We start from the raw sequence: 51,801 nt of genomic DNA, 5'->3' as shown, positions 1-51,801 counted from the left end.
GAAGGTCGCGAATCAACCTGAAGTTGACGCGTATATCTGGCGCATGGGACCAGCGCCGGATGCGCTTCATTGAACCACTTTCGTGTTCCTCCTGGTAGACGGATTTCGCTCGCAGGTGTGGTAACTTGCGGTTGTCATTGACAACTCTAAGTTGACGATAGATGGAGGTTCTCTTGTGAGCGTTCCGGGGTCGGCGCACTTGGTTCTTGCCTCGGGCGTGGTTCACCTGGACGAGGCCAGCGCAGTCTTCGAAGCGATGCTGTCTGGGTGGGGTCGTCAACAGGCGTCTCGGCTACTCGCTGCTGAGGCCACGATCGAGCCGCGGCTGGCGTTGGTGCGGCGGTTCGCAGAGTTCGCCGGGGCGCCTCCGTGGGACTGGACTGCCGGCGATGTCGAAGACTTCACGGCCGCTTTGATGTCGGGCCCGGAACGCAAAGCACCGTCGACCATTCGCGGCTATCACATGTCGTTGCGGATGTTCTGCGACTACCTACTCGATAGCCGCTACGGTTGGATCGCGCAATGCGAGAACAGGTTCGGACGGATCCCATCGCAGGTCTGTCACGACTACAACACCGCCGCGCATCTGGTCGACTACGAGGGCAAGCCCGCGCGTCGCCCGTTCACCTACGACGAACTGGAAACATTGTTCGATTTCCTCGATGATCGCGTCGATGTTCTCGCTCGGTCCAGGAACAAAGGCGCGTTCGCGGCGCTGCGCGACGCACAGATGATCAAGACGGCCTACGCCTTCGGTTTACGCCGCCGCGAGCTGTGCTATCTCGATCTCGCCGACCTGCGTCCGAACTCGCGGATGCCGGCCTGGGGCACGTTCGGCGCCGTCCACGTTCGCTACGCCAAATCACGTCGCGGCAGCTCTCCCAGGCGTCGCACCGTGCTCGCCGTTCCGGAGTTCGACTGGGTGATCGACGGACTGCGCCAATGGGTCGACCACGGCCGCCCACTCCTCAGCCCCGGGAACCGTCAAGAGCTCTGGCTGACCGAGCGTCGACGGCGCGTGGCGACCAAGACCATGGATAGGCGATTCGCCGTCGCACGGGTGCAAGCGGGACTGCCTGCCGAGCTCACCTTGCACTGCCTGCGGCACTCCTATGTCACCCATCTGATCGAGTTCGGTTATCCGGAGCGGTTCGTCACCGAACAGGTGGGGCACTCGTATGCCTCGACCACCGCGATCTATACCTCGGTGTCCGACGACTTCAAGACCAAAACACTGCAGGCGGCGCTGCGCCGCGTCTACGGATCATCCACGACGACAGGTGAAGGCGGAGATGAGCACTAGGACCGTGCTGCGGTGGAACCTGCGTCAGCTGATGGCCCAGAACGGAATGTTCGCCACCACCGACCTTGTCGCACCGCTGCACGAGCGTGGCGTGGAGATCTCCCGACAGATGGTGCACCGGATCGCGACCAAGCCCCCGCAGCGCATCAATCTCGACCTGCTCGCCGCCCTCTGCGACATCTTGTCGTGCACGCCCAACGACCTGCTCGAGCTCGTCGCCGAACAAGTCCGTGAGGCGCCCGCGGTCAACGACAGCGGACCCGGCATCGGCGACCTGCGACCCATCCGCGCCACCATCCGCCGCCCCCACGACAACCAGTGACTCAGCGGGCCTGCTGGGAGTGTGCAAGCACCATCCGGCTAACCCCACTGACGCACGGGCGTCGCATCTGTGTCGCATGCCGTCGCAGACGGCACTATCACCCCGAGAAATGCCCGCGGTGTGAGACCGTGCGGCCACTGGCGTGGCAGCTCGACGATGCCATCGTGTGCGCCTCCTGCGCCGGTGTCGCATCGATCTTCACCTGCAGCGAATGCGGCCGCGAAGAACACCCCTACGGGTTCTACCGATGCGCCCGCTGCTTCCTACGCGAGCGCCTCACCGAGCTGCTCACCGACCCGATCAGCGGCACGATTCATCACCGACTACGGCCCGTGTTCGACGAACTGATCAACGCCGACCGCCCACAGACGGTGCTCTGGTGGCTGCGAAAGAAGCCCGGTACCGGCCCGCAGCTCCTTCGCGACATGGCCTGCGGAACGCGTGAAATCAGCCACGACACCTTCAGCGATCTTCCCTCGGACCGAGCCCACGATTACTTGCGCAGCCTCCTGGTCGCGGTCGGCGTTCTGGGCCCGATCGACATCCGCGTCGAACGGATGCTGCCCTGGATCGAGGACGTTGTAGCCGAGCTTCCGGCCGAAGACGCCGCCATCGTTCGCCGATTCGCGCATTGGCATGTACTGCGCCAGATGCGCAAGGCCTCCCACGAGAACCGGCTGACGAGATCGATGACCGATGCCTGCCGTCGTCGCGTCCGCGTGGCGATTCAGTTCATGGCGTTTCTGCACACCCACGACGCCACTCCGGCGACAGCGACACAGGAGATGCTGGAGCGCTACCAGGCGCTCCACCGGAGGCCGCTCACTGCCGAGTACGCCTTCCTCGTCTGGCTACGCCAATCCCGCATCAACACCACACTGAGGGTCACCGATCCGCCACGGTCACCTCCCTCGGTAACCGTCTCGGATTCCCAGCGGTGGGCCGCCGTCGGGCGGCTGCTGCACGACGACACAATCCGCCGCAAAACCCGCATCGCGGGACTGCTCACATTGTTGTTCGCCCAACCTCTTTCGCGCATCGTCGCCCTGCGATCAAGCCAAATCTCGATCTCCGACGATCACGCCGTGCATGTCGTCTTCGCCGCCATCCCCATCCAAATGCCTCCCCTACTCGACGACCTCATCCGCGAGCATCTGGAGCAGCAATGCGAAAGCCGCTACACCCCATCCCATACGGGCTGGCTGTTCCCCGGCCGACTTCCCGGCACCCACCTGTCCACCGAGAACATCCGCACCCAGCTCGTCGCGGTCGGGGTGAAACCCTACGAACATCGCAAAGCCGCGCTCTTCCAGCTCGCCAGCGACATGCCCGCACCCGTGCTGGCCGAACTGCTCGCGATCACCACCAAGAACGCAGCCGCCTGGGCCAAACTCGCCGCCCGCGACTGGACCGATTACGTCACCGAACGCGGCAGATCAATGCCGCATCGAAGGCGGAGCTAACTCGCAACAGCGATGTCGTAACCACTCCATGCCGCCGAGGCCACGATTCGCCTGCTCTCGTCAAAGTTGTTCTTTGTCAATCCTCCTCGCCACAAGTCAAGCAATCGAGAAACGGGTTCAAGCAGTTGCGCGCCCTCAAGCGTCTGAGACGCCGAACCGCGGGTGACCTGCACTTCGGGTAGCTCACTACCCTGCTGCGAGTCTCCGCACCTCGCTGTGGAACGGAAACCAGCGTACGGCCTCGCCGATGATGGCGACGAATGGTCCTTCGATGCCATCACCGACGCGATTTGCGAGAGGCGAAAAGGGCCCGAAGACCAGCCGGCTCGACATTGTGATTTCGTTGTGCCTAGCGAGCTGAGCGCGCCGGGCGGCCCGTCTTCTTGGTGGCGATGTTCGATTTTATGGCGTCGCTGTCGGTGTTGCGGTGGGCGGCGAGAAAGTCATCGACGATGTTCGCGCAGTCATTGTGAGTGATAGTGCGAAGCCCGGTCATTCGGGCGAAGGCGAGTGGTCCGACGAGTTGGCAAAGCGCCAGTTCCTGGTCGAAGTCGTTGAGTTCGGCTTGAGCTTTTGGGCTGGTGAGTACGGCGTCAAATGGTTGACGATATTGATCGACAACTCGGGTCCGTAGCGCCCCGGATGTGTGGCGGTCTTCCGCTTGGGCATTGGAGCCGGTGGGCCCCAATGAGAGCCACGCGAGTGTCGTGACATGCAGCGGTGCGTCGTTGAAAAGGGCGGCTTGGCGGCTGAGCAATTCGATCAGCTGCTCACGGAGGGGTCCGCTGGTCGGTGCCGGAGTGGTCACTTGTGGAAGTAGGCGTTCGAACGTGGCTGCCAGTAAATGCGACGAACTGTGGAAGTGGCGGTACAGCGTGGTTCGGGCCACTTTGGATGCTTTGGTGACGGCATCGATAGTGACCGCTTCCACCCCACCGGTGCTCAGTAGCGTTGCCGCAGCATCCAGCAGCCGGGTGCGTGACCGGATGAGCCGAGGGTCCACGTCGTCGTCAGGGACGGGCACTGCCTGACTGTCGCTCACTCGTTCACCTCGGCGGTCGATCTTCACGCGATGCTGTCACGGCAGTCTAGCAGTGTGGTACTAACGGTAGCGCAGCGAAACCGATCGTATTGGAGGGTGACGGTGCCCGAAAGCCTGTTGCCGCCCGAGCGGCTGCCCTCGCACACCACGACATGCATGGGTTGCGGCCCGGACAACCCCCACGGACTGCGGTTGGTGGTGCATCGTAGCGGCGACGCGGCGTACACCGATGTGACGTTCGATGAGCGCCATATCGGGGCCCCGGGCCTGGCCCATGGCGGGGCAGTGGCCGCGGCATGTGATGACGTCCTGGGCTTCACGTTGTGGATCGCCGGAACCCCGGCGGTGACCCGCACCCTGACGGTCGAATATTTGCGGCCGGTGCCGCTGCATCAGACCCACCGGATTACTGCCCACATCGTCTCTCGTGAAGGGCGGGCGCTGCATGTCACGGCGACAGGCACGGGTGAGGGTGGGATCGCCCGCTTCACCGCCAGTGCAGTGTTCATTGTCGTCAGCCCTGAGCACTTCGCCGCACACGGCGATGTCAGCGCTTTCGGCGATCTTCTGGAGCAGTTCTCGCGCCGCGGCGGCCTCGACCCGGAGCCGTCATGACTGTCCCTCAGGCGCGCAGCCACGGGAAAACCCCGCCTTCGGAAGCGAACTCGGTCGCTGCAGAGAAGCGAGCCGCTAACGCGTCGCGTTCACGCGCGTCCGCACGGCGCCGGGAGACCATTCTTGATGCAGCTTTGGTCGTGGCCGCGGCGGGTGGTTACGAGGCGGTTCAGATGCGGACAGTTGCCGAGCGGGTCGGCATCGCCGTCGGCACGCTTTACCGCTATTTCCCGGCGAAAACCCACTTGCTGGTGGCAGCGCTGACGCGCGAGTTCCGTCGACTCGACTCGGCCGGGGACTGGGCGAGTGGTGAGGGCACACCGCTGGAACGGCTCGAACGGCTCACCGCACATCTGCATGACCGCTGGCAGCGCGACCCATGGCTGACGACGGCCATGACACGGGCCTTCGCAGTCGCAGATACCCGCGCCGCCGCGGAACTCGACCGCGCGGCCGATGAGATCCAGATCCTGCTGGCCCGCACGCTCAGGGGCGGCGAGCCCACTCCTACCGATCTGCACGTGGCTGGGATCATCTCCGACATCTGGCTGGCCAACCTCGTGGCCTTCAGCGGCCACCGCGCGACAGCCGCCGACACCCGCGACCGCATTGACCGAGCCACCAGGCGCGTCGTGACCAGCGCTGCTAGGCCAGCCGTCTACCGGTAACGATACTGCTGGTATCGCAGCGATACTTTGCGTACTCTTTGGGGATACGGCTCAACGATGCGTCGAAAAGAGACTGCCATGTACACCCAATGGATCGAAAACCCTGTCGTACAACGCCTCTCGCTGCACGGCGGCCTGGTTCTGGATTTCGATGATTACAACGAAATCGTCATCTCCTGCCCCCTACTATTGACGCTTCCTGCCGTCGGCACCTACCCCATCGAGGCGGTGCGTATTGACCCCCTCAGGATCGCGACCCACGAACGCCCGCTGCTGAACCTCGCCGGCGCACTGTGCACCCAGGCCTGGTCCAGCGACGATGGAGGGCTACACCTGAGCTTCTCGCGCGGACATCGCATCGATGTCGATCCCGACGCTGAACAGACAGCGTGGGAGCTCTATGGCATGCGCCACGGCTACATGGCCTGTCTACCTCAAGGACGGGTACGCGTGGTCCGCCATGACCTCCCCGACACCGACGACGCCAACATCGTCAACAGCGTCAGGCAATCATCGGCGGGGTCGGCGCGGCAGACCCACTAATCCGGCCGCGGACACTGCGACGGGTCGACTTGGGCGGCAATACGTGGATCAGGTTGAACGTGGACAGGACCGCCCTGGCGACATCGAGGCGGGCGAGCATTCCCGGATGATGCTGTCGAGGTTTTGTTGCACGCGTTCGGCAGTGATGCCGACCGATGGTGAATACAGCATGATGTGGTCGAGGACGCCGTTGTACCGTCTCAATTGTTCACGGACCTCGTGCGCCGTCCCGGCGACACCCATGGCGTCGATCATCTCCTCGGACACAGCGGCGAACATCGCCGGGAAATCGCGCTGGGCGAATGCTTGCCGGATGGCTCGGCCTTCGCTGGCGAAGCCGTTCACATCGAGTACCGTCTCGTAGGATTTGACCGAGGAGTAGAACGCAATCTGCTGCGCCAGTTCGCGCCTGGCGACCTCGGCGTCGTCGTGGATGGCGCACATCACCATGGAAATGATTTCCACGTCATTGGGGTCGCGGCCGGTGTGCGCGGCGCCCCTGGCGATAGCGGGCCGGACGACCTCTTCGACGTAGGTGGTTGTGAACAGCGGATGTCCGGCTAGGCCGTCGGCCACCCGCCCGGCCGCCTCGCACATCCGGGGCCGGACACCGGCAGTGACGATCGGGATCGGCCTGCTGGAGGGTCCCACGTCGCCGGTCGGGGTGAGATTCATTCTGTAGAAACGGCCCTCGTGATGGATCGGGCCTTCATGCAGGTTCCATATCCGGCGCAGCAGCATCACGAGTTCTTCCATCCGCAGGGCGGGTGCGGAGGTGTCGGGCACGCCGTGCCAGTCGCCCATCATCCGTTTGGTGCCGTTGCCGATGCCGAGTACCAGTCGTCCGTTGGAGAGTTCGTCGAGGTCGCGCGCCTCGGTGGCCAGCACCAGGGGGCTTCGGCCGACGCCGTAGAGAATGGAGGAACCGATCCGACAGTTCTGGGTGCTGTTGGCCATCGCGGCCATGGAGATCGATCCGGACCGAGAATAGAACTCCGAGGCCCATACGGCGTCGAACCCGGCCGCATCAGCGGCCTGGGCGGTCTGGGCCAGTGACTTCAGATCCGCGCCGAGAACCGACAGGCCGTAGGTGCTCATGACTGGTCTCCTGTGCGCGGGCGCAGCCCGTCGAACATGACGGCGCTGAGGGTGCTGGCGACCACCGTCTCGTCGAGGTGGTTATCGGTGACCAGGTACATGAGTGCATTGATGGTGACCGCGCCGAACAGCGCAATCGACGTCGATCGCGCATCGGGCTGAGCGACGAGGGATCCGTCGCGGGCCCCTTCGATGAGCAGGGTTTCGACGGGTTGTTGGTAGGCGGTATTGATCATCTCGGCGATAGCCGGCATGCGGGCCGCTCGTCCCAATTCGCCGATGAGTGCACGGCATACCGCTGGCCGCTGCGCCATTGCCCGCAGTTGTGCGCGGATCACGAGTTCGAGGCGTTCGGCACCGGTGCCGCCGGTGTGCACGATCGCGGTCACAGCATCGAAGATGTCCTTGAGGAGGTCTTCGAGCAGGAAAGCAAGGATGTCCTCTTTACCGGCGAAGTAGTAGTACAGCGTCGCTTTCGGCACACCGGTCACCGCGGCGACGTCTTCGATCTTGGAGTCGTTGAGCCCCTTCTCGGCGAACAAGTCCGCCGCGGCGGGAAGCCGGTCAGAGATCTGACGTGGAATCTTGCGCATTGCCCCCCTGTCCCGTTCGGCCGGTTTAGACTGCGAGTCTAAACCGTCGTTACTTTGGTGGTCGGAGGTCTTGGTGGTCTCGGTGCAAATTCGTTACGACCCGTTCGACGCCTCGATTCTCAACGACCCCTATCCGACGTATCGGTCGTTGCGTGACACGGCTCCGGTGTACCGCGCCGAGGAATCCCATACCTGGGTGTTGAGCCGGCACGCCGACGTCCAGGCCGCAGCACTGGATCACGGCACGTACTCCTCGGTGGACGGCATCTTCCCCACCCCACCGGGATCGGACTTCATCGGCTCGTTCCTGCCGATGATGATCGTGATGGACCCTCCGCGCCACGACCAGTTGCGTGCCCTGGTGAGCCGGGCGTTCACTCCCCGGCGGGTGGCCGGGCTGCAGGGCGCCATCACACAGATGGCCGCGGAGTTGTTCGAGCGCCTCGACGAGGGCTCTGGTTCGGCGGACTTCGTGACCGACTTCGCCGCGATCCTGCCCGCCGCGGTGATCGCCGATCTACTGGGCATTCCCGCCACCGATCGTGATCAGTTCCGATTGTGGTCGAGCCAACTGGTCCAGGTCGACGTCAACCACGGACAAACCACCGACGCACTGACCGCCGCCACCTCGATCTACGCCTACTTCACCGACTTCCTCGCCGACCGCCGCCAAACCCCCCGCGAGGACATGATGTCGGCGTTGGCGAACGCCACAGTCGACGGGATCAGACTGACCGACGAGGAAGTCCTCGGCTTCTGCGCGCTGCTGCTCGTCGCGGGCTACGAGACCACCACCAATCTGCTGGGGAACTCCGCGGTCGTGCTGGCCCAGCATCGGCAGACCCGCCGACGCCTGGCCGCCGATCGAACACTATTGGGGCCGGCAGTTGAGGAGTTGCTGCGCTACGACTCACCGGCACAGGGACTTTCACGAACCCTGACCCGCGACGTCACACTGCACGACACGACCATGCGTCAAGGTGAGAAGGTGCTGCTGCTGTTCGGGTCGGCCAACCGCGACGAGCGCGCCTTCCCCGATCCTGACGTGTTCGACATCGAGCGCACCAGTGAGCACCAGGTCGCCTTCGGTCGCGGCATCCACTTCTGTCTGGGCGCGGCACTGGCGCGGATGGAGGCCCGCATCGCTCTGGATGCTCTGTTGGACAAGGTGCCCGACTGGGAGGTCGATCTTGAATCGGCGCGGCGGCTGCGGTCCGGACCGATCCGCGGCTACACATCGCTGCCCATCACTTGGACCACACCGGTCTAGCCCGTGCCCCTCCTCGACGACGCGTCGTGTGCATCACCGCGCGGCCAGGTTCTTCATCGCCGTCGATATCGAGCACTCCGCCGCGCACGGCGACCTCGGCGCATTCGGCGACATGCTCAAACGATTCGCGGGCTCGAACGGTGATCGACCCATGACCGGACAGGAGAAAGGGGCATGGTGGTGGCAGTGACATTCGCGCACTTCGATGAGCAGATCGCCGACCAGCTGCTCAGATCGCCGAACACAGCAGGTGGACTGTCGAGGTTTCTGAGCTTTCGGCACACCGAACTCGCCGCCGGTCGGCTGGTGGCAGAGATGGAAACCCGTGCCGAACTGCTCACACCCTTCGGCACCCTGCACGGCGGATGTCTATCGGCGATGGTCGACCACTGTCTCGGAGTCGTGTTCTACCCCGTCATTCCGGCCGGATCATGGGTCGCCACCACCGAATTCAAGCTAAACCTGCTGCGACCCGTGTCCACCGGTGTGTGTGTCGCCGTCACCGACATCGTGTCGCTGGGCAAGCGCAGTGGAGTGGCGCGCATCGACATTAGCAACGGCGACAAAGCCGTCTGCGTAGCCCAGGGCACGGTCACGATCGTGAACGCCGCGGGCAACGCACTATGAAGGCGCTTGCTGCCGGGCCCACGCTTCGGGCGGACGACGATCTCGCCAGGAAGGTGTCATGACCTCCGCCGTGCAGCATCGGGTCCGAACCCAGGACGGGATCGCCCTGGCTGCGGACTGCTACGGCCACGATGACGCCCGTCCCGTCGTGCTGCTCCTGCACGGCGGCGGCCAGAACCGGCACGCGTGGAGCACTTCAGCGCGTCGCCTCCACGCATGCGGATACACAGTCGTCGCCTACGACACCCGCGGTCACGGCGACAGCGACTGGGACCCAGCCGGCAGGTACGACATCGAGCGACTCGCGACCGATCTTCTCGCCGTGCGCGAGCACTTCAGCGCCTATACCGCCCCTGCGGTCGTAGGTGCATCCCTTGGGGGCATGACCGTGCTCGGCACGCATCTGTTGACATCCGGGGCGTCGTGGGCGGCGGTCGTCCTGGTCGACGTCACCCCGCGACTTGAATTCCAGGGCGCCCGTCGCGTGGTGACGTTCATGGCCGCACATCCCGATGGCTTTAGCACCCTCTCTGACGCCGCAGAGGTGATCGCCGCGTACAACCCCCATCGCTCGCGCCCGGCCAACGTCGACGGCCTGCGCAAGGTGCTACGGCAGCGTCACGACGGCCGCTGGATCTGGCGGTGGGACCCGGCATTCATTCACTCCAACTTCGACTTTCTCCGCGACGAATCGACCACGGGAACGGAGCAATTCGACGCAATCAGCCACCTGCTGATCGACGGAGCCCGACGGGTCAATGCCCCAACACTTCTCGTAAGGGGCCTCTTGTCCGACGTGGTCTCCCAAGCCACCGTCGACGAGTTCAAGCAACTGGTTCCCCACGCCGAGACCGTCGACGTATCCGGCACCGGACACATGATCGCCGGCGACGACAACGACGCCTTCGGCTGCGCCGTCACCGAGTTCCTCGGCCGGAACCTCCTGTAGGTCGCGACGTTGGTCGAGCACCATCGATCGGCCAGTAGTCAGAACCGATCTTGACTTCACAGCGCGCGAAGCGGAGCCCATGAAGTGTTCTTCGGTTAAGGCCGACTTTGAACTGTGCCGGGCTCTGGTCGAGCTAGACGCCACTACGCACTTGCTGGCCACCATCGGCGTCGAAGAGTTCCTTGGTCCAGCGTTCGAGGATTTCTGCGCTGTCCCAGTCGTCGGGATGAAATCCGGCGCGGGTGTAGGAGCGAAAGCGCGCAATTGCTGCTGGGCTGAATAGCGGGTTATGACGGAAGGCTCGAAGGCTGCGCAGCAAGCGCACCGGGTTGTAGGCGGAACGGTCACCAGCCAGAGAGCGGGTGGTCTGGATGACCAACTCGCTGAACAAGAGGAGGCTGGCGATCCGCATCCCCCAGACCCTGGTGCGTTCGCTTCCACCGACCGTCTCGTAGACATCGAAAGCAACGGCCTTATGCTCGCATTCTTCCAGTGCGTGCCAGAGCAGAATAGGCCGCACTTCGGTGTCGCCGATCAGTTCTTGAGCTTCGTCGCTGGTGAGAATGATCTCGGCGAATGTCGCCGTGTAGTGCTCGAGGGCGGCCGTCACAGCCAGGCGCATCTTGGGAGAAAAACGCTTCTCAAGTCGGCCAACCAGCTTCTTGACATGCCGATCGATCCCCTCGGTGGGATAGCCCATTGCTTGAAGCCGATCGTTGAGCAGCCGATGCTGGTGTCGGTGGGTGGCCTCTTGTGCGATAAACCCCTTGACCGCCTCCTTGAGGTCAGCGTCGCTGATGTGGTCCCGGTACTCGCGGACTGACCGGATAAAGAAGTCTTCGCCTTCGGGGAACGTGGCCGACAAGGTGGACACAAAGTGGCTCATCACCAAGTCGCCATCAACGAAGTGCTGCCGACTGGTCCCAGCAGGCATATCGAATCGAACACGGCGGGGCTTCGGGACGACCCGTGCGGTGGGCCGTGTGGACGAATCGTCGCTCATGTTGTTCTCCCATTCGCCAAGGACGCGCTGTCAATCTGACTCTAAGCCTTGTCAGAATTAGATGGCAAGCTATCCACGTGGTTTCGGCGCGGGTGTATAGCGGAATGTCCGCCGAGGAGCGTCACCGGAACCGGCGCACCCGTCTCATCGAGGCCGCAACGGAGTTGATCGGCACGCGCGGCGTTGCCGCCGCCACTGTGACTGCCGTCTGCGCTGAATCGGGTGTCACGTCACGGTACTTCTACCAGCACTTCTCCGACCGAGACGCACTCCTGCGGGCTGTCTACCAGCAGCTCTATGCCACCTTCCAGGAGGTGATAGTCGACGCGATCCCCGATGCCGGCGAGCCACCGGAGGTATTGGCGTACGCGCCAATCCGCAGGCTGGTCGGCATGATCGACAACGACCCGCGGCTGGGTCGGATCCTGTTCGTGGAATCTGCAACCGAGCCGCTGCTCCGAGAGCTACGCAGCGAACTAATGGCAGGTTTCACCGACCTTGTCTTGCGCGAAGCCAGACTTCACCTCGACATCGCCGACTCTGCCGTGGGGGTTGCCCATTTGGCTTCGACCTTGGGCGTGGGAGGGCTATTCGAAGTCTTGCGCCGCCGACTCGACGGAGAACTGGAATTCACCACAGATGAACTCGTTCAGCACTGCGCAGGTTTCCTGGGCAGCCTAGGCAATTACGTGCTGCTGCAGAACACGGGCCAGTCGGCCACAACCGAAGCGCAAACCTAGAGCTAGCGGCCCCGCTACGCGATGTGGCCGTGCGTGCGCCCGACGACCAACGTCCGAGAACAGCAACAGCAAGACCCTGAACGGCATCCAAGGCCAGTGTCGTCGACTTACAGCGTCAGCCCTGGCTTCCAGAAACCCACTGAGTGTTCGATCATTCCTCTGCCCACTGCGACCGTCGGCCCGGTCCCGACTCGATAGCGGTCGCCGGCCCCTTCGCCAGCCGCGCGCTTTGCGCGGCCTGGCGACGACGGCCCCGCCACCACTTGCACTACATGCGGTAGCGTAGCGATACCGATAGTATCGCTACGATTCGCTACTAGTGGAGGCCCAGTGACCGACGGCACTGCAGATTCCCCAGGCCAGGCCACGCGCCGTGGCCAGCGGGACAACGGATCCCCCAACCCGGCCGAAACCCGCGAGTACAGCGAACGGTTGGCAGCGCTAGCCCGATTCACCCTCCGCCACAAAGCGCTGGTCATCGGGGTATGGCTAGGCGCCGCGGTCGTCCTCGCGTTGCTGTTCCCCCAGCTAGAAACCGTGGTGCGCCAACAGTCGGTGGACCTCATCCCTCGCGATGCGCCGTCCTTGCAGACGGTTGACCGCATGAGCGCCGCTTTCGGCGAAGAAGGCTCAAAAACCATGGTGTTCGTCGCCATGGAAGACCCCAATGGCTTGACTCCGACTGCACGGCAGCGCTACGGCGAACTCGTGCGCCGGTTGCAGGGCGAAGGCAACCACGTCCTGCTGGTGCAGGACCTACTGTCCGATCCGATTACCGAAGCCCAGGCAGTCAGCGCCGACCGCAAAGCTTGGTACCTGCCCGTAGGTGTCACCGGCACCCTCGGAGACCCCACGGCCGCCGAATCGGTAAACGCGGTGCGCAACATCGCCGCCGAGGTCTTCACCGGCTCGACCACGACTGTGCAAGTGACGGGACCACCGGCAACCTTCAGCGACATGATCGCATCCGCCGAGCACGACCTGCTGCTGATCTCAATCGCTACCGCGGGCGTGATCGCCCTGATCCTGCTGATCGTCTACCGGTCGGTGTTCACCGCGCTGTTACCGCTGCTAGTAATCGGGTTGAGCCTGGCAGTCGGGCGCGGCGTGCTGTCCGCCCTCGGCGAGATGGGCATGCCCGTCTCCCAGTTCACCGTCGCCTTCATGACTGCGATCCTGCTCGGCGCGGGAACCGACTACACCGTATTTCTGATCAGCCGATACCACGAACAGCGCCGCGCCCAAGTACCCGCCGATCAGGCCGTCATCCACGCCACCGCCAGCATCGGGCGCGTCATCCTCGCCTCCGCCGCCACCGTCGCACTCGCGTTCCTGGCCATGGTCTTCGCGCGGCTCAGCGTCTTCGCCGCCCTTGGCCCCGCGTGTGCCATCGCCGTACTGTTCGGATTTCTGGCCACCGTAACCCTGCTGCCACCGGTGCTGTCGCTAGCCGCCAAACGCGGCATCGGTGAACCCAAACCCGATCGCACCCGCCGCTACTGGAACAGCGTCGCCGTCGCCGTGGTCCGCCGTCCCGTGCCACTACTCATCGTCAGCCTGGTCATCTTGCTCGCCCTGTCGGCAGCGGCAGCAACCATCAAAATCAGCTACGACGACCGCAAGGGCCAACCAGACACCACGGCCAGCAACCTGGGCTACCACCTGCTGGACCGCCACTTCCGCAAAGACGTCGTCATCAGCGAATTCCTCGTCGTGGAAAATCCGACCGACATGCGGACCGGCAAAGGACTGGCCGATCTTGACGAGATGGCCTCCCGCGTCTCCCAGATCCCCGGCGTCACCAAGGTTTCCGGAGTCACCCGCCCCACCGGAGAGCGCCTCGACCAAGCAGAACTGGCCTGGCAGAACGGCCAGATCGGCGACAAAATGGCCGGCGCCGTCGCCGAGGGCAACTCCCGCAAAGACGACCTCACCAAACTCACCGACGGCGCCGACCAGCTCGCCGACGGCCTCGCCCAACTCGACAGCACCGTGCGCACCGCCTTCACACCACTAGCCGGAATCCTCACCCAAGCCCAATCCGCAGGAACTCAGGTCAACCAATTCCGGCCGCTGCTGCAACAACTTTCCGCCACTGCCCCCGCCGTCGACCAAGCCATCCAATCCGGCCCAGGACTACGACCGCTGGCCAACCAAGCCCAAAACGCAATCACTCAACTCGACCCACTCGTCGGCGCCCTCAACACCTCACCCTGGTGCGCCACCACCCCACAATGCGCCCAAATCCGCAACCAGGTCCAGATCCTGGTCACTCTGCGCGACAACGGATTCTTCAACCAAATCGCCGACCTCGGGGACCGCTACGATCCCGCCACCAATGCCACCGTTGGTGGCACCCTCGCCAACGTCCAGAACGCAGTCGCCTCACTGGACAAGGCATTCGGAGCCCTGGGTGACCCCGCCGACCTGACCACAAATCTCCGCCGATTGCAGGACGGAATCGGACAGCTGACCTCCGGCGCCCAAGCACTCGCCACCGGCGTCCGCACCCTCGCCGACAGCAACATCGAAATGCTGTCCGGCATGAGCCAGATCGCCACCCAACTACAGAACTCCTCGCGCGCAGCGGCCGACTCCGACTCCTCGAGCGGTTTCTACCTGCCCGCCAACGCATTCGAGAACCGGCAATTCACCGACGTCGCCGAACAATTCCTCTCACCGGACGGCAAAACAGCGCGGTTCATGATCGAAAGCAGCCACGACCCATACAGCGTTGAAGCCATGGACCTCGCCAGCCGCATCACCGACACCGCCAACACCGCACGACCCAACACGTCACTCGCCGACGCCACCGTGTCCGTAGCCGGCTTCCCCGCCGTCAACTCCGATATCCAACGACTCCTCTGGGCCGACTTCGCACAACTAGCCATCGCCACCATCATCATCGTCGGCGTCATCCTGGTCCTACTACTGCGCGCACTCCTAGCACCGCTCTACCTACTAGGCACCGTCGTGCTCAACTACCTCGCATCACTCGGCATCGGCGTCGTAGTCTTCCAATGGGGACTGGGCCACGAAATCGCCTGGCCCGTACCGCTGCTGGCGTTCATCATCCTCGTCGCCGTCGGCGCCGACTACAACATGCTGCTCGTCTCACGGCTCCGCGAAGAATCCGGAACCAACATCCGCGTCGGCGTCCTGCGCACCGTGGCAAACACCGGAGCCGTCATCACCTCCGCTGGCCTCATATTCGCCGCCAGCATGTTCGGCCTCATGGTCGGCTCAGTCGCCATCATGATCCAAGCCGGCCTCATCATCGGCTTCGGGCTGCTGCTCGACACCTTCCTCGTGCGCACCCTCACCGTGCCCGCCATCGCCACACTCCTACGCGAAGCCAGCTGGTGGCCCACCAAAGCAACAAACCCGCGACCCGGTCAGACCAACCCAGGAGGCATTAAGGACGCACCTCACGTGCTGGTCCAGGAGAGGTGAAAAGCGAACAGAGCAATACCCGGCGCTACATGCCGACCAGCGTGAAGGCGTATTCACCCCGAATGAATACGACCCCTGCGCCGGTACCTCGAATCTAAGACTTTTCTAAGAACCCCCGGGATGGTCGTGGAACTTTCCGCAGGAAACTTCGTACTGTCCAGGCCATGCGGATGCCGGTGTGTGCGTCATGGTGATGACGCTGCACAAGCTGACCGCCGGGGACGGATATGTGTACCTGGTGCGGCAAGTCGCGGCCGCCGACAGCACCGAACGCGGTCGCTCCGCCCTGGCTGATTACTACTCGGCCAAGGGCGAATCACCGGGCCGTTGGACCGGTCGCGGTCTGGCCGCGTTGGCCGACACCGGCGCGCGTGAAGTCAGCGACGAGGTGCGCCAAAAGGTGTGGACCGTCGAAGGCGGATCGGTGGTCACTGAGGCTCAAATGAAGGCCCTGTTTGGGCTGGGCTGGCATCCCAACGCCGACGAGATTTACAACCATCTGTCTCCCCGATTGCGCGTGCAACCCGCGACTGCGGCGACGAAACTTGGCCGCCAGTACGCGGTGCGTGAGGAGTCCTCGGAGTTCACCCGTCGTGTCGGGAAAGCGTTCCGCGCGCACAACATCGCCGCCGGGCTACCGGGCACGGCGACCATCGATGATGACGTGCGGGCAGGCATCCGTACCCGCGTCGCCACCGAGATGTTCGCCGAGCACTTCGACCGCGCACCAGCCGATGCGCGGGAGCTGTCTGGGTTCATCGCACGCGCCACCCGTGCCCGCACGACCGCGGTGGCCGGCTACGACTTGACGTTCTCTCCGGTGAAGTCGATTTCGGCGTTATGGGCGATCGCCCCACCGGAGATTTCTGAGCAGATCGAGGCTGCGCACGAGGCCGCGGTGGCCGACGTGTTGGAGTGGCTGCAAGACAACGCCGCCTTCACTCGAACGGGCACCAACGGTGTCGCTCAGGTCGACACCGAAGGGCTCATTGCCGCGGTGTTCACCCATCGCGATTCGCGTGCCGGGGACCCCGATCTGCATACCCATGTCGCGATCTCGAACAAGGTGTCTTACCTCGACCACAATGGGGTGCGCCGCTGGCTCGCTTTGGATGGCCAACCCCTGCACCGGGTCATCGTGGCGGCCTCGGAGATGTACAACACCCGCATGGAAGCCCACACCATCGACCGCCTCGGTGTGGATTTCGCCGAGACCTCCCGGGGACGCGGGAAGCGACCCGTGCGCGAGATCGTCGGCATGTCCACGGAATTGATGACGCGCTGGTCGAGCCGGCGCACGGCGATCAAGGCCCGCACCGCCGAGTTGGCCAAGGAGTTTCAGCACGATCACGGCCGCGAACCGACCACCATCGAGTCCCTCGCGTTGGCCCAACAAGCGACGTTGGAATCGCGCGAAGCCAAGCACGAACCGCGCTCGCTGGCCGAACAGCGCGACACCTGGCGCCACCAAGCCGTCGAGGTCCTGGGCCACGACGGCGTAGAGCGCATGCTGGCCAACGTTCTGACCGCCGAACGCGGCCACACGACACCGGAGATCACTGACGAATGGGTGGCGTCGCAGGCTGGCGCACTGATCGCCACGGTGTCCGAATCGCGGGCGACCTGGCAGCGTCATCACGTGCGTGCCGAAGCGCTGCGCGTCGTGCGCAACGAAGGTGTCGCACACGTGTCGCAGCTTGTCGAACGGCTCACCGCCACCGCACTATCTGCGGCGTTCTCGGTGCCCCATGCCCGCGTCGACGACGCCGAGCTGGGCGAGCCTGTCGCGTTGCGTCGCCGCGACGGGTCCAGCGTCTACAGCCGCCACGGCACCGCGACCTACACCAGCGCTGACATCCTCACCGCCGAGCGGCGAATCCTGGCCGCGGCGCACCAACTCGATGGCCGTGTCGCGGCCACGACAGACGTGCGGTTGGCGCTCGCGGACGCCGCCGCGCGCGGCAAACCCCTCAACGAGGGCCAGGCCGCTCTGGTGGCCCAAATGGCCCTCGGCGGCCGCCGCGTAGGGCTCGCGTTGGCCCCGGCCGGGGCGGGCAAAACCACCGCCATGGCCGCCCTGGCGCACGCCTGGCGCAGCTCCGGCGGACACGTCCTCGGACTCGCCCCCACCGCGGCCGCGGCGATCGTCCTCGGCGAAGACCTCGGCGCCACCACTGACACTCTCGACAAGTACGTGCACTGCACCGATGAGAACAACGCCGCGATCTACGGCACCCCGGACTGGTTCACCCAGGTTGGCCCCGACACCCTCATCGTGGTCGACGAGGCCGGCATGGCCTCCACCCCCGGTCTGGACGCCCTGATCACCCACGCCCTCCGCGCCGGCGCGAGTGTGCGGCTGGTCGGTGATGACGCCCAGCTCGCCTCCATCTCCGCTGGCGGGGTGCTGCGCGACATCGCCACCGACACCGGAGCCCTCACGCTGTCGGAGGTGGTGCGGTTTCACTCCCGCGCCGAAGCCGCCGCCTCCCTCGCGTTGCGCGGCGGGGACCCCGCCGGGATCGGCTTCTACCTCGACGCCGGCCGCATCCACATCGGCACCGAACAGACCTCCGCCGACGCCGCCTTCACCGCCTGGCAGGCCGACCAGGACGCCGGCCGCGACAGCCTGCTGCTGGCGCCCACCAACGCAATCGTCAACGACCTCAACGTCCGCGCCCGCACCGCACGGCTGGCCAAGTTGCTCGAGGCAGACCCGCAGGCGACGCCGGGCCGCGAGACCACGCTCTCCGATGGCCTGACCGCCAGCGTCGGCGATGTCATCCGCACCCGCCGCAACAACCGCCAGCTGCCCCTGTCGGGCACCGATTACGTCCGCAACGGCTACACCTTCACCATCGTCGACATCGCCGCAGACGGGGCACTAAGGGTGCGCCACCGTGGCACCGGCCGCGAGATCACCCTGCCGGCGGCCTACGTCACCGACCACGTGACGCTGGGCTACGCGACCACCATCGACGCCGCCCAAGGCTCCACCGCCGGCCACGCCTGCCACGTCGTCGGTGCCGAACATCTGACCCGCCAGCACCTCTACGTCGCGCTGACCCGTGGCCGCGCCGAAAACCACCTCTACCTGTCCACCGCCGAAACCGACCCGCACCGCATCCTCGCCCCGAAAGCCACCCACCCCGACACTGCCGTGGACGTCCTGTCCCGGATCGTGGCCCGCGACGGTGCCCAGGTTTCGGCCACCACCGCCGCCCGACAAGCCGCCGACCCCGCCCGCCGCCTGGCCGCGGCCGCCGACATGTTCACCGACGCCCTCGCCACCGCCGCCGAACACCAACTCGGTGAAGGGGCACGTGCACGCTTGGACGCTCTCGCCGAATCCGTGCACCCCGATCTCACGACCTGCACCGCGTGGCCGGTCCTGCGCCGCCGCCTGGCCATCCGGGCACTATCCGGCGCCGATCCGGCCGAGCTGCTCACCGCCGCCTACGCCCGCGGCGGCCTCGACGACGCCGCCGACGCGGCCGCCGTCCTGGACTACCGCATCGACCTCACCGGTGGCGACGGCCGCGTCAGCGGGCCGCTGCGCTGGCTACCCGCCATCCCCACCGTCCTGGCCGACAACCCGCACTGGGGTGACTACCTGCACCGCCGCGAACACCTCGTCACCGACCTGGCCGACCAAATCCGCGACCACGCCCGCTCCTGGACCACCGAGACCGCCCCGCACTGGGCGCGGCCACTGATCACCGCCAATGCCAACCCCACCCTGACCGCCGAGATCGCCGTGTTCCGGGCCGCCACCGCCGTCGAGGCCGCCGACACCCGCCTCACCGGCGCCCCGCAATACCCGGTGGCCACCCGCGCCGTGCAAGACCTGCTGCAGCGCCACGGCATTGACGCCATCGCACACAACCAGCCCGACACCACACAGTGGCACGACCTGATCGACGCGATCGACCCCCGCGTCCGCGCCGACGAATACTGGCCCACCCTGGCCGCGCAGCTCGCAGAAGCCGCCCCCACCAACAACATTCCCCAACTACTCGCCGACGCCGCACACCAAGGACCACTCCCCGACGAGATGCCCGCCGCCGCCCTCTGGTGGCGCATCACTGAGACGCTGGCCCCCACCGCCGCCGTGCCCGAACCGCAGCAGTCCGTCGAGCACGCTTCCGATCGGGCGCTCGTCGAGGTCCTGGCCGCCGCCCACCGCAACGGCGACCCGCTGCCCCTCCCGGCACCGCAGCCTGATCCTGTCGCGATCGCGCTAACCGTTCCGTATGTCGTGACCACCCTCACCGCCGACCACGACACCCCCGAGCTGGCCGAAGCGATCGCAGCGGCCGCCGCCGATGCCGGCCGCCCCTGCCTGCGCGTGCCCGCCACACCGCAGTCCGACCGCTACAGCCTCGCCGAGCTTGCCGACAAGATCACCGAGTGCCGGCCACCGCGCGCGGCGCTGGTAGTCGTCGAGGACGCCGCCGCCGCCGACCCCGCCCACCTCGCCACAGTGGCCACCACCCTGGCCGACACCCACGGCCGACTCCTCCTCATCGACAACGGCCAGCCCGGACCCGGGCGCCGACTCCTCGACGGGATGGCACTGCCCTGGTCTGAAAACGCCCGTACCACAGGAGAAATTGCTGACCCAGCATTGGCGGAAGCCGCAGAGACCCACCGCGGTCACGCTGCGTACCGCTGGCGACTGCTGACCAACCCACCCAGTCGCGACCGCGGACGAGACCGAGCCCGACACCAGGGATACGGACTCGAACTCGACTAGAATCCGCCACGGGGCTGGGAACGGGTCCCGCGCAGGTCAGTGATTTTGCTGCGCCGCCTGCCACTTATGGGGCAGGGTCAAGCACTCGGCCACTGCATTTGGAAAAGACTCTGCAAACCTATGAAGTAGCGGCCCGCAGTTGGCGTCGTCAAATCCCTGGCTGGTCAAGTCTTTTAAGCAGGAAGCGATGGTGTAGGGAAGGACTCTATTGGGAACTGTGCCGGCGTAAATGGCCACCACCGCGTCGGTGTAGGCGTCGCGCACTGCCGTGTAAGCGTCATCGAGCAGTTTCTGAACCACCGCTGCGTACCAGCTCAGTTTCAGATCAAGCTCACGAGTGTCCATCTCGTCCACCGACGACAGGTAGTCCTTGGCGTGGGTGAGTGAGCTACGCCAAAGATCCTGATGCGTAACGCGGTAACGACTGCGCGGCTCCATCCGCATGAGGTAGGGAACAGCATCGAGGTGTGGCAGTATGCGTACTTCTGCCGCTGGAACTGCTGGTCGAGGAGCGCCCCGAGTCACGGACACCTCTGTCGCGTCCGTGAGCGCCGATACCGCCCTGGCCAGTTCTGCGTGAACGGACTCCAACGTGGCTGCATGAGATATCAGCGGATATACGACGTCGAAGTCGGTGCGCTGATCATTGGGGACGGCGGCGCGGTAAGCGCGTGCCCATTGGGCTGCCAGCGCGACGTAATCCGCTAAGTCGGCGTGGCGCAAGCCAAGCTCGACGCCCTGGTACTCCGCGTCCATATAGGACTGCGCCCCGGTCGTCATTGCCGTTCCAACTCCAAATCCTGTTCGACGCCGACAAGCGCTCTGACGATCATGTCAGGCACGTCAACCTCACCGGAAACAGCTGCGCCATAACACATGTCGGGCAGAGGCAGCGGCCGGGTAGCCCAGCCGCCGATATGTTCGGCGGTACGCGCAACCAGCCAGTGCGCCCGGTAGTTGGCCAAAGCTTCGCTGTAGTCGCGGGGATGGCCTGCCCCACCCGTAATGAACGCGGGCCGGGCCAAGGCAGTAGTGCCATTGAAGATCTGGGCTTCCTCGTTGTACTTGGCCCACTGCTGCGTGGTGGGATCTCGGTCACCACCGCGAACCTCCCATATGTGGCGCACCGAATCAGGGACATCGACAGGCTGGGCCTGCGACGTTGCTGCATAGATCAGCGCCGCGGTCACCGCGGAGACGATCCGGTCCTGATAAATCGGATCGGCGTCCATGATGCGCAGCAGCCGCGGGTACATCTCGGGCCACAGCACCGCCAGCCGATGCGCGTGCATGTCATCGAGTACCGGGGCGGGCACCTGGACACCGGGCTGCAGCAACGGGTTGGTTTCCCGCGTGCACGCCGGCGGATGCTCAACCCCCGCGTCCCGCAGTGCGGGCGTCAGAAGCGTGCTCGCAGCGGCAACCAGTCGCCAGCCCCACTGGGCGCGCAGCTGGGCGTACTCGACGAGGATCTGGGCGGGATCGGCCCAACCGAACCACAACTGCCGAAAATCGTTGTCCACCAGGGGGTCAGTGGCCAACACCCGCACCGACCGCGGAACGAACACCCCCGCCGGGATGTAACCGGCGCCGTCATTGGAGGTGATCACGGTCTCGGTGCCGCTCGGGGAACGGAACACCCCGACTGCCCACCCCGTCATGGGGCTACCCGCCAGGGACGCGGCGTGCTGCAGCTTCCAGACCAGCTCCCTAGCCGCCGCAGCGTCGGCAGACTCGCGGCGCTCCTGGGCGGCAGCGGTCTGACCCGCAGCGACCACGCTGGCCGGGATCAGTGTCGGACCCGCCGCCGCGCTCGCTGACGGCGCGACGGACGCCGCCGGAGCGTTCGTCGAACCGACAGTGCCCGCCGGAACGGTCGGCGCAGGCGACGCAACGGCACCTGCTGGCGGTCCCATCGAACCGGGCGGCAGCATCATCGGCGCACCCCCACCGGTCACCCCGGTAGGCGCAGCAGCAGGGACGGCCGGGGTCACCGCACCGGGTTGCGCGGGCGCCGGCGACACACCACCGCCAGGGGCAGCCGACACCGGGGGTGCTGCGTGCCCACCACCGGTAGATAGAGCCGGGGACGGACTCGCCGGGGCTGGAGGCGGTGCAGACGGTATTGCGCCGCCCATGCCCGCCGTCGCCGCCGCTCCCTGGTTAAACGCCGACGACAACGGCGACGCGGCCCCAGTGTTCGATGCCGTAGGGAGCCCGCCAGAACTCGGCAATCCGCTTCCAGCGCCGGGCATTTGACCCACACCGCTACTCAATGGATTTGAGCCCGCCCCCGGCATACCACCGCTTCCCAGACCACCGGGCATCTTCGGAAGCCCACCACCGGAACCTAACCCGCCGCCGCCACTGCCCAACCCGCCCATCGACGGAGCACCGCCACCGCCGAGCGGCGAGGCTGCGGCGGGCCGCGGCGCAGGAGTCATCCCCGGCGCTGCCTGAGTAACCGGACCTGACGCAGCGAGTCCCTCATCGCCCACGGCAGTTCGGCCCTGCCCGGCCTTGCCACCTGGAGTGACCCCAGGCTGCGTGACGGAGGTACCTCCAGTATCGGTCGGTGCGTCAGCCACAGGCTCGGGTGCGTCGGACCCGGCTTCCGGCTTTTCGGCGTAGCGGTAGGGGTTTTCGTCCTGTTCGATACCGGACGACGTGTGGTCGACGGGCTGGACTGGTGGACCGGTGGGAACATCGCCCCACTTCGTCAAAAGGCTAAGGGCTCTTGAATTTTCGCTGCTCTTCTTGAACGAGGTGTGGGCGGCCATCGCGGCTGTCACGCCTGCTTCGGTTCGGTACATGGCAATGCCGTGGTACTCGGTCACGAGAGCTTCCGCCTCGCCGGGCAGCTTCGCGGCGGCGATCTTGGGATCGGCCTCGCGGATCAGCTGTTCTTGGCCTGCACGCGTATCGCGTAGCACCGTGGCGATGTCGGCGCACTTGGTGGCGCACTTGTCGTGCCATTCGGCGATCGTCTTGGCTTCCTCGGCCAACACCGCACCGGCTCGGTGCGCCTCGTCGAAGCCCTGGGAATCGGCGGCATCGCGAAACTGCGCGTTGTCGGTGACGATCTTTTGGTGGATGCCGTCCCACGCCGTCGCGCCGGCCCGATAGGTCTGCTCCTGGGCGTCCCAGTGCGCGGCATCGGGCGGTTCCATGTCCGGCGTGACAATCAGCCGCCCATACGAACCTGCAGATCCCCCAGTGGCCGGCATCAGCGCAACCCGCATTCGGACGTGATGACATCTATCAGATCGTTGCCGCGTTTTTGTTCGCGATCGGCCTCGTCCCAGTGACGCATGTTCAGCGCGTGCAACATGTCGATGTTGGCCGCCATCCAGTCGTGCAGCGGTATCGCTGTCGAAGCTGGTGTGGCGGCAGAGAGCTGCGTGCGCAGATATGAGACCGCAGCCATACCAGTTCGTTTCTCCGTGGCCAATGCGGCGAGACTCTCCGAGCTTGTCCAGCTCTGCTCCAAGGCCTCGGCGCTGGACTTGCTCGCCAACGCCGTTGACCGCGCCGCTCGATCCCATGCGGTGCAGGCAGCTTGCCGAGCGGCCTCGATTTCGCTGCTGCTGTAGGTGGGTGGCGGGGGTGCGGCGACGTTGATTGTGTGTTGCGCGGGTTCGACTGTGCGGACCAGGGCCAGGCCGCTGGTCACCGCTGCGCCGACAGCGAGCCCTAGTGCTGTCGCAGCGACGGCCAGCCCCATGCGGTGAGGCCGCCGGTACCCCATCGTCATAGGACGACCGTATCCCGGCTGGCAGGCGTCAAGCCACCGCCGCAGCCACATTCAGGAAACACGAATTTGCGCAGCTCATGTCACCTATAGGCAACACCGAGCAATTCGACGGGCAACCCAGATATGTGTCTAAAATGACCGTTAATAACACGATTTTCTAGAGCTAGTTAACGGGTGGCCAGTCCGATCCGCGGGATCGATCCGGCGCGGTTATTCGGCGAGGGGGTTGCCGCGCACGATGTCGACGACGGCGACGTCGATCTGATGGCCGAGGGCGGCCACTCCGAGTAGGTCGTCGAGGATGGTGGTGGTGACGTCGCGGACGTGGTCGGCGACCTCGGTGAGTCGGTTGCCGTAGCGGCCGGTGATCTCGACGCTGATGCGCTTGAGGTCGGTGCCGTCGAGTGCGACGTCGACCGCGGTCGGGATGCAGATCTGATCGAGGCGCAGTGCTGCGGCCAGTGCTGCGCGGATGACGAGATCGCTGACCGCGATGCAGCCGGGCACAGGTGGATCGGTCGTGGTGTTGGGATCCTCGGCGGCTACCGGCCAGCCGGACCGGGGGGTGTTGCGTACCGCGGCGATCACGGTGTCGGCGATGCGATCCCAGCCCGGTTCGCTCAGCTCCCGCAACGCCTGTCCGGCGCGGGCCAGCAGCACACCGAGCGGGTCGTCGGTGTTCATCGCTGCCATCGTCGCATCCTCTGCCGAAGGGTTGCCTGCGCGCGGTGATGATGACCGCGCGCCGCCCCGGAACTGAGTTTCAGGGTGATTCCGATCTCGGGGAACGTCAAGCCGTCGATCTCGCGCAACACCCAGGCGGCCCGCTGGCGGACCGGCAACTCCGCCAAAGCGCGCTCCAAAGCGGTCAGGAACTCGGTGTTGGACAGCACCACGGTGGGGTCGGAGTCCACGGCCGGGTCGATGGGATCGATGAGGCGATCGTCGATCGGTTCGGCGTAGCGCACCCGGTGGGAATCGATGATCTTGCGGTCGCAGATCCGGAACAGCCACGTCTTGAGGCTGGCCTCGCCGCGATACCGGTCGATCCGGCGCCACGCGGCCACGAACGTCTCCTGCACGACGTCATCGACGGCGGCCTCATCGGCGACCATCCGCCGCACGTAGCCGTACAACATCGGGCCGTAGCGGTGCACGATCGTCTCGAACGCCGCCCGTTCCCCCAACGCCGCCGCCGCGGCCAGCGTCCGGTCACCCAGATGCATCGCGCGGGAATGGTTCTCGGGAGGCGAGGTGTCCACCGCGGCGGCGACCTCCTCCTCAGCGCCTCGCCGGGCGCGAGGTGATCGAGCCACACCGGCATCGTGAGATGAAACCTCTCACGTGCCACCGGTAACCCGGGTACATGTGTTCTACCTCACATCTTCGCGGGAGGCGTGCACTCCGCGGCACCGGCCCCGTCTACGCCCACGTACGCAGAACAGGACGAGGAAAGGAACCCAGCTCGTGACGAGCAGCCAGCCCCCCACCACCGCCCCGAAGTCCCCCGCGGTGAGCGCGACCGATTCGGCCCTGTCTACCTCCCAGGGCAAGACCACGATCGCCGACACGGTGGTCTCCAAGATCGCCGGCCTCTCGGCCCGTGAGGTCAACGGTGTCTACGACCTGGGCGGCGGCGCGTCGCGCATCGTGGGTTCACTGCGTGAGCGGATTCCGGGCGCCACCGTCAACCACTCCCAGGGTGTGTCGGTGGAGGTCGGGGAGAAGCAGGCCGCGATCGACATCGAGATCGTCGCCGACTACGGCGTGGCCATCGCCGACCTGGCCAGCGGCATCCGGCGCAATGTGATCGCCGCGATCGAGAAGATGACCGGCCTGGAGGTCACCGAGGTGAACATCACCGTCAACGACGTCCACGTTGAGGACGACAGCGACGACGACACCGCCGACAGCGCCCGCCCGGCTCGGGTGCAGTAGGTGACCTTGGGGGGTGCGGCGTCGCCGGTACCGCAGGAACCCGCTGACCGCCTGGTCGCCGCGGTCCTGGCGGTGCCCGGCGTCGCCGCGTTGCACCCCGGCATGTTCGGCGAGGTCGGCACCTACCTGCCCGGACGGCGCATCGCCGGCATCCGGATCACCGACCACACCGTCGACGTGCACCTGGTCGTGGTGTTCGGGGTCGCCGTGCGCGACACCGCCGCGGCGGTCCGCGCCACGGTCGCCGCCCTACACCCCGGCGCCACGGTGAACGTCACCGTCGAAGACGTGGCCCCCGCCGGGCCACCGTGACCGACCCGATGCCGCCACCAGATCGCGGCGCTGCGCGCCGCGCCGCGGCGTGGCGCCATCACCCCGACCGCGGCGGATCCGCCGCAGCGCTGATCGCGGCCCTGGCCGCGATCGATCAACGCCACCACGGCGGGGCGCCGTCTGTGATCGTGCGCGTGTCGCGGCGGTCCCGATGGCGCCGCCGACTGCACCAGTGGCGGCGCCGACGCCGGGGCCGGCGCTACATCACCCTCTGACCAACACCACCCCCGGCCGATTCGCACCATCTGAGAGGACCATTCCGAAATGACCACTGCCACTGTGGGTTTACTGGCCGGGCTGCTGCTCGGCGTCGCCGCCGCCGCCGGCGGATTCACCGGCTTCCTGATCGCCCTGATCCTCGGCGCGATCGGCTACGCCATCGGCGGACAACGCGACGGCGAATTCGACCTCGCGGCCATGTTGCGCGGACGCGGCCGTGGCTGACACCCCCGCCCCGGTCGACCGGGATGATCCCGGCGCGCGCGGCGCGCTGACCGTGCACGACCGCGTCGCCGAACAGATCGCGGCCAAAGCCGCCCTGGACACCGCCGGCGTCCGGCCGTACGCCACCGGCCTGGACAAGATCACCGGAAACACCAAACCGAAGACCCACGTCAGCATCGCCGCTGGCCGCGTGCGCGCCAAAGTCGACATCGCGGTGCCCTGGAGCTATCAACTCAGCGCCATCGGCGCGGCTGTGCGCGCCAACGTCACCTTCGCCCTGACGCATCTGGCCGGGCTGCAGGTCGACGGGGTCGACGTGGCCGTCGCCGCCGTCACCACCGATGTCGCCAGCACTCGAAAGCGGGTCCAATGACCGCCCCCGAACACCTCGAACACCTCCCCACCGCACCGCCCGCGCCGGGCGTACTGCACAACGGCACCCGCCAACCCGCCGCCACACCACAGACACCCGCTGCCGCGCCACCCCCGCTGACACCCGCGGCCGCCCACTACGTCGCCGTGATCGCCGCCCTGCTGCTGATCGCCCTCGGCGCGGTCGGCATCCGCGACGGCATCGCCGCCGCCGGCGCGATCACCGGACCCTCCTGGACCCGTGCCACCATCGACTGGTTCGACGGGCAATCCGCGCACGGCTGGATGGTGCCTGTCGGTGTCATCCTCGCCGTCCTCGGCCTCGCGTCGATCATCGCGGCGCTCAAACCGCGCCGCCGCAAGGGCATTCCGGTGACCGGACGCACCAGCGTCTACCTCGACGTGTCCGACACCGCCAAACTCGCCGCCGCCGCCGCCCGCGTCGTGCCCGGCGTCACCAAGGCCAACGCCTCAGCCACCCGCCGCGCCGTGAAGGTGACCGCCCGCACCACCGGACCCGACGTCACCACCGACACCATCTCCGATGCCGTCCGCACCGCGCTGGCGCCGCTGGCCGCCACACCCCGGATCTCGGTGCGCACCCGAGTAGAAAGGCCCTGACCATGACCGGCACCGCCACATTCATCGACCGCATCGCCGCGCTCATCCTGGGACTACTGCTGCTGATCGTCGGGGCGGCCATGGTGATCTGGACGACCCACCTCATCGACGGCACCCCGGTCTACCTCACCGCCCCCGGCTTGGTCTTCGCCGCCCAGACCGCGTGGTGGCCGTGGGCGGTCACCGCCGCCGGAGTCCTCCTGGTCCTCCTGGGTCTGCGCTGGTTGGCCACCCACCGGCCTGCCCGTAAAGCCGGCGACCTCACCCTGGCCGACAGCAACCTGTCCGAGGGCTGCCTGTCGGCCGACCTCGGTTCCCTCGCCGACGCCGCCGCCGCCGAACTGCGCGAACGCCCTGCGATCCGCTCGGCTAGCGGCAAAGCCGTCATCGACCGCGGCAAACCCAGCATCCACCTCGACGTCACCGCCGCCGGAACCGATACCCTCGCCCACGCCGCGGCCGCTGCCGACGAGGTCGCCGCCACCACCGTCGGCATGCTCGGCGACGCGATCGCCGTTCAAACACGACTGCACGTCAACACCCGCAAACCCAACCCCCGCCGCCTGTCATGAACCTCTGACATCAAACGCACGGGCTCAAATCAGCACGTCCACAATAGGTTTCCCGCTCAGCCACGCGGGAGAGTTCACCACCACATCAAATCGAGAAGGGAACACACCACCATGGCTGACAGCGACAGCGGACCCGCCGAGGGCATCAAGGGCGTCGTCGAAGGAGTCACCGGCAAGGCCAAGGAAGCGATCGGCTCCGTCACCGGCAACGACAGCCTCAAAGAAGAAGGCCAAGCCCAGCAGGACAAGGCCGACGCCCAGCGCGACGTCGCCAAAAAGGAAGCCGAAGCCGAAGCCGCCCGCGGTGAGGCCAAGGCCCACGAAGCACGCCAAAAAGCCGCGGAATGACCCCCGACCTGACCCCACCCCGGTGGGGTCAGGTGCGGGCACACTCGACCATCGCAATGGCCCTCGCTCAACCACTCACCGCTAAGGAGTAGTTCATGATCGGAACCATCATCGGCGCCATCGTCGTCGGACTCATCGTCGGCGTTCTCGCCCGACTCGTCATGCCCGGCAAGCAGAACATCGGCGTCATCATGACCGTCGTGCTCGGCGCGGTCGGATCGTTCCTGGGCACCTGGGTGTCCTACAAACTCGGCTACTCCAACCAGAACGGCGGCTTCAAGATCATCCCGTTCCTCGTCGGGATCATCTTCGCCGTCCTGCTCATCGCCGGCTACCTCGGCATCACCGGCCGCCGCGGCACCCGCACCCGGTAAATCGAATGCTGGCCCTGCTCAGTTCCCCGGTGCGGCGCTGGATCGTCGTCACCCTGCTGCTCCCGGTCATCGCGTTCGTACTCGCGAAACTGGGGCTCTACCTGCAACGCCGCAACGGCGGTGCCCCCACCCGACTCTCGCGGGCACTGCTGTCGATCTCGGCGTTCACCCGCCGCCGCACCGGCCGCGGCGGCGACGACGCCGACCTCATCGACAACCCCCGCCCCGACACTCCGCCCATCACAGCACCACCCGCGACGACCACCCCCGCCGCAACGCCCCAGCCGCCACCGACAACCAGTTAGCGGCACCCCAACGAAGGGATCACTGACCATGGCCACCCAACGTGCCACCCGCAAGACCACCCGTACATCGAAGTCCTCACCCGCCAAAACCAGTACCAGGAAACCCGCCAACCGCAGCGCCGCCAAGAAGACCCCGACACCACCGGCAGCCAGCGTCGCGGCCGCCCAGAAAGTGCTGCGCAGCGTCGAACGCCGCGAAGCCAACCTCCGCAAATCCTTGGATCGCCAAACCAAGACACTCAAGAAGGTCAAGAAATCCCTCGCCGATCACCGCACCACGGTTAAAGGGCTCGAAACCGACCTCAAAAAGGTGAAGAAGACCCGCAAAGCAGTGACCTCTGAGCTGTAAACCACACCGTCCAGTCCCTGCGACCAGCAGCCCGCAACCCGCGACGCCACCACCTGCCCGGTCAGCGCACCTGGCCGCTAGTGGCCGTCCGCCACACCCCCCGACATCCGAGCCTGACGCGCGCGTGCACACCTCACACCTCGTGGAGGTATCCATGACGATGCGCCGCACTCAGCGCCGACCACGGCTGCACGACCACGCCCGTTACGTCTACAGAATCGATCGAAACACCACCATCGTGGCGGTGCGGGGCGAAATCGACGCCTACAACGCCGCCGGCATGCTGCTACACGCGCAATGCCGCAACACCACAGGTGAACCCGCGCTCGTCCTCGACCTCACCGGCCTGAAATTCCTCGGCACCCAAGGACTCTTCACACTGATCGCGATCGGCCAGCAGTGCCACCGCGCCGCCATTCCCTGGATCACCGTTCCCAGTCCCGCCGTGAACCGGCTTTTGCAGCTCAGCCGCACACACGGCGAGGTCCGCACCGCCGAAACGGTCCCCGTCGCCCTAGACATTCTTGGTTTCAAGCCGCCGACCTAAAACGGTCCGCGTGCAGCCACCTAAGTGCAGTGTCTGTAAAACTACAGTTATTCGGACAGTTCAGGGTCCGGGTGGTCGGGATGAGTTGAGCGTTGATCTGCCGTTCCGCGTGATTGGATGCGGCGGGCTGCCAGAGTCGCGCCACCGATTGTGAGCAGAAGCGTTGCCGCGGCAGTGCTGACGATCATCGCGTGTCGGCGTTTGTCGGCGATCAGTGCTGCGCATTGTGCTTCGTAGTTCGTGGCGATGAAGCGATTGGGGTTCCTGTTGTGCAGGCCTTGATTGTGGTCGTCGGCAGCCCTTGCGGGGGCATTGTCTGCCCGCAGAGCATCGCCACATGGGATCGGTTGCCCGAGGTGGTTCATGCTGGCTAGCTGAATAGGTGTACTTAGCGCAATCGCCGCGCCGAATGCGATTGCAAGTACGCTGCCGATGGTCAGCATCCAACGCAACGGGTTATCCCATTGATTTGTGGATCGCCGAGACACGGTGCAGTCATGGGATTCAAAATTTGTGTTCGTTCAGGAAGGCGTCGAAGGCTGCGGCGATGTCCTCGGCGGTAGCGTAGGGGTGTTCTGCGGCGATCAGCGTCACCGCCGCTAGGCTTTGGGGTCCCAGGCCCATGGAGCGAGGTGGCGGACTGCCAGTGATGAGGGCAACGTGGAGGGCGTCTTGAAAGCGTTCTCTTAGGTCAGTAGGCGGGTGATCGGGTCGCACCGCGATACTTTCTGTGAGTCACGTTGTGGGGACTGAGCGGCGTGTCTATCCCACCGAAAACGCTACGCAGCCGCCGGGCGAATTAGTACCCGGTGCCTGAAGTTCCCGGATGCAGCGGCGTCTGGCCGTAGGCCTGGGGCGGTGGGCCGACCGGCGGGTTCGTCGACGACTGTGCATGGCTGGGATACCGTGTGGTCGGTTCAGCAGGGTTCGCCCGCTGGCCCCCGTCGCGCAGACTGCGACGTTCCTCATCGGCCTTCTGAAGGTAGTTCTCCCAGCGTCCCTGCATCGGTTTGATCAGACCGCCGCCCACGCCGACGATGAGGATTCCGCCGATGGTGGCCAGAATGGTGATGAGCACCGGCAGGGTGACCGTGAGCGCGATGCCGATCTGGTTCAGGGCGGCGATGACGCCGAGGCCGAGGATGAAGATGCTGGCTAGGTTGGCGAGCAGTCGGCCGTAGGACAGGCCGCTGAGGCTGTTGGACAACAGGTCTCGCACGGCGGCGGCGATTGCTGAGGCAACTACCACGATGACCAAGGCGACGAACAGCTTGGGCAGAAACGCGATCACGCCGGTGAGCAGGACGCTGATCGGGTTGGGGCCAAACACCCCGAACGCCAACTGTAAGACGAACAGCACTAGCGCGTAGTAGACGATTTTCCCGGCGATTGTCGAGGCGTCGTAGCGGCTGTTGGCCAGGGCGCGTTTGACTCCCCCGCGTTCCACCGCGCGGTCAAATCCCACCCGCTCCAGAATCTTGTCGACCGCTTTGGAGATTAGCTTGGCCACGATTAACCCGATGATCAGGATCAGCAGAAACGCCACCAGTTTGGGGGCAAAGGTGGCCACCGACCGCCACATGTCGTTCAAAGCATCCCTCATGATCAGTGTCCATTCCTCCGAGTGACGGCATTAGTTAAAGACAGGCGCGAAACCTCTCGCACTTTGCTGAGAATCTTCTTCAGGTTCAATTCCCTCATTCCCGCCGGGGGAAACCCAGCCCCAAATGTCAGGGCTGTAGTCCGGGTGTGGCCGCCTGTCAGCGAGAACGAACACCGCTCGCTTCAATCTTGCCCAGGTGGAAGCGCCCGCGGCGCTGATGTGGGAGGGCCGCACCCCCAGCTCTGTCAGTTACAGGGAGCGCGGGGGTGTTTATCAGTGCGGTGCGGAGAGGTATCGGTACGCCGTTGCTCGGCTAATGCCGAATGCTCTGGCAAGTTCCTGTACGGGTTCTCCGGTTGCGGCGAGGCGTCGGAGCTGTTGCTGTCGCTCAAAACTGAGTTTGGCGGGCTTGGTGGCTGGCAGCCGGCGCGCTCGCCTGGAGTCCCGAGAAGCGGCACGGCGCTCACGGCCGAGTTCGAGTTCCAGCTCGGCGAGAGTGGCCATGATGGCGGCAACCGCGCGTCCTGTCGGTGTGCCCGTATCTACACCTTCACGCAAGGCACGCAACAGAATTCGGCGCTCACCCAGCTCGGCGATGGTACGCGTGACCTCGGCGACCGAGCGCCCCAGCCGATCAATGGCCGTGACTACCACGACGTCGCCCTCGCGGGCGTAGTGCAGTAGGGCCGCCAGGCCCGGCCGGTCGGTGTTCACCGCACCCGAGAGCTTGTCGGTGAAGACCTGGCCGGATTCGATGCCCTGAGCAGCAAGTGCGACCAGCTGTCCATCGAGGTCTTGGCCTACGGTACTAACGCGCGCATACCCAAGGATCGTTGTCACGCGACCACCGTCTCATTCACCTCCGACATCGAGGATCTGAGACACGCGGTGTGAGACGAGATATGAGACACCGAGACCTGGCGCTATGCAAGATAAGTACTGCTCCGCAGTGCCTGTCTCGTTTCTCTAGAAACGAGACACGCCGCGTTGCGGATGGTTTGTAGATTAGTTGCCGGGCAGGCCAATTGTTTGGCCGCCGTCAACGACGAGGGGGTGGCCGATGGTGAAGGCGGCTCGGGGGAGCGCAGCCAAAGTACGGCGGAGGCGATTTCTTCAGGTTGGCCCATGCGGCCGATGGGTTCTTGTGCAATCACCTTTGCAGCATCGCCTCCAGAGAACCTTGTCATCATTTTGTCAGGCCGATCGCGGCGTGCTTGGAGCTATCGTTCAAGTTTGTAACTGGAAAGGCCAAATCGACGGTGAGCAACCCCGACGAGGTTCGCGACTTAATTCGGGTCCAACCACGCCCTGGCGAGCAGGTGATGCTTTCGAGGGTCGCAGGGATGCTAGCTCTACATGCGGCGGCAGCCAGTATGCGCCTGAACACGCCAGGATTCATCCCCGACGAACGTCTCGGCTCTGACACCACGTTGTCTGCTCTGGAACTCGTCATGTCTGGCCTATGGCAGCGAGTAAGGGGCGGCTACGAGATTGCCGATGCGTGGAAGCGTCGTGAAGGTGAAACTGGTCCGTGACCGCAGGGCCGGTGGACGCGAGCATGCCTAGCTCGCTGCTTGTCGCGGATCGCGCGCCGGTGCGGGCCGGAAACGTACTCTTGAAAGCGGAGGCGTCCGCGCCGCCGAGTTCGCGCGATTGTTCAGAACCCACACCGAGAGTCGTTCACAATCCACGCCACAGAGTTAGGCAACGGTCCGAGACCGGATCTGAGCCGTCCAACATCTCTACAAACGAGACGGCGGCGCGATGAGTCTCGGCACCCCGCCGGAGTTTCCCTTTTGCGGCGACTCCTACCGCCACTCGGGGCGGACCATTTGGTCTATCATGGCGGGGTGCTGTCGTAGTGCTGCTGGGCGTGAAGTTGGGCGCTGACAGTGTCGTCGAAACGTCCCAGGTCGTCGGCTCCGTGATCAGGGTTTGTAGGGTAGAAGGTCAGCGACCAGCCCTCGATAGCGTTGTCGGAGTTGTGTATTGGCCGAATTTCGAAGCGTGCTCCGGTGTCGCTGAGGGCCTCCAGATAGCGTGGCGGCCCGTCGGGGTGTTCGGTGACGGGCATCCAGTTTAAGGACGACATGACTTGCCTTTCGAGGCGATGGAAGTGTGCGCTGTGTGTGCTGATGCGTCCGCTCGGGTCTCACCCCGCGCCAGGCGCGCCCTTGCGCGCCGGCAAGCACGCGCTCAGCCGCCGGGCCGCGGACGAAAGCGTTGGCGTAGCAGACCGGGGCTAGTGATGTCAGCGGCGTGCGGTGAGGAGTTCGAGTCGGTCGAGGATGGCTTCGAGGCTTTCTTCGAATTCGGCGGCGCTGCGGTCTTCGGACAGCATCGGTTGTAGTTGTTGCAGGTGGGGATAGTTGGACAGGTCCACCTCGGTGCGGTCGGTGTCGAGCAGGGCCTCCTCGGGGCTCAGTTCAGCGCCGTGGGTGGAAACTTCCAACAGCAAGTGACCCACCAAGAAGGTGGTGTAGCTGCGGTAGGCGGCCACAGCAGAGGGGTTGTCGAATCCATAGGAGATGAGGGTGTCGAGGAACGATTCCATCCACCGCAGGCTGCGCAGCGGGGGCCGCACCCACGGGGCTTCGGGAGCTGCGGTGGCCAGCAGCGGGAAGAGCTGCGGATGGTCCAGGGCGACCTGGCGTACCCCGTGGGCCAGGCGCAGCAGGTAATCTTGCCAGCCGTCTTCTTGGCGGCGGGCGGCGAGTTGATCGGTATAGAGGCGGTCGACAACGTGGTCGACGATGCCGGTGAGCAGGTCGCCGCGGCTGTGCACGTAGCGGTACAGCGCCATGGCTTCCACCCCGCAGGCCGCACCGAGTCGGCGCATGGTCAATTTTTCCAGGCCGCATTGGTCGATGAAGCTGATCGCCGCGTCCAGGATGGCGTCGCGACTGAGCCGCAACGCCGGCTGTTCACCGTCACCATCCGGTAGGGCGGTTTGGCCGGGCTTGGTGTTGCTGGTCGGCGGGGAGCGCCGATCAAGGTCGGGCTCGCTTAGGCGCATCGCGTCTCCTCGAGGCTTGGGGGTGGCGAACGTCGATTCGACATCACAGTTTACAGCGTAAACGAGGCGGGGTAGCGTCGTTCCACATCGCCGCCTTCAAAGCGCAGGGCGGGATACAACTGCCCGCACCACGCGCTGGGCCGCTGCAACGGCGGCCCGTCCGTGTATGGCCTGAGAGGACTGGAGCGCATGCCCATGAGCCGCGCGGCGGGCGTTGATCCTTGCGCACAGCGTAATGGCGGTGTGCGTGCACTCGCGAAGGGCGCGAAGGGCGAGCCCAGCTCGGTTGCCGTTGCCTGGCATTGGCAGCTACGCACCCCAAATCAGTGGCGGCGGACAACTAAGCACCGCTTCCCCCGCCGCACTCCGCCCAGCGAAAAACCCGTGCTGTCAAAGAGTTTTGGTGAAAGTAGGACGCCGCATCTGGGGGCCAACATTGTGTGGGGCCGGGCGCGGCTGGTCGCCTCGCAAAGAGCGAGCGCGCCGGGGCCGTAGGTGAATGTTTCCGGTGGTGTGTGAAGACAAACAAGCGAGAAAAGAGGGGTGACTGGTGTTGGTACAGCCTGTTGATCTCCCACGACGGTGTGGCATCTCTGCAAGTAGTCGGCTCAGCGAGGGTGTGCTGATCGTCAAGGTGGGCGGCGTGATCGATCTGGCGACCGCGCCGACGTTGACCGATCACCTCCGCGCGGCGCTAGCGTCGGCTCCCCCGGCGCTGATCATCGATGTGACCGGCGTCGAGTTTCTGGCTGCCGCAGGGCTGGAGGTCTTGGTCAGTACCCATGACGCCGCCGCCGGCGCCACCAGTGTGGTCGTGGTAGCTAACGGGCATGTCACCTGCCGGCCGATCACGGTGACCGGTGTCGACCGGGAGGTACCGGTGCACCCCACCGTGCACCAGGCGCTGGCTGCGCTCGGATGTCCCGCAGTCAAAGGCAGTGCCAACGACCCGGCGAGGACCAGTGCTGTTCTGACCTGATGGAAGGCGTATCGCGATCGCGCACCCTGCGGCGGCCCGCGCAGCCAGATGAGCAGAGAGCGCCTCCACCGGTGCGCGTTTACGGCGTAAACCTTGGGGAGGTAGGATGAGGGTTACCGGCTTCAGAGCAAAGGGCGGTAAACCTTCACTCCCCCGCGCACCCGCGCATGGACAGCAGTCGGGAGATCCAGTGGCTTCTTCTGTTCCCACTTTCTATCCGGCAGTGCGCCTGAGCAAGTGTCTTGCGGACACACTCGCCGATACCCACAGCTTGTTGCGCGTCGCGGTCGAGCGCGTCGGCTCAGCGGTCGTGGTGCACGCCGGCGGTGACGTTGATGCGAGCAACTGCGCGGTGTGGAAGTGCGTGCTCGACGAGGTAGCAGCCGCCACTGCCGCGCCTGGCCCGATGGTGGTGGACATCGAGGGGCTCGATTTCTTGAGTTGCTCGGCGTTCGCTGCGTTGGGCGAGGCCGCCGAACAGAGCCGGCGACAAGGGATCACGCTGCGTTTGGTCAGCACACAGCCCCGCACTGCCCGAATTTTGGCGGCCCTCGGATGGCAGCACCAGCTTCCCCTCTATGAGGACCTATGGGCTGCGGTGGAGACCGAGAACGCGTCAGCCACCCCCAACCTCGACCGGATGGTCCCGTAGCGGTGCCTGCCCGTCGATGGAACCAGACCGGCTGGCCCCGCCGCTCACAGAACTTGGAGACGCTCATGAATTCGACCCACGGCAGGTCGTCGCTGACCAACAGCCGCGGTGTCGGTCAGGCCGACCCGGGGCGCGGGAACTTCTGCTCGTCCACGCAGCTAGGTTCGTTGCGGTTATTGTTCGACGCGCACCGATGGGACTGGTCGCCCGCAGTCGAGCAGCTGCACGGCTACCGGCCGGGCACGACAACACCTAGCACCGCGCTGCTAATAAGCCATGTCCACCCCCACGACCGCGCACATCTGCGCGGCCTTATTGACGACACGCGCCGCACCCGGGTGCCGTTCACCACCCGGCACCGCGTGATCGACGCCCACGGCGGCGTGCACGACGTGGCCGTCATCGGCGCGCCGATCTACCAGCGCGGCGACCCCACCCCCATCGGCATGCACTGTGCCTGCGTCGATCTCACGCTCGCCACGCCCCACCCCGAACCCGATCGCGACACCGCACGGGTAGCGCAGCTGCGGGTGACAGCCCGGCACGGCTACCTTGATGACCAGCAACGGCAACGGATCCGCGCCGCCACCCGATGCTGACCCACGGCCACCTCGCGGCCCACCAGCGACGCAGCCTTCACCTGGCGACCGAACCGCTGACACCCATCACGGAACGCGATCTGAACCCGCGGTTTCCTCATCCTCTCGGTCGCACGCCGCCCTCGGTACTGACGCTCGCCCGGTTCCTCACAGTGCTCCAAATCGGAATGAACGCCCGGTCGGCTGGCTTAACCGCGGTACCGGAACCCCCGGCGCCGGACCCGGAACCGTCCGCCACTAACGAACCACCGTGCGGTCGCCCCCCGCCAGACACCATGAACTGGCGGGGGCGCCCCCCACCACGGGGCTACGGCGGGCCAGACCCATCCTGCGACGGCAAGGAAGGCGGCCCACGCCGCTCACGCCCATGGTCCGGTAGCGCAGTCGGTCGCTGTCACCGCCCTACGACCCGTCGCGCCGATGAAGTTACTGGTCGTCAAGGTGGTCGTTACCCAGCGTGGTGAGCACGGGAGCGATGAGCTGACAGACGCGGTTTCCGCCGGCCGCGCGCGCCTGGGTCATGGCCGCGACGGCCAAAGCCCGGATCTCTTCGAGGACGTCCTGGTTCGCGCCGCCGGCCAATGTGCGTAACGGGATGCTGACCGCGCCGATACTGACCGTCACCTGGGCCGGCGGCGCGGTGACCGCGCCACGAACCCGGTCCAGCAGAACGCTGGCGTCCGGGGTGGCGAACACATCCGCCAGCAGAAACTGCGTCTCGCCGACGTGGGCCAACACGGTCTGACCGCGGGTGGTCTCACGCAGCTGTTGAGCGGTGGTGACACGAGCTTGTCGCGCGCCGGCCGCGCCGGCCAGACTCCGCAGCAACGAGTAACTGTCCAGATCGGCAACGGCAACGATGAGGTGACGGTCGGTAGCGCGGCTGCGGGCACCAATCAAGGTAGCGACCTGTTCGTAGAACCCGGTCACGGTGAGCAGTCCGGTCACATGTTCGATGTCCTCGCCGCGACGGTCGTGCGGGTTCACCAAGCCGATCGCGGTGGCGCAGGCGACTGCGAGGAAGCCGTTGACCACCACGATCAACGCCATGCTGGATAGCCCCACCGCGACGGCTGGCCCGCTCAGCCGCGCCGCCAGCACAACCATCACCGTCGCGGCGACCATCCACGGGACCAACAGCATCCGGACAGAGTGAAACACGCTGATGTAGACGGTGGGGATCACAAAGATGACGCAGCCCATAATGCCCAGTAGCGGATCGGTCACTGACAGGCAGGCCGCCGCGATGCAGCCGGTGGTCAGCAGCACCGCCAGCTGCGACAAACCTCTGCTCGGCCACGTCGACCGCAGCCACATCCCGGTAATCGCCACCGAGCAGGTCAGCACGATTAGCGGAACCCACCGCCAGCTCAGAGCGACGGAGCCGCCGATCCGATCCATGACGATCGGAAGCACACCCAACCCCAGCGTCACGACGGCCAACAACCGACAGGTCAACTTCTGTCGACCCCGCGTCGCCAGCAACGACGTCACCCAATAAAAACGCCCCGAATCACCCCACCTCAGACGCCGTATTGACCCCATCGGGAGGCCCCCCTACCTACTTCACCAGCGTCACCCCCCCCGGGGCGAATATCGACCGCGCCCCATGACACCCACATCGTAGCAACCGTCAGCAAACTCGAAATCCAAAACGAGCGCCAACAGTCCAGGCATGCAGCGGATGTAGCCCGCGTTCAAATCTGAAGGTGTTCCCCCGCCCGAGGATGCGTCGGCTTCCGGCTCCGCGATCCTCCTCGTTCCGCATTACACAGCTTTCCCCCGTGTTGGGGGATGCGCGGTGCGTTCCCGTATGTCAGAGAAACCCTCTCGACTTGCCACCCACCATTCCGGTCGAGCGTCTCCGAGCGAGCGCGGCATCGGGTCGACCCTGCTGGAGCAGATCAGACCCTACGACCGGATGAGACAAGATGTGATCGGTCTCGGTTCCCTGGAAACGAGACAGCAAGTCCTGGCTGATATCGGCCGATCAGACCAGCGGACCCGCCACTGTCCTTGTCGCACAACGAAATTAGGAGTCTTTGGGAGGATTTGGATCGTTGCCGTAGGAGTTCTTCTCGCCAATTGTTCCGTCGAGCTTTCGAATGGTGTGCTCAACCTCCCGGTCTTGCGCCATCTGTCGGCCGATTGCTTGTTGTTCGGCTTTGGTTCCTCCGGTGTGAGCGGCCCGACTACTGCCCTCCACCTTTGATTTCCAGACCCCATCCTCGTTGTAAGTGCTGATGTCGCCCTTTGCCATGATTGCCCTCCTCTGATGTGAGGGTGCACCCCTCCAGCTGAGATTGTGCCCGCTGGTCGGACCGGGGCAAGCCACCTTCGGATCATTTGGCCGACCCCTAGATGACCTATTAAGCGACAGTGTTAACACGGGATCTGCGACCTGGGCAGATATGTCGGTCGGGTGTCCCAGAATCATGTCCCAGACCGTGAGGAACGGGGACACCCTTAAAGACACAGAACGGCTCCCGCCCGGCCCGCAAGCGGGCCGGTTGGGTCTGAATCCCCGTACCCGACCCAACCCGAGAGGATCTGCCGGTGACACTGCTCGGATACGCGCGAGTCTCGACGCTGCACCAGTCCCCCGACATGCAGACAAAGGCGTTGACGGAGGCCGGGGCCGAAAGAATCTGGACCGAACGCATGTCGGGCGCTCGGGATGATCGCCCCGAGCTGGCGGCGCTGCTTGACTACGCCCGCCGTGGTGACGTGCTCATGGTGTGGCGGCTCGACAGGCTGGGCCGCTCACTGCCGCACCTGCTCACCATCGCCAGCGACCTCCAGGACCGCGGCGTCGAGCTGCGCTCTCTCACCGAAGCTATCGACACCACCACCCCCGGTGGCCGCCTCGTCTTCCACGTCTTCGGCGCCGTCGCCGAATTTGAGCGAGCTATCGCTGCGGAACGCACCGCCGCAGGGGTCGCCGCGGCCCGCGCCGCCGGCCGCCACCCCGGTCGCCCCGGCCTGACCGCTGACACAGCCGCTGCGGTCCAGGCGCTCGACAAGGCCGGCACTCCCCGCGCCCAGATCGCCCGCACCCTTGGCATCTCCCGCTCCAGCGTCTACCGCAGTCTTTCCGCGCCCCGAGCTGTCGTCACCCCCGTGCGGCGCGATTTCACACCGCAGCTCGATATCTCCATCCCCGGTACCTTCGATGACCCACTACCTGAGGCCGAGATAGCAGAATGGGAGGGAAGCGCCTCCGGCCAGAACGTTGATGATTTATGACCGCTGGTTCTGAGTCGGCGGTGTCGTGAAGTCACATTTGCTGCCCGTCGACGGCGTCTCACCAATGTTGGGGACAAGCGCGCCGTGCAGCTCCGTTGCGAGGGGACACGGTTACGATTCCCTGATGGCAGCCAGGGGTCACTTGCATCGCATGCTGACCGATGGAGTGGTCCACGGCGACGCCGCGAAACTGCTACCCAAATTGCCGGCCGGCAGCGTCGACCTGTTCTTCACTTCACCGCCCTACGCCGACGCCAGGGCCTACAGCCGTATCCACCCCGATCACTACGTCGAGTGGTTCCTACCTCACGCCGAGCAGATGCTCGCAGCCACGGCCGAAACCGGCAGCCTGGTCATCAACATCAAGAACCGCGTGGCCAATCGCGGTGAATTGCGCGGCCAACGGCACCCCTACGTCTACCAACTGGTGCTAGCGCTCCAACAGATGGGTTGGCGGTGGATCGAGACCTACATCTGGGCCAAGCCCAACGCGGTGCCAGGCCGGTTCGGGCCCCGCACCAAAGATGCATTCGAGTACGTCTATCACTTCGCACGCGGAGAACGCCCCTATTTCGACCTCGACGCGGTGCGAGTGCCCTATAAGGCCGACGCCGCAGAGATCGCTCGCCGCGCCTTGGACTCCAACGGCCGCCGCACCACCGCCGCCGGATTCGGCCGCGACCGAACAAAGACCTATCTCCACGGTGGTGCGGACCCCGGCAACGTGGTGTCCGTCGCGCAGACCTACAACCAGCACCGCGGCGTCGCACACACTGCCGCAATGCCCGAGGGTCTCGCGGAGTTCTTCATTCGCTGCGCCAGTCCCAAGGGTGGGCTGGTGGTCGATCCCTTCGCCGGCAGCGGCACCACCGTCGTCGTCGCACGCCGATACGACCGGCAAGCCATCGGTTTCGAGCTGCACGAGGATTACGCCAAAGAGGCCCGGCTGCGCATCGTCGCCGACCAGGCCGACGACCCCGCCGTCGACCTGCACGCCGTAGGCCAGTGACCACAGCCAAGGACACAGTGGCAGCAGTCGCCGCCGCCGACACCTGGGACAAACGCGTCACCGAAATCCGGCTCATCCCCGAACGGCACGGCAAAGCCGAGCACGGCGCCATCTTCGCGGCCGTGGCCCGCGAGCTGTACGTTCCTTATCTCGCACCAGATTTCGCGTTCATCCATGACGCACCGTTCTACGACGCCGAGCACTTCGATGCCGTGTACACCGCCGCCAGCGACGGAACTGATGGCTTTACCAAGGTCAGTGTCGACGACCTGGCCGCCCTCATCGAAGACAATTCGCAAACACTGCTGGTGTTCCGCACCATTACCGGCCTCTTGAAGAATGAGTTCGCCACCACCGCCACAATGGTCGCCGAGCAGCTCGGTGACAACGCCCCGGCTATTGCAGCAGGAACCATCGACGGGGCCGAGAAGCGGGGCAGCCGCCTCAGCGCCGCGCAGGCTCGCGTACTCGCCCACACCGTGGACAAGCTGGTGCGCCGTGAGCTGTTCACCGACGCACCCGCAGGTCTACACAGCAAGCAAGACAAGCTCGACACCCGCGACGGCTGGGACAGCGTGCGGCACCTGGTCAGCGGCGGTGTCCCGTACCGTTCCTACCTCCATCAACGCCACTTCGGCGGCCCCTTCAACCAGGTCACCAACGCCACTACCGGCAAAAAGGGTGATCTGATCGAGGACGAGGTAGAGGCGCTTTTCAAGAACAACGGGGTGCCCTACATCCGCACCGGCAGCCACAACCAGGGCGAGATCGCGTCTCGATTCAATGTAACCGTCGCTCCCGCACCCGATTTCGTCGTCTTCGATGCCAATAGCACCCTTCGCGCGATGCTGGAATGTAAGGCGACCAACGACGGCGGCACGGCCCGCGACAAAGCTAACCGCTTCCGCGGCCTCCAGACCGAAAGCGCCAGACTGGGCGGTGTTCCCGTTGTCGCCGTCCTCGGGGGCACCGGCTGGGCACGGGTCAACGACACCCTTGGGCCTGTGCTTCAGTACACCGATGGGCGGGTGTTCACGCTGGAAACACTGGACCAGATGTTGAGCGTGCAACCCTTCCCGCAGCTCCTCGGTCTTACCGACTAGCGGCCCGCCGCCGGAGTTTCGACACGATGGCTCACTTGATGAGCCCACCAGGCCAATGCTTCTGGTGGGTCTTGTTGATGCGGCGAAGGTTGCCGAAGACGACTTTGAGTTCGGTGGTGGACGGCACGTCGTCGTCATGACTGCCGGGATTGAGCACCTTGGGCAAGGTCTTCCACTGGCCCTTCTCTGAATTGCCTTCGACAACAAAGGGATAGAGCAAGGTGAGCAGGTCAGCGAGCTTGGTGGTCTTGGCCTCGACGTCGGTGATCGTCGTGGGGGTGCCGGCGTCGGTCATGCCGGTGGCGATGATTTGCTTGGCGAGCCGTTCAGCGGCCGAGCGCATTGTGTTGCACGCCGAGCGGCGGCCCTTCGCTGTAGGGGCGTGCAAGTTTTCCTCAGCGTCGAGCATCAGCTGTCCGAAGGTGTCGGTGGTCTGGGTGGGCTCGGTGCCCGCCCGGATGTCGATGAGGTCGAGCTTGTAGGCCAGGAAGTCCGCACTGCCGTGGTTGGTGTACGACCATTCAGCGAGCTTGCTGTCGAACGTGGTCAAAATGACTTGCGTGCCGGCCGCCAGCAGGGCACCCAGGGTGTACTGGACGAAGGTCAGTCGGTGGCCGGCGTCGCTGCCGGGGATCGGGTCGTCGAGGACGACGATCGGCGCGCCGAGCAGCTCGGTGCGTGCCAAGAAGATTGACAGTCCCAACGCGTTGAGCTGCGAATCGCTATAGACGCCAAGGGCTTCCCGTTCTACAGGGGTACTGGTGGCGTCGACGCGGAGATCAGCGATCAGGTTGACGAACAGCGCGCCGGCAGCGCGGCGCTTGATGCCACCGAAGCCAACGAGTTCTTCGGGGCGGATGGTGGACCACCATTTGGTGATGGTGTCGCTCATCTGGGCAAAGCGGCCGTCGAGGACCGCTCCTGCACCGTCGCGGAGGGCTTTGTCGGCAGCAGTGAGTCGTCGAATAGTGCGTTGGCGGATGGCTTCGGTGACGACATCGGTAACCAGTTCGGTCCGAACTGCCACCAGATCGGCTAGTTCGGTCAACCCGCTGATGGTGATGCGTTCACGGGCGGCGTCTTCGACGGCGCTGCGCAGCGCCGCGGCTTCCGTGAAGTAGTCCGCGCTGGCTTCGCGGAGTCGACGGGCTGCGCTGTCGATGCCCAGGTAGCGGGTGGCGAGCCCCTCAGGGAGCGGTTGGCGTGAGCCCACGGCGTCGCTGCTCTCTTCAACGGTGCTGCGAGCTGCGGCTACGGCGGTGGCAAGATCGGTGGCGGCTGTGGCCACGGGCGCGGCGGCGGTTCTTGTGGCGGTCAGTAATGCGGCTTCGACTCGCAAGCTGCGCAATGCGTCGTCGGCGGCGGCCACCTGTTCGTCTGTCCACGTCGCGACCGCAGGTGTTGCCGCGGCTGCCGCGGCGGTGAACTGATCAAGTTCGTGACGTTTGGTAGCGAGCGCCTCGGCGGCGGACTTGGCCACATCGCCAAGGCTTCGGGTACGGCGTAAGTGGTCGCGGAGGACGTCGATCCGATCAGGGGTCAACGCGTCGTTGGTGCCGCACACCGGACAGGTTGCAGCGTGATCGAGCTGCGCATACTCCTCGATGCCCAGCAGCGCGTCGAGGACCGGCGTGAGCCGAGCAGTGTGCTGGTCGAACTCGGCCAATGCGGTGGCGTACGGCTCCAGGTCTGGACTGACCGGATTTTCGGATAGCTCAGTCACTGCGAACGCCGAGAGTGGGAACGCGCGCTCGCGCTGCGCGTCGAGTGCCTCCCTGAGGGCGACGGCAAGATCGTCGACAGTCTCGAAGACGGGTTCGGCGCCTTCAGCGTCAGCCAGGATCGCACCCCCCGCGGCACGCAGCGCCTTGTCGACAGCGGTGCGCGCGGCATCGGAGGTAAGTGGCTTCTTCGTCAACGCGCTGATGGCGGAGCCCGCTGATGCTGCAGGCGTGTCGGTGAGCGTGTTGACGCGCTGCAACGCCGCGCCGGGTTGTTCGGCTTCCACCCGGCCGCGTGCTGACCGGACGCGTTCGCGGAAGGAGTCCAGGTCGGTCAGCGATAGCAGCGCCTTGAAGTAACCGACGCGCTGCTTAGGTTCGGTCGATAGGACGTGGCGCAGGATGTGCTGCAGCAGAACGGGCGCACGCACCGGCGGGTCGGCCAGCGCCAGGCCCACGCCGGCGAGATCGGCGGCCTCGACGCCATCGATGAGCAGGCGGCTTTCGCATTCGGTGCCCTGACCAAAGTCGCAGAGCAGTTCCCGGCGCACCTGGTGCGTGTTTCCCGCAGCATCGCGAATGGCGGCCTGGACGTAGACGTCGGTGTCGCTGTCGGCCAGGTGGGCATTGCGCAGACTGTCGTTGTATTCCGCCTTCGCGCCGCCAAGCAGTTCCCGGCGGCTACTGCGGCCGCTGATCAAAAACTCGATGGCCTCCGCAAGGCTGGTCTTGCCCTGGCTGTTTCCGGCGTGGATGACCACCAGTCCAGCGTCGAGGTCGAGCGTGCGGGGTTCGGTACCGAAGGCCCTGAACCCGCGGATCTCCAGTGACACCAATCGCGTCGAGGTGGCGGCATGAGTCACGGCTGCCGCCAGCTGGCGATGACCGCATCAAGGGCGTCGTCGAGGTCCTTCTCGGTCGTAGCCAGAGCAATTGCATCGGCTAGGGCGCGCGCGTCCTGCTGACTGGCCGCGTCACCGGTGAGTTGGCTGCGCAAGGCATCCAGGTTGGGCAGGAGGTCACTCATCGAAATGGCAGCCTACTGACCAACACCGTCAGACCGGATTTCCTCACCGGCGTCGTCCGGTGAGCGCGTCAATGACATCGGCCACTGCGCGGCCGATATCGGTAATGCCCGTCGTCGAGCCGGTGGTGCGGACAACGTAGGCCGCTAGAAGGCAGAAACAGACGATCGCAACGATGCTGACGACGGTGGCGTTGGTACTCATGGACGGGGCTCCATCGGGCGTACACGACCGAAGCCGTTAGACGACTCCGGCGCCGCGCCTTGAGCGCGGTCCATACCTTCGAGGTCGCCGCGGGCGGAAACACAGGGTGTGCAGGGAAACTGCCCTACTCGTTGCATAAACGGGAAGCTAGTAAACCACCGTGCAGCACTTCGCCCGATAACGCTCTGAGCAGCAGTGATAGTCGATCTAACGTGACTCGGAACGTGCAAGGCGGACAGGGCGTGCGTACGTGTCGGATGCCCGTGTGAGCTACCAGGATCAGCCTTACAGCGTTTTAGCCCTATGCCGTTATGTCGTCTTAACGTTGTAAAACTTAAACGTTAAAGCGGTTAAGCGTTTAAGCGTTACAGCGCTATAATTCTGTTGTGACCACTAACATTGCTGTGTGCCATTCCCGCAAGGGTGGTGTGGGCAAGTCTTTCCTGGCCTACGAGCTGGCCCATCTACTTGATGCGGTTCTCGTCGACCTCGAACACGACGGGGGAGGCGTGACCGCCAAGTGGGGGTATCGCCCTCAAGATCACCCACGATCACGACTTCTGGATGCACTGGACGCGGGTGCCGCCCCGCCGCGGCCGCTGCGCGGATTCAAGAAACCGGACCTCATCCCCGGTCATCCCGATCTCTATGACCACCAGCCCGACGCGAACACCATGGCCGATGCCCTCACCAAATGGGCGTCCGAATGGGGCAAACCGTGGATCGTCGTCGACACCCATCCTGGCGCCAGCCCCGCTGCACATGGTGCGTTGGCCGTGGCCAACATCGTGCTGGCTCCGACCGCGCTACGCACCGCCGAACTTGATGCCACTGCCGAGCTGGTCAATGAGGCGGCCGACTATCCGCTGGTCATCGTGCCGAACTTCGTCCCCACAACACCGCCGGCCGCCGAAATTCAGCGATTGCGCACCATCATTGCCGACACACCCGTACAGGTTGCTCCACCAATACCGACCGCGCTGCACGTAGGAACGCGAAAGAAGCGCATTGCCATTACCGCCGAAACACCGCCTGCGAAGTCGCTACAGAAAGTCGCGGCCGCGCTAACCGACCTCAGTACCTTCGTAAAGGAGTACGTCAATGGCTGACGGCCTGGACTCGCTCACCGCCATGCGCTCGAAATCGACCACATCCCGCCGCACTATCCCGCCGCCGCGACACCAACCGCGTCGCACGCCGGTCGACATGCCCGCCGCACCGCCACCAGCAGCCGCACCCGAACCGCCCAAGGCGCAGCCGCCGGCAGCCCCCGCCCCGCCGGCCACCGGCACCGACCTCACGAAAGTATCGATCTACCTCGACGACACCGCGGACGCCGCCCTCGAGGCCGTGCGCGCAGCCGCCCGAGCGACCAAGCCGCGCGTCGACGCCACCCGCAGTGCCGTTGTTCGACTGGCGCTCACCCGGCTCGCTGAGCAGCTCACGCCCGCCGAAATCGTCGCTGAGCTGCAACGCAGCGCCGCCACACATAGCGGCCCCGGCCGGAAACGTGCGTAGAATAAGCGCTTAAGCGTTATAGCGCTATAACGCTTAAGCGTTTCAATCGGGCACAAAAGCTTTTCCTCTGCCTCGATTGTGGCGAAGCGGTGGGCGGCGGCGGTCAAGGCCGGAACCGCCGCTGCGCGGTCGACCTACGGTCGAGCCTGGACAGCCGCCGCCCACCGCGCAAACGGGCCAGTACGAGGAAGCGATGCCAAAGCTGGTCGAGCCGCCGGGGGAGCGCTTCGGGGTTATTCGGCTGTGGGCACCCCGGCCCGGTCCAGGAACTCGTTGAGCGCCGCATCCACGATGTCGGTGACCGCGTACCCGCGGTCCTTCAACACCTCGATGCGCTGCTGGGTTCCTGGCCGCACATAGGTGTTCAACGGGACTTTCTGCTGCTTTTTGCGCAGCGGGAGCGAGCCGCCGGAGCCAGCCGCGGCCGCGCCGTCACTCCCCGCGTCGCCAGCTGAGCCACTCATGCACGCAGCTTACATGCAACACTCTTGCCACTGTGCACGCATATTGCTTGCACATTTGCGTGCACGGCTTTACGGTGGTTCCATGAGACCGGTAACGACAACTCAAGACGACGTAAATACGGTGTGTGACTTCGCGATCCAGGTCCGCACGCTGTGTGCGCAGCTCGTGGACAACCCGTTCAACACTCCCGCCGCCGAGGAGCTGCTCGATGTCCTCACCGATGCCGCGCCCGCGGCCGATCTCGCGCTTGCTCGGGTTCTGCACACGGTGATCTGCGGACCTGCATCCAGCGGCACACACATCCTTCGCGGCATCGCGCAGTGCCGCCGCACTCCCAAGGCCCCGCCCATCGTCTGTGCAGCGGCCTAAAGTCGGCCCTGATGAGCACGCCCGCGACACCGCCGAAACCAGGCTCCACCGAGCACTGGCACGCGTGGCTACAGCGATACGGCGGTGACTACACCACCGACGCCGAGCGCCGCGCCGCCTACCAGGACTTCACGACGAACTCGGCCGCCTTGCAGTCTGTGTTCTCCCAAGCCAATGACATGCACACCGCCGGCTATCTCGAAGCCCACGAACGGGTGGCCAGCGGCGACGCAGACGGCCCCGACGACGCCGAGACGTGGGTTCCCGGCGATCTGAACCGCTACGCGCGGGCCGACTGGCTCGAAGGCTTCCGCTCACACTTCGAGCCATAGGCGAACCTGAGTTACGTCACCGCCGGGGGTTTCAGAGACGCGCCCTGGCGCAGTTGCGCGGCGAACTGGTCGTGAATCGCGCGGCGGTGGGCCTGCTCGTCGGCCGAAAGCCGCTGTTGGGTCGCGTCGAGTACGTCGTCGTGAGTGTCGTACGGAGCCAACTGGATTCGAAGCTCTTGGTCTACTGCGGCAAGTATGTGCATCAGTTCGGGCAGCGAGGGTTGCCGAGCACCCGATTCGATCTCGGCAATAGCAGACTCTGCGAAGTTGGCGGCCTTGGCCAGCTCGCGCTGCGACACGTCATGTTCGAGGCGAGCCAGCGTGAGCAGGTTGCCGGCCAGCCGCTCGACATGACCCCGCCGCGATGGACCCATGCGTGCCACCCCCTTCGTCGACAAGACAGGAACTTCGGTATGGCTCCGAGATTGCGTCAGATCCGGTGCTGGATCGGCCAGACCACGCGTTGTGGTCCGCGCGGCCGACTGTGGTCGAACACCGCTTCGGCCCGAAGTTCTGCGCTCTTGCTCGCGATCAGCTCGGTCAAGTCGTACTGCACGTCGCTGCTGGCTTCATCGAGCAGAACTCGCCGCGCCGAGGTGATCATCGCGGACGTGTCCGCACCGCTGATCTGTGACCGCGCCGCCCAATCGGTCACGCGGTCACCGATCGCGTCGAACTCCGAGAGCACCATGGTCGCCGCCTCGCTGGCGTACTCCTCGATGAACGCGGCCCGCGCCTCGGCCGGCCACCACGGCGGGATCGGCAGCTGTGTGGCGTACACCGCCGCGATGGCCGCCTCCAGCTCCATCGAATCGATCACAACCCAAACGGTAGCCGTGTGAAAGGAGAGACGGGATGTGCGCGTGTCGTTATCAGGTAACGCGTTGTCCCGCTGGCAGAGTCTCCACCATGGCCCAAAGACGCAGCACACATAAGGGCGATCGCGCGCAGATCATGTCGCGGCCCGATCGCGTCGTCTACGAGATCGTCAAACGTGAAGCCGCGCAGCGCGGCATCCCAATGGGCCAGTACGTGGCCGACGTCCTCGCCGTCCACGTAGGCCACCCCGAGCTGGTTCGTGAACTAGACAAGGAGGCCTTGCCGCTGGCGATGTGACCACACCCCGCCAGATCCTCAACTCACTTGCTCTGACGGCAGGGTCTTGGCAGATGTGACATCTGAATAGCTGGTGTGCGGATTTCCGCTGACATGACGAAGGCCCCGCCGTAGCGAGGCCCTTGTCTGAGGTTTTGAACCGAGTTGGCGCTCGGTTCGGGGTCCGCACCCGATATCCCCGAAGGGACTGCTTTTGCAAGGCAGCTCTCACGGTAGCGCACGCCTGTCCGACGTACCAGATACGCCGCGCATCCAGTGTGCGAATCGTGACCTCATCAACGCCCGATCACATCGGGCGAGCAGTACGTGGCCGACACCGCTTGGTTCGGCTACAGCTCCTGTTGCTCCCAGTCCGCATGTCGCGCGCGCGCTGGCGAACGAACGTCGTCGCGAATGGGTGCAGCGCGCCGGGAGCTGCGCACCGCGTGCACCGATGTGGACGAGCCGCATCAGCTGGCTTGAAGGGCTGACACGCTGGGCGCAATCACCGGCCTTCAGCCAGGTGTGTGCTGAGACGCGGGTATCGATCACCACGGCCACGCTGTTGTCGATCGCCACGGTGATGGCCGAGTATGCCGATCACGCCACCGGCCGCCACGTTGCCGTCACGCGCGCGACAATCGCCGACAAGGTGGGTTGTGACGTGCGCACCGTGACCGCCGCCTGGCGGCTGCTGAGGGCCTCCAGATGGGCCATTGAGGCGCAGCGCGGCCACGGCTCGACAAACACCCCCAGCGTCGGCCGCCGACCCTCGGTGTACCACCTGGTGCCGCGCCGCCAAGCCCGTCCAGCACCGCGTCCGGTTGTGCATGATTTCCACCTACCGCCGTCAGGCGGTGTTGGTTGTTCTTCTCCCGTAGGGAGTTACTCACCAAGCGAGCGCGCAAGCGCGCCCGCCAAACAAATCTGCGACAAACCACGACGAACGCCGCCACGGCGCGCTACCGCGCGGCCGCTGGCCACCCAGCGACTTGCCGCTGGACTGGTCGCGATCACGCACGGCCTAGACCGCGCGCACATCGGCGCCATCTGCGATGCACTCAGCCGCGCCGGCATCGACCCCGACGTGTGGTCAGCTCGCGCGGTCAACGACAAGCTCAACGCCGACATGCGCGCCCGCGGAGCGACCTGGCCCGACCACATCGCCAACCCTGGCGCGTTCCTCGCCAGCCGGCTACGACGGCTGTCCTGGACACCCCCAGTTCCAGCTCACTCAAAGGCCGGCGGCTACGCCGCCGCCAGCATCGACCCGACCCCGCCCCCGGAGCCCCTCACCGATGCCGCGCGGGCCCGGATCACGGCCGCGCGAGAAGAGATCCGCCGGGTACTTGCCCAGCGCAGTCAACGCACCCCTACCGAGCACCCCCGCCAGCACCTCAACCCGCGTCCCCGCAGCACCCCGCGGCTTATCGTTGAACGATGGCGACCCCGCCCCCCAGCGAGCCCCGACACGTGATCGAGCCCGACGCGCTGAACGAGCATGGTTTGGATGCCGGATATGCGCAGCTGGCCACGGCGTTCAACACCGAGGACACCAACGCCGAAAGACGCGCGGCACGTGACACTTACGCTCATCGCCGCGCGCGATAGCTTCCCTGCGCGCATCACCCGCGCCCCTAGTGGTTGCCAGCATGGGCCGGAATCTTCACCCTGAGCAGGTGCGCCGATAGCGCGAATTGCACACGAGAACCGTGGGGGTGATGCGTTGTGGATCTGGCCGTTCTGGTGGTGCTGGCCGTGATCATCACCGTAGCCGTGGTACTGGTGCAGCGGAAGCAGCCACGCACACCGTTCACCAACCCTGGACAGTTCACCCATGCGCGGCACCCGAACGCGCACCCACCTGATTCGGTGCAGCGCTGGGTAGCGCTGCACGACTACGCCGTCGCGCACCATTTACGCCTGCTGTACGTGCAGAAGGTGTACGAGCGCCACCCCAAGAAGGGCTGCAAGGCACGGGTGTCGATCTATGGCGAGCCCGGCTCGACATGGCGGGATGCGTGGTTCTGGCATCACCAGGTCCAGCCGGGCTCGGTGGTCGCCGTCGTAGCCAGCCAAGGGTGGGGTTCGCACACCCGCCGTGATGACGTGCTGTTCATCGGCTCCCAGGACCGCCCCGGAGTGCACGCCAGCCTCGACGCCGCCACCGTGCGCCGCGCGCAACGCCACCACCGTCGACCGACCCCACCGCTACAACCACCTCAGCCCTAACCGCCCCTCTTTCCTGCCATCGAATTCCCTTTCTTCTCAACGCCTCTCACCTGTACGCGCTCCACCACCCCGCTGACCTACCCCAGCTCCCCTCGCCCTCACCCCCGTTTCCACAGACCTCAAACACGACACACCTCTTGCATTCAGGTCTAGAAGGTCGCGAATCAACCTGAAGTTGACGCGTATATCTGGCGCATGGGACCAGCGCCGGATGCGCTTCATTGAACCACT

General features: G+C 65.4%; 61 protein-coding genes. 39 read left to right on the top strand and 22 right to left on the bottom strand.

Features of this window, described 5'->3' with window-relative positions; translation table 11 throughout:
• Positions 1 to 175 precede the first annotated feature (175 nt).
• The 3 genes from ACAG24_RS28030 to ACAG24_RS28020 all read left to right on the top strand — a co-directional run bounded on the left by ACAG24_RS28030 (position 176) and on the right by ACAG24_RS28020 (position 3,088).
• Positions 176 to 1,303 (top strand): tyrosine-type recombinase/integrase, encoded by a 1,128-nt coding sequence (locus tag ACAG24_RS28030; RefSeq protein WP_046363131.1) that lies wholly within the window; start codon positions 176 to 178, stop codon positions 1,301 to 1,303.
• A complete protein-coding gene (locus ACAG24_RS28025) occupies positions 1,293 to 1,625 on the top strand; it encodes a helix-turn-helix domain-containing protein (RefSeq protein ID WP_024449211.1) in 333 nt (110 codons plus the stop codon). Before ACAG24_RS28030 ends, ACAG24_RS28025 begins: the two co-directional genes overlap by 11 nt.
• A 128-nt stretch (positions 1,626 to 1,753) precedes the next feature.
• Positions 1,754 to 3,088, top strand: a complete 1,335-nt coding sequence (locus ACAG24_RS28020) for a hypothetical protein (protein WP_011856875.1) — start codon at positions 1,754 to 1,756, stop codon at positions 3,086 to 3,088.
• Between the two features lie 349 nt (positions 3,089 to 3,437).
• On the opposite strand, the gene ACAG24_RS28015 is transcribed toward ACAG24_RS28020, so the two are convergent.
• Positions 3,438 to 4,130, bottom strand: a complete 693-nt coding sequence (locus ACAG24_RS28015; protein ID WP_011856876.1) for a TetR/AcrR family transcriptional regulator — start codon at positions 4,128 to 4,130, stop codon at positions 3,438 to 3,440.
• Between the two features lie 102 nt (positions 4,131 to 4,232).
• Here ACAG24_RS28015 and ACAG24_RS28010 point away from each other — a divergent pair, with 102 nt between their 5' ends.
• The 3 genes from ACAG24_RS28010 (at position 4,233) to ACAG24_RS28000 (ending at position 5,956) form a co-directional block, all read left to right on the top strand.
• Positions 4,233 to 4,745, top strand: coding sequence for a PaaI family thioesterase (locus ACAG24_RS28010; RefSeq protein ID WP_370475989.1), 513 nt, complete (start codon positions 4,233 to 4,235; stop codon positions 4,743 to 4,745).
• Complete coding sequence (locus tag ACAG24_RS28005; protein WP_011856878.1) at positions 4,742 to 5,413, top strand: TetR family transcriptional regulator; 672 nt, start codon at positions 4,742 to 4,744, stop codon at positions 5,411 to 5,413. Before ACAG24_RS28010 ends, ACAG24_RS28005 begins: the two co-directional genes overlap by 4 nt.
• Before the next feature lie 78 nt (positions 5,414 to 5,491).
• A complete protein-coding gene (locus ACAG24_RS28000) occupies positions 5,492 to 5,956 on the top strand; it encodes a DUF6188 family protein (RefSeq protein WP_070351816.1) in 465 nt (154 codons plus the stop codon).
• Positions 5,957 to 6,004: 48 nt separating this feature from the next.
• Here the strand turns inward: ACAG24_RS28000 and ACAG24_RS27995 are convergent, their stop codons facing one another.
• Both ACAG24_RS27995 and ACAG24_RS27990 read right to left on the bottom strand, forming a co-directional pair.
• Positions 6,005 to 7,054, bottom strand: a complete 1,050-nt coding sequence (locus tag ACAG24_RS27995) for an LLM class flavin-dependent oxidoreductase (RefSeq protein ID WP_011856880.1) — start codon at positions 7,052 to 7,054, stop codon at positions 6,005 to 6,007.
• Positions 7,051 to 7,647 carry a TetR/AcrR family transcriptional regulator gene (locus ACAG24_RS27990; RefSeq protein WP_011856881.1) on the bottom strand — a complete coding sequence of 199 codons (597 nt, stop codon included), beginning with the start codon at positions 7,645 to 7,647 and terminating at the stop codon, positions 7,051 to 7,053. Before ACAG24_RS27990 ends, ACAG24_RS27995 begins: the two co-directional genes overlap by 4 nt.
• A 73-nt stretch (positions 7,648 to 7,720) precedes the next feature.
• On the opposite strand from ACAG24_RS27990, the gene ACAG24_RS27985 reads away from it, so the two are divergent.
• The 4 genes from ACAG24_RS27985 to ACAG24_RS27970 are packed head-to-tail and all read left to right on the top strand — an operon-like array spanning position 7,721 to position 10,493.
• Positions 7,721 to 8,917, top strand: a complete 1,197-nt coding sequence (locus ACAG24_RS27985) for a cytochrome P450 (RefSeq protein WP_011856882.1) — start codon at positions 7,721 to 7,723, stop codon at positions 8,915 to 8,917.
• A 28-nt stretch (positions 8,918 to 8,945) separates the two neighbouring features.
• Positions 8,946 to 9,107, top strand: coding sequence for a hypothetical protein (locus ACAG24_RS27980; RefSeq protein WP_156442342.1), 162 nt, complete (start codon positions 8,946 to 8,948; stop codon positions 9,105 to 9,107).
• Positions 9,092 to 9,544: a PaaI family thioesterase gene (locus ACAG24_RS27975; protein WP_011856883.1), complete on the top strand. Its 453-nt coding sequence runs from the start codon at positions 9,092 to 9,094 to the stop codon at positions 9,542 to 9,544. Before ACAG24_RS27980 ends, ACAG24_RS27975 begins: the two co-directional genes overlap by 16 nt.
• 58 nt (positions 9,545 to 9,602) lie before the next feature.
• Positions 9,603 to 10,493: an alpha/beta fold hydrolase gene (locus ACAG24_RS27970; RefSeq protein ID WP_011856884.1), complete on the top strand. Its 891-nt coding sequence runs from the start codon at positions 9,603 to 9,605 to the stop codon at positions 10,491 to 10,493.
• A 133-nt stretch (positions 10,494 to 10,626) separates the two neighbouring features.
• On the opposite strand, the gene ACAG24_RS27965 is transcribed toward ACAG24_RS27970, so the two are convergent.
• Positions 10,627 to 11,496 carry a metal-dependent hydrolase gene (locus ACAG24_RS27965; RefSeq protein ID WP_011856885.1) on the bottom strand — a complete coding sequence of 290 codons (870 nt, stop codon included), beginning with the start codon at positions 11,494 to 11,496 and terminating at the stop codon, positions 10,627 to 10,629.
• 104 nt (positions 11,497 to 11,600) lie between these two features.
• On the opposite strand from ACAG24_RS27965, the gene ACAG24_RS27960 reads away from it, so the two are divergent.
• The 3 genes from ACAG24_RS27960 (at position 11,601) to mobF (ending at position 20,445) form a co-directional block, all read left to right on the top strand.
• Entirely contained in the window at positions 11,601 to 12,236 is a 636-nt protein-coding gene (locus ACAG24_RS27960) for a TetR/AcrR family transcriptional regulator (protein ID WP_011856886.1), read from the top strand.
• Between the two features lie 330 nt (positions 12,237 to 12,566).
• A complete protein-coding gene (locus ACAG24_RS27955; protein WP_073683302.1) occupies positions 12,567 to 15,689 on the top strand; it encodes an MMPL/RND family transporter in 3,123 nt (1,040 codons plus the stop codon).
• Between the two features lie 187 nt (positions 15,690 to 15,876).
• Positions 15,877 to 20,445, top strand: a complete 4,569-nt coding sequence (mobF, locus tag ACAG24_RS27950) for a MobF family relaxase (RefSeq protein WP_370475986.1) — start codon at positions 15,877 to 15,879, stop codon at positions 20,443 to 20,445.
• Positions 20,446 to 20,481: 36 nt separating this feature from the next.
• Here the strand turns inward: mobF and ACAG24_RS27945 are convergent, their stop codons facing one another.
• The 5 genes from ACAG24_RS27945 to ACAG24_RS27925 all read right to left on the bottom strand — a co-directional run bounded on the left by ACAG24_RS27945 (position 20,482) and on the right by ACAG24_RS27925 (position 25,515).
• Positions 20,482 to 21,225, bottom strand: coding sequence for a hypothetical protein (locus ACAG24_RS27945; protein ID WP_370475985.1), 744 nt, complete (start codon positions 21,223 to 21,225; stop codon positions 20,482 to 20,484).
• A complete protein-coding gene (locus ACAG24_RS27940) occupies positions 21,222 to 23,672 on the bottom strand; it encodes an EspK C-terminal domain-containing protein (RefSeq protein ID WP_370475984.1) in 2,451 nt (816 codons plus the stop codon). The genes ACAG24_RS27945 and ACAG24_RS27940 overlap by 4 nt, the downstream gene beginning before the upstream one ends.
• Positions 23,672 to 24,199, bottom strand: a complete 528-nt coding sequence (locus ACAG24_RS27935) for a hypothetical protein (RefSeq protein WP_370475983.1) — start codon at positions 24,197 to 24,199, stop codon at positions 23,672 to 23,674. Before ACAG24_RS27935 ends, ACAG24_RS27940 begins: the two co-directional genes overlap by 1 nt.
• A 210-nt stretch (positions 24,200 to 24,409) precedes the next feature.
• Entirely contained in the window at positions 24,410 to 24,892 is a 483-nt protein-coding gene (locus tag ACAG24_RS27930; RefSeq protein ID WP_370475982.1) for a hypothetical protein, read from the bottom strand.
• The gene (locus ACAG24_RS27925) at positions 24,880 to 25,515 is read right to left on the bottom strand and encodes an RNA polymerase sigma factor (RefSeq protein ID WP_370475981.1); all 636 of its coding nucleotides are present in this window, start codon (positions 25,513 to 25,515) and stop codon (positions 24,880 to 24,882) included. The genes ACAG24_RS27930 and ACAG24_RS27925 overlap by 13 nt, the downstream gene beginning before the upstream one ends.
• A 151-nt stretch (positions 25,516 to 25,666) precedes the next feature.
• On the opposite strand from ACAG24_RS27925, the gene ACAG24_RS27920 reads away from it, so the two are divergent.
• From ACAG24_RS27920 to ACAG24_RS27865, 12 genes are all read left to right on the top strand, one after another.
• The gene (locus tag ACAG24_RS27920) at positions 25,667 to 26,137 is read left to right on the top strand and encodes an Asp23/Gls24 family envelope stress response protein (protein WP_370475980.1); all 471 of its coding nucleotides are present in this window, start codon (positions 25,667 to 25,669) and stop codon (positions 26,135 to 26,137) included.
• Positions 26,138 to 26,449, top strand: a complete 312-nt coding sequence (locus ACAG24_RS27915; protein WP_370475979.1) for a hypothetical protein — start codon at positions 26,138 to 26,140, stop codon at positions 26,447 to 26,449.
• Positions 26,446 to 26,685, top strand: coding sequence for a hypothetical protein (locus tag ACAG24_RS27910; RefSeq protein WP_370475978.1), 240 nt, complete (start codon positions 26,446 to 26,448; stop codon positions 26,683 to 26,685). The genes ACAG24_RS27915 and ACAG24_RS27910 overlap by 4 nt, the downstream gene beginning before the upstream one ends.
• 49 nt (positions 26,686 to 26,734) lie before the next feature.
• Positions 26,735 to 26,914 (top strand): hypothetical protein, encoded by a 180-nt coding sequence (locus ACAG24_RS27905; RefSeq protein WP_370475977.1) that lies wholly within the window; start codon positions 26,735 to 26,737, stop codon positions 26,912 to 26,914.
• A complete protein-coding gene (locus tag ACAG24_RS27900) occupies positions 26,907 to 27,287 on the top strand; it encodes an Asp23/Gls24 family envelope stress response protein (RefSeq protein ID WP_370475976.1) in 381 nt (126 codons plus the stop codon). Before ACAG24_RS27905 ends, ACAG24_RS27900 begins: the two co-directional genes overlap by 8 nt.
• Positions 27,284 to 27,907, top strand: coding sequence for a DUF6286 domain-containing protein (locus ACAG24_RS27895; protein ID WP_370475975.1), 624 nt, complete (start codon positions 27,284 to 27,286; stop codon positions 27,905 to 27,907). The genes ACAG24_RS27900 and ACAG24_RS27895 overlap by 4 nt, the downstream gene beginning before the upstream one ends.
• 2 nt (positions 27,908 to 27,909) lie before the next feature.
• Entirely contained in the window at positions 27,910 to 28,479 is a 570-nt protein-coding gene (locus ACAG24_RS27890) for an alkaline shock response membrane anchor protein AmaP (RefSeq protein ID WP_370475974.1), read from the top strand.
• A gap of 111 nt (positions 28,480 to 28,590) precedes the next feature.
• The gene (gene mbp1, locus ACAG24_RS27885; protein ID WP_370475973.1) at positions 28,591 to 28,827 is read left to right on the top strand and encodes a microaggregate-binding protein 1; all 237 of its coding nucleotides are present in this window, start codon (positions 28,591 to 28,593) and stop codon (positions 28,825 to 28,827) included.
• Positions 28,828 to 28,922: 95 nt separating this feature from the next.
• Positions 28,923 to 29,201, top strand: coding sequence for a GlsB/YeaQ/YmgE family stress response membrane protein (locus tag ACAG24_RS27880; protein WP_370475972.1), 279 nt, complete (start codon positions 28,923 to 28,925; stop codon positions 29,199 to 29,201).
• A gap of 5 nt (positions 29,202 to 29,206) precedes the next feature.
• Entirely contained in the window at positions 29,207 to 29,506 is a 300-nt protein-coding gene (locus tag ACAG24_RS27875; RefSeq protein ID WP_370475971.1) for a hypothetical protein, read from the top strand.
• Between the two features lie 28 nt (positions 29,507 to 29,534).
• The gene (locus ACAG24_RS27870; protein ID WP_370475970.1) at positions 29,535 to 29,855 is read left to right on the top strand and encodes a hypothetical protein; all 321 of its coding nucleotides are present in this window, start codon (positions 29,535 to 29,537) and stop codon (positions 29,853 to 29,855) included.
• Positions 29,856 to 30,009: 154 nt separating this feature from the next.
• Positions 30,010 to 30,402: an STAS domain-containing protein gene (locus tag ACAG24_RS27865; protein WP_370475969.1), complete on the top strand. Its 393-nt coding sequence runs from the start codon at positions 30,010 to 30,012 to the stop codon at positions 30,400 to 30,402.
• A 47-nt stretch (positions 30,403 to 30,449) separates the two neighbouring features.
• Here the strand turns inward: ACAG24_RS27865 and ACAG24_RS27860 are convergent, their stop codons facing one another.
• From ACAG24_RS27860 to ACAG24_RS27840, 5 genes are all read right to left on the bottom strand, one after another.
• Positions 30,450 to 30,845 (bottom strand): hypothetical protein, encoded by a 396-nt coding sequence (locus tag ACAG24_RS27860; protein WP_370475968.1) that lies wholly within the window; start codon positions 30,843 to 30,845, stop codon positions 30,450 to 30,452.
• Between the two features lie 356 nt (positions 30,846 to 31,201).
• The gene (locus ACAG24_RS27855) at positions 31,202 to 32,005 is read right to left on the bottom strand and encodes a mechanosensitive ion channel family protein (protein WP_370475967.1); all 804 of its coding nucleotides are present in this window, start codon (positions 32,003 to 32,005) and stop codon (positions 31,202 to 31,204) included.
• Positions 32,006 to 32,278: 273 nt separating this feature from the next.
• A complete protein-coding gene (locus ACAG24_RS27850) occupies positions 32,279 to 32,845 on the bottom strand; it encodes a recombinase family protein (RefSeq protein ID WP_370475966.1) in 567 nt (188 codons plus the stop codon).
• A gap of 1,000 nt (positions 32,846 to 33,845) precedes the next feature.
• The gene (locus ACAG24_RS27845; protein WP_370475965.1) at positions 33,846 to 34,097 is read right to left on the bottom strand and encodes a hypothetical protein; all 252 of its coding nucleotides are present in this window, start codon (positions 34,095 to 34,097) and stop codon (positions 33,846 to 33,848) included.
• 159 nt (positions 34,098 to 34,256) lie between these two features.
• Positions 34,257 to 35,021 carry a TetR/AcrR family transcriptional regulator gene (locus tag ACAG24_RS27840; protein WP_370475964.1) on the bottom strand — a complete coding sequence of 255 codons (765 nt, stop codon included), beginning with the start codon at positions 35,019 to 35,021 and terminating at the stop codon, positions 34,257 to 34,259.
• Between the two features lie 550 nt (positions 35,022 to 35,571).
• Here ACAG24_RS27840 and ACAG24_RS27835 point away from each other — a divergent pair.
• The 3 genes from ACAG24_RS27835 to ACAG24_RS27825 all read left to right on the top strand — a co-directional run bounded on the left by ACAG24_RS27835 (position 35,572) and on the right by ACAG24_RS27825 (position 37,251).
• Positions 35,572 to 36,000: an STAS domain-containing protein gene (locus ACAG24_RS27835; protein WP_370475963.1), complete on the top strand. Its 429-nt coding sequence runs from the start codon at positions 35,572 to 35,574 to the stop codon at positions 35,998 to 36,000.
• Positions 36,001 to 36,223: 223 nt separating this feature from the next.
• On the top strand, positions 36,224 to 36,652 hold the full coding sequence (locus ACAG24_RS27830) for an anti-sigma factor antagonist (protein ID WP_370475962.1): 429 nt from the start codon (positions 36,224 to 36,226) through the stop codon (positions 36,650 to 36,652).
• 65 nt (positions 36,653 to 36,717) lie between these two features.
• The gene (locus ACAG24_RS27825; RefSeq protein ID WP_370475961.1) at positions 36,718 to 37,251 is read left to right on the top strand and encodes a PAS domain-containing protein; all 534 of its coding nucleotides are present in this window, start codon (positions 36,718 to 36,720) and stop codon (positions 37,249 to 37,251) included.
• 426 nt (positions 37,252 to 37,677) lie between these two features.
• Here the strand turns inward: ACAG24_RS27825 and ACAG24_RS27820 are convergent, their stop codons facing one another.
• On the bottom strand, positions 37,678 to 38,685 hold the full coding sequence (locus tag ACAG24_RS27820) for a nucleotidyl cyclase domain-containing protein (protein ID WP_370475960.1): 1,008 nt from the start codon (positions 38,683 to 38,685) through the stop codon (positions 37,678 to 37,680).
• A gap of 598 nt (positions 38,686 to 39,283) precedes the next feature.
• Positions 39,284 to 39,511 (bottom strand): DUF2188 domain-containing protein, encoded by a 228-nt coding sequence (locus tag ACAG24_RS27815; RefSeq protein WP_370475959.1) that lies wholly within the window; start codon positions 39,509 to 39,511, stop codon positions 39,284 to 39,286.
• A 296-nt stretch (positions 39,512 to 39,807) separates the two neighbouring features.
• Between ACAG24_RS27815 and ACAG24_RS27810 the strand changes: the two genes are divergently transcribed.
• From ACAG24_RS27810 to ACAG24_RS27800, 3 genes are all read left to right on the top strand, one after another.
• Positions 39,808 to 40,497, top strand: coding sequence for a recombinase family protein (locus tag ACAG24_RS27810; RefSeq protein ID WP_445206236.1), 690 nt, complete (start codon positions 39,808 to 39,810; stop codon positions 40,495 to 40,497).
• Between the two features lie 124 nt (positions 40,498 to 40,621).
• On the top strand, positions 40,622 to 41,506 hold the full coding sequence (locus tag ACAG24_RS27805; RefSeq protein ID WP_370475958.1) for a DNA-methyltransferase: 885 nt from the start codon (positions 40,622 to 40,624) through the stop codon (positions 41,504 to 41,506).
• 122 nt (positions 41,507 to 41,628) lie between these two features.
• Complete coding sequence (locus ACAG24_RS27800) at positions 41,629 to 42,609, top strand: hypothetical protein (protein ID WP_370475957.1); 981 nt, start codon at positions 41,629 to 41,631, stop codon at positions 42,607 to 42,609.
• A gap of 31 nt (positions 42,610 to 42,640) precedes the next feature.
• Here ACAG24_RS27800 and ACAG24_RS27795 read toward each other — a convergent pair whose 3' ends face one another.
• Genes ACAG24_RS27795 through ACAG24_RS27785 form a run of 3 tightly spaced genes read right to left on the bottom strand, consistent with a single transcriptional unit; the run spans position 42,641 to position 45,559 of the window.
• Positions 42,641 to 45,163 carry an AAA family ATPase gene (locus ACAG24_RS27795; RefSeq protein WP_370475988.1) on the bottom strand — a complete coding sequence of 841 codons (2,523 nt, stop codon included), beginning with the start codon at positions 45,161 to 45,163 and terminating at the stop codon, positions 42,641 to 42,643.
• Positions 45,164 to 45,189: 26 nt separating this feature from the next.
• Positions 45,190 to 45,357, bottom strand: coding sequence for a hypothetical protein (locus ACAG24_RS27790; RefSeq protein ID WP_370475956.1), 168 nt, complete (start codon positions 45,355 to 45,357; stop codon positions 45,190 to 45,192).
• Positions 45,358 to 45,400: 43 nt separating this feature from the next.
• Positions 45,401 to 45,559, bottom strand: coding sequence for a hypothetical protein (locus ACAG24_RS27785; protein WP_370475955.1), 159 nt, complete (start codon positions 45,557 to 45,559; stop codon positions 45,401 to 45,403).
• Positions 45,560 to 45,945: 386 nt separating this feature from the next.
• Between ACAG24_RS27785 and ACAG24_RS27780 the strand changes: the two genes are divergently transcribed.
• Together ACAG24_RS27780 and ACAG24_RS27775 are read left to right on the top strand one after the other, a co-directional pair.
• The gene (locus tag ACAG24_RS27780) at positions 45,946 to 46,668 is read left to right on the top strand and encodes a ParA family protein (RefSeq protein ID WP_370475954.1); all 723 of its coding nucleotides are present in this window, start codon (positions 45,946 to 45,948) and stop codon (positions 46,666 to 46,668) included.
• Positions 46,661 to 47,077 carry a hypothetical protein gene (locus ACAG24_RS27775; protein ID WP_370475953.1) on the top strand — a complete coding sequence of 139 codons (417 nt, stop codon included), beginning with the start codon at positions 46,661 to 46,663 and terminating at the stop codon, positions 47,075 to 47,077. The genes ACAG24_RS27780 and ACAG24_RS27775 overlap by 8 nt, the downstream gene beginning before the upstream one ends.
• Positions 47,078 to 47,310: 233 nt before the next feature.
• Here the strand turns inward: ACAG24_RS27775 and ACAG24_RS27770 are convergent, their stop codons facing one another.
• A complete protein-coding gene (locus ACAG24_RS27770; protein ID WP_370475952.1) occupies positions 47,311 to 47,541 on the bottom strand; it encodes a hypothetical protein in 231 nt (76 codons plus the stop codon).
• 82 nt (positions 47,542 to 47,623) lie between these two features.
• On the opposite strand from ACAG24_RS27770, the gene ACAG24_RS27765 reads away from it, so the two are divergent.
• Both ACAG24_RS27765 and ACAG24_RS27760 read left to right on the top strand, forming a co-directional pair.
• The gene (locus tag ACAG24_RS27765) at positions 47,624 to 47,911 is read left to right on the top strand and encodes a hypothetical protein (protein ID WP_370475951.1); all 288 of its coding nucleotides are present in this window, start codon (positions 47,624 to 47,626) and stop codon (positions 47,909 to 47,911) included.
• A gap of 11 nt (positions 47,912 to 47,922) precedes the next feature.
• Positions 47,923 to 48,243 (top strand): hypothetical protein, encoded by a 321-nt coding sequence (locus ACAG24_RS27760; protein ID WP_370475950.1) that lies wholly within the window; start codon positions 47,923 to 47,925, stop codon positions 48,241 to 48,243.
• An 11-nt stretch (positions 48,244 to 48,254) separates the two neighbouring features.
• Here the strand turns inward: ACAG24_RS27760 and ACAG24_RS27755 are convergent, their stop codons facing one another.
• The gene (locus tag ACAG24_RS27755) at positions 48,255 to 48,617 is read right to left on the bottom strand and encodes a helix-turn-helix transcriptional regulator (RefSeq protein WP_370475949.1); all 363 of its coding nucleotides are present in this window, start codon (positions 48,615 to 48,617) and stop codon (positions 48,255 to 48,257) included.
• 56 nt (positions 48,618 to 48,673) lie between these two features.
• Complete coding sequence (locus ACAG24_RS27750; RefSeq protein WP_370475948.1) at positions 48,674 to 49,063, bottom strand: hypothetical protein; 390 nt, start codon at positions 49,061 to 49,063, stop codon at positions 48,674 to 48,676.
• A gap of 89 nt (positions 49,064 to 49,152) precedes the next feature.
• On the opposite strand from ACAG24_RS27750, the gene ACAG24_RS27745 reads away from it, so the two are divergent.
• From ACAG24_RS27745 to ACAG24_RS27730, 4 genes are all read left to right on the top strand, one after another.
• The gene (locus ACAG24_RS27745) at positions 49,153 to 49,359 is read left to right on the top strand and encodes a hypothetical protein (protein ID WP_064284654.1); all 207 of its coding nucleotides are present in this window, start codon (positions 49,153 to 49,155) and stop codon (positions 49,357 to 49,359) included.
• 433 nt (positions 49,360 to 49,792) lie between these two features.
• Positions 49,793 to 50,815: a rep protein gene (locus tag ACAG24_RS27740; RefSeq protein ID WP_370475947.1), complete on the top strand. Its 1,023-nt coding sequence runs from the start codon at positions 49,793 to 49,795 to the stop codon at positions 50,813 to 50,815.
• Positions 50,812 to 50,949 carry a hypothetical protein gene (locus tag ACAG24_RS27735; protein ID WP_370475946.1) on the top strand — a complete coding sequence of 46 codons (138 nt, stop codon included), beginning with the start codon at positions 50,812 to 50,814 and terminating at the stop codon, positions 50,947 to 50,949. Before ACAG24_RS27740 ends, ACAG24_RS27735 begins: the two co-directional genes overlap by 4 nt.
• A 117-nt stretch (positions 50,950 to 51,066) precedes the next feature.
• Positions 51,067 to 51,570 (top strand): hypothetical protein, encoded by a 504-nt coding sequence (locus ACAG24_RS27730; RefSeq protein WP_370475945.1) that lies wholly within the window; start codon positions 51,067 to 51,069, stop codon positions 51,568 to 51,570.
• Positions 51,571 to 51,801 lie beyond the last annotated feature (231 nt).

The sequence above is a fragment of the Mycobacterium bulgaricum genome (assembly GCF_041287165.2).
Taxonomy (GTDB): Bacteria; Actinomycetota; Actinomycetes; order Mycobacteriales; family Mycobacteriaceae; genus Mycobacterium; species Mycobacterium bulgaricum.
The sequence above is the reverse complement of the archived record's forward strand: the minus strand, read 5'-3'. Positions and strand labels throughout refer to the sequence as shown.

What these genes read in the sequence shown, in the direction of transcription:
- ACAG24_RS27770 (WP_370475952.1), bottom strand. Translation starts at nt 47,541, where the DNA reads ATGAGTGGCTCAGCTGGCGACGCGGGGAGTGACGGCGCGGCCGCGGCT.
- ACAG24_RS27865 (WP_370475969.1), top strand. Translation starts at nt 30,010, where the DNA reads ATGACGATGCGCCGCACTCAGCGCCGACCACGGCTGCACGACCACGCC.
- ACAG24_RS27930 (WP_370475982.1), bottom strand. Translation starts at nt 24,892, where the DNA reads ATGGCAGCGATGAACACCGACGACCCGCTCGGTGTGCTGCTGGCCCGC.
- ACAG24_RS27745 (WP_064284654.1), top strand. Translation starts at nt 49,153, where the DNA reads ATGGCCCAAAGACGCAGCACACATAAGGGCGATCGCGCGCAGATCATG.
- ACAG24_RS27890 (WP_370475974.1), top strand. Translation starts at nt 27,910, where the DNA reads ATGACCGGCACCGCCACATTCATCGACCGCATCGCCGCGCTCATCCTG.
- ACAG24_RS27970 (WP_011856884.1), top strand. Translation starts at nt 9,603, where the DNA reads ATGACCTCCGCCGTGCAGCATCGGGTCCGAACCCAGGACGGGATCGCC.
- ACAG24_RS27995 (WP_011856880.1), bottom strand. Translation starts at nt 7,054, where the DNA reads ATGAGCACCTACGGCCTGTCGGTTCTCGGCGCGGATCTGAAGTCACTG.
- ACAG24_RS27880 (WP_370475972.1), top strand. Translation starts at nt 28,923, where the DNA reads ATGATCGGAACCATCATCGGCGCCATCGTCGTCGGACTCATCGTCGGC.
- ACAG24_RS27875 (WP_370475971.1), top strand. Translation starts at nt 29,207, where the DNA reads ATGCTGGCCCTGCTCAGTTCCCCGGTGCGGCGCTGGATCGTCGTCACC.
- ACAG24_RS27940 (WP_370475984.1), bottom strand. Translation starts at nt 23,672, where the DNA reads ATGCCGGCCACTGGGGGATCTGCAGGTTCGTATGGGCGGCTGATTGTC.
- ACAG24_RS28025 (WP_024449211.1), top strand. Translation starts at nt 1,293, where the DNA reads ATGAGCACTAGGACCGTGCTGCGGTGGAACCTGCGTCAGCTGATGGCC.
- ACAG24_RS27945 (WP_370475985.1), bottom strand. Translation starts at nt 21,225, where the DNA reads ATGACGACCGGGGCGCAGTCCTATATGGACGCGGAGTACCAGGGCGTC.
- mbp1 (WP_370475973.1), top strand. Translation starts at nt 28,591, where the DNA reads ATGGCTGACAGCGACAGCGGACCCGCCGAGGGCATCAAGGGCGTCGTC.
- ACAG24_RS27870 (WP_370475970.1), top strand. Translation starts at nt 29,535, where the DNA reads ATGGCCACCCAACGTGCCACCCGCAAGACCACCCGTACATCGAAGTCC.
- mobF (WP_370475986.1), top strand. Translation starts at nt 15,877, where the DNA reads ATGGTGATGACGCTGCACAAGCTGACCGCCGGGGACGGATATGTGTAC.
- ACAG24_RS27965 (WP_011856885.1), bottom strand. Translation starts at nt 11,496, where the DNA reads ATGAGCGACGATTCGTCCACACGGCCCACCGCACGGGTCGTCCCGAAG.
- ACAG24_RS27840 (WP_370475964.1), bottom strand. Translation starts at nt 35,021, where the DNA reads ATGCGCCTAAGCGAGCCCGACCTTGATCGGCGCTCCCCGCCGACCAGC.
- ACAG24_RS27905 (WP_370475977.1), top strand. Translation starts at nt 26,735, where the DNA reads ATGACCACTGCCACTGTGGGTTTACTGGCCGGGCTGCTGCTCGGCGTC.
- ACAG24_RS27960 (WP_011856886.1), top strand. Translation starts at nt 11,601, where the DNA reads ATGTCCGCCGAGGAGCGTCACCGGAACCGGCGCACCCGTCTCATCGAG.
- ACAG24_RS27755 (WP_370475949.1), bottom strand. Translation starts at nt 48,617, where the DNA reads ATGGGTCCATCGCGGCGGGGTCATGTCGAGCGGCTGGCCGGCAACCTG.
- ACAG24_RS27935 (WP_370475983.1), bottom strand. Translation starts at nt 24,199, where the DNA reads ATGACGATGGGGTACCGGCGGCCTCACCGCATGGGGCTGGCCGTCGCT.
- ACAG24_RS27845 (WP_370475965.1), bottom strand. Translation starts at nt 34,097, where the DNA reads ATGTCGTCCTTAAACTGGATGCCCGTCACCGAACACCCCGACGGGCCG.
- ACAG24_RS27775 (WP_370475953.1), top strand. Translation starts at nt 46,661, where the DNA reads ATGGCTGACGGCCTGGACTCGCTCACCGCCATGCGCTCGAAATCGACC.
- ACAG24_RS27805 (WP_370475958.1), top strand. Translation starts at nt 40,622, where the DNA reads ATGGCAGCCAGGGGTCACTTGCATCGCATGCTGACCGATGGAGTGGTC.
- ACAG24_RS27990 (WP_011856881.1), bottom strand. Translation starts at nt 7,647, where the DNA reads ATGCGCAAGATTCCACGTCAGATCTCTGACCGGCTTCCCGCCGCGGCG.
- ACAG24_RS27895 (WP_370475975.1), top strand. Translation starts at nt 27,284, where the DNA reads ATGACCGCCCCCGAACACCTCGAACACCTCCCCACCGCACCGCCCGCG.
- ACAG24_RS27790 (WP_370475956.1), bottom strand. Translation starts at nt 45,357, where the DNA reads ATGAGTGACCTCCTGCCCAACCTGGATGCCTTGCGCAGCCAACTCACC.
- ACAG24_RS27860 (WP_370475968.1), bottom strand. Translation starts at nt 30,845, where the DNA reads ATGCTGACCATCGGCAGCGTACTTGCAATCGCATTCGGCGCGGCGATT.
- ACAG24_RS27975 (WP_011856883.1), top strand. Translation starts at nt 9,092, where the DNA reads ATGGTGGTGGCAGTGACATTCGCGCACTTCGATGAGCAGATCGCCGAC.
- ACAG24_RS27815 (WP_370475959.1), bottom strand. Translation starts at nt 39,511, where the DNA reads ATGGCAAAGGGCGACATCAGCACTTACAACGAGGATGGGGTCTGGAAA.
- ACAG24_RS27825 (WP_370475961.1), top strand. Translation starts at nt 36,718, where the DNA reads ATGAATTCGACCCACGGCAGGTCGTCGCTGACCAACAGCCGCGGTGTC.
- ACAG24_RS27855 (WP_370475967.1), bottom strand. Translation starts at nt 32,005, where the DNA reads ATGAGGGATGCTTTGAACGACATGTGGCGGTCGGTGGCCACCTTTGCC.
- ACAG24_RS28000 (WP_070351816.1), top strand. Translation starts at nt 5,492, where the DNA reads ATGTACACCCAATGGATCGAAAACCCTGTCGTACAACGCCTCTCGCTG.
- ACAG24_RS28005 (WP_011856878.1), top strand. Translation starts at nt 4,742, where the DNA reads ATGACTGTCCCTCAGGCGCGCAGCCACGGGAAAACCCCGCCTTCGGAA.
- ACAG24_RS27740 (WP_370475947.1), top strand. Translation starts at nt 49,793, where the DNA reads ATGTGGACGAGCCGCATCAGCTGGCTTGAAGGGCTGACACGCTGGGCG.
- ACAG24_RS27765 (WP_370475951.1), top strand. Translation starts at nt 47,624, where the DNA reads ATGAGACCGGTAACGACAACTCAAGACGACGTAAATACGGTGTGTGAC.
- ACAG24_RS27760 (WP_370475950.1), top strand. Translation starts at nt 47,923, where the DNA reads ATGAGCACGCCCGCGACACCGCCGAAACCAGGCTCCACCGAGCACTGG.
- ACAG24_RS27785 (WP_370475955.1), bottom strand. Translation starts at nt 45,559, where the DNA reads ATGAGTACCAACGCCACCGTCGTCAGCATCGTTGCGATCGTCTGTTTC.